This window comes from Indolivaga alginatilytica (genome assembly GCF_003201355.1).
GTDB lineage: Bacteria > Bacteroidota > Bacteroidia > Bacteroidales > Dysgonomonadaceae > Dysgonomonas_A > Dysgonomonas_A alginatilytica.
On record NZ_QICL01000031.1, the window covers coordinates 1 to 54,607 of the forward strand.

Consider the following 54,607-nt stretch of genomic DNA (forward strand, 5'->3'; position numbering starts at 1 on the left):
GGTGGTGTGGGTTCGTTCCTTATTAATAAGGGTTCGGGTGTATTGTTTGATCATGCAGGGGAGACTCAGATGGTCTTTATGGGATTCAAAGGTGAGGAGGCCGGCTATTTTATTATCTTCTCGATTTGTGCCGTGGCGTATCTGATCGGATGGACGGTTATGAAATCGCTTGTACCCAAATATAGTCCGATTACGGATCTGTGAAAAAAAAGAAAAAATATAACTAACCATAGAAATCTCTATAAATGAAAAAAATAAATAAAACAACAGTAGATAAAAAAGAACTTCCTGTAAAAATCCTTCAATTTGGTGAAGGCAATTTCCTTAGAGCTTTTGTAGATTGGATGATCCACAAAGCTAATGAAGCAGGAGTTATGAATCATGGAGTTGTAGCAGTACAACCTATTGCAGGCGGAGAATTTGTTGCTAACATATTCAACGAGCAAGATTCGATGTACCATGTTTATCTGGAAGGAATCAAAGACAAAAAACCTGTCAAAGAAGTTACTTTGGTAAAAAGTATTAACGAAGTCTTGAATCCTTATTCTCAATATGCAGAATACGAAAAATTATTCTTGAGTGATGAGTTGGAAATGATTATTTCGAACACTACCGAAGCAGGAATTCGTTACGAAGAAGGTGATGATTTAAATGCAACACCTCCTAAATCGTTCCCTGCGAAGATGACTGCTTTATTACATAAACGTTACAAGAAATTTAACGGGGATGCAAATAAAGGCTTACTAATCATTTGTTGTGAATTGATCGAAGATAACGGATCGACTCTTCGTGAATATATATTGAAGCACGCTGAATACAATAAGTTAGAAGAAAGCTTCATCAACTGGATCAATACTGCTTGCCACTTCTATGATACATTGGTAGACCGTATTGTTCCCGGATTCCCCAAAGAAAATATCAACGAGATAAAAGAGGAACTAGGATTTGATGATAACCTAGTTGTAAAAGGTGAATATTTCCATGTATGGGCTATCGGTGGTGATTCTATAATCAAAGAGAAATTGCCTTTAGACAAAGCCGGATTGAATGTTCTTTTCATGGATGATATAAAAGATTTCCGCGCAAAGAAAGTTCGTATTCTGAACGGTTCGCATACAGCCATGGTTCCTGTTGCTTTGCAATTGGGATGCCAAACGGTTATGGATGCTTTTAATACACCTGAGGTTGAAAAATATATCAATCAGATGGTAGCTACTGAAGTACTTCCTGCAATTGACGAGGATCCGGAAGAATTGAAAGCTTTTGCAGCTAAAATATTGGAACGTTTCTATAATCCTTATCTGAAACATTATCTGAAAGATATTTCACTGAACTCTATTTCTAAATGGGAGACTCGTGATTATCCAACGGTATATGATAATTATAAGAAGTTAGGAAAATCACCTAGATTGACTACTTTTTCATTTGCTGCACTTTTAGTATTGTATAGTGGAAAATCGGAAGTGAGTTTTACTCCAAATGATACTCCTGAATTTATCGAGTTTATAAAATCTACCTACAAAGAGTATGACATAAACGGATGGGTATCAGGAATACTACAAAACAAAACAATGTGGAAAGAAAACTTCACAGAGATACCCGAATTTGGAGAAGAAGTTTCTGAAGACGTGAAGCTTATACTAGACAAAGGTATGCTTAAAGCTCTAAAAAGTATTATAGACTGATAATTTTTGATAGAATTATAAATACTTGAAACATAGAAGGGTAATTTTTTGTTATCCTTCTATGCTTTACCAACTAAAAACTAGCCTGAGCCATGAATAATGATTGCTTGTACTGTACCAAAAATCAGACTCAAAAAGATCTGATGATCGAAATATGTGAACTTAGTGTTTCAACCGTATTTCTATTTAAAGAACAAACATATAAAGGACGATGCATTGTAGCATATAAAGGTCATGCTACTGAATTATATGAACTAAAAGGGCAAGAACTTCTTTCGTTTATGCAAGATGTAAACTTAGTTGCCAGAACTATAAAAGACCTGTTTAATCCTGCTAAAATAAATTACGGGGCCTATTCTGACAAATTGCCTCATTTACATATACATCTTGCTCCTAAATATGTGGATGGAGCAGATTACGGATCGATATTTGCAATGAATCCACAGAAGGTATATATGTCTGATGCAGAATATACTGAAATGATCAACTTAATAAAAGCCAGATTAAAATCATGAATAAATATCTAAAAATAAACCCAAACGACAACGTTTGTGTTGCGATAGAAAACCTCAATGAAGGCGATGTTCTATCAGTTGATGGGGTTAATATCACAATCAAAAACCCGATAGAAACAGGGCATAAATTTGCCATCAAAAATATAAATACAAACGAAAATGTCGTGAAGTATGGGTACCCGATCGGACATGCAATTGTAGACATTAAGACAGGAGAACATGTGCATACTCACAATGTAAAAACCAATTTGCATGACAACTTACAATATTCGTATGCACCTGTACATCCTAAACTGAATATCCCCAAAAGTGACCTTACAATAAATGGCTACTTGCGTTACAATGGAGAAATGGGTATTCGTAACGAATTGTGGATTGTACCAACCGTAGGTTGTGTAAACGGACAAGCTCAGGCAATTATAGAACGTGTAAAAAAAGAACTAGACGTTTCTCATATTGATGATATACGTGTATATACACATAATTATGGTTGCTCTCAATTAGGTGATGACCATACAAATACTCAAAAAGCTTTAGCAGCTTTAGCTAAACACCCCAATGCAGGTGGTGTATTAGTACTAAGTCTTGGATGTGAGAACAATCAGCAAGCAGATTTCAAAGTAGCCATGGGCGAATGGGATCACGAACGTGTAAAATTCCTTATCTCTCAACAAGTACAAGATGAAATAGCAACCGGCTTCGAAATGATGAGCGAGTTGGTTGAAAGAATGAGAAAAGATAAACGTGAACAGCTTCCATTATCAAAACTAAAAGTTGGTTTGAAATGCGGTGGTAGTGATGGTTTTTCTGGTATTACAGCCAATCCTCTGGTGGGACAATTATCTGACTGGTTAATTGCTCAGGGAGGTACAAGTATTCTGACCGAAGTTCCTGAAATGTTTGGTGCTGAAACAATATTAATGAACAGAGCCCAAACTGAAAAGGTATTTAATGATACTGTTTTACTGGTAAATAACTTCAAAAACTATTTCCGTAAATTCGATCAGGAAATATACGAGAACCCATCTCCGGGAAACAAAGCAGGTGGTATAACCACACTTGAAGATAAATCGTTAGGTTGTACTCAAAAGGGAGGAAATTCGGAGGTTGTAGATGTTTTAGACTATGCTCAACCTGTAACTAAACATGGTTTGAACTTATTAAATGCTCCGGGTAATGATCTGGTTGCAGCATCGGCATTAGCGATGTCGGGTTGTCAGATCGTACTATTTACAACGGGTAGAGGAACTCCATTCGGATCTTTTGTTCCGACTATGAAGATTTCTACCAACTCGAAGTTGTACAATTTTAAAACAAACTGGATAGACTTTAATGCAGGTACTTTGCTTGAAGGTAAAAGCATGGAAACTGTACTTAAAGAGTTTATCGATTTCATTATCCAAACATGTGACGGAAAACATCTGAAACATGAAGAAACAGGATTCAAAGAAATAGCAATATTCAAAACTGGAGTTACTTTATAATCTTCTTAGCACTCTCTTATTTATATTAGATTAAAAGAAAAAGCATCTGTGAATAATTCGCAGATGCTTTTTTTAGTACTATTTTCAAATTAAATATTATAAATATTCGAAATCAGATTTCGGAATATTTTTATATTCGTCCTTATCCCATATTCTTTTCCAAATCTCAAAGTATAATTTTTCATACTCTAAAGCTTTATCTTTATGATTTATAGGATTATTTAAATTTATAAAGTCTAAAATAACTTTTTTACAAGTACCCTTTTCACGCAACTCAATAGAAGTCTCAAAACTTGGGCTTATCATTGTAATTTCACCATTACTCTTCCAATCAATCGCAAACTCTGGTGGAAAACCATGAAAATTAGTGACTTTAAATAGGCTATCAATAGATTCTTTTTCATTATCACTTAGAAGAACCTTATAGATCTTAAACCCATTTTTATAAAGTCTTGTGAATGATCCTGTTTTCGAATTATACTGATCGCTCCCACCATCATGTATTTCGAAATAGGAACTATTAGATACAGCATCAGCTTTACTATTCGATGTTTGTCTGTTATTACTACACCCAATTAATACAAAGCAAAACAATATGTACAGATATTTCATTATTATCTAATTTAAGAGTTATATTAATTAGAGAATAATATATCCTTTTTTCCATACATACTTTTTTTATTTTGTTACACTTGGCAAAATAAAGAAAAATGTACTTCCCATACCCTGAGCCGTTTCTACATCAATAGAACCGCCTTGTGTTTCGATAAATTCTTTACTGATTGCCAGCCCTAATCCTGTTCCCGATTTAGAACTGCCCGGAACTTGAAAATACCTCTCGAATATCTTCTTCTTGTACCGACCATCAATACCTTTTCCCGTATCTTTTACTGAAAAGAGAACTCCGTTGGGATGCTTTCTCAGCGAAATAATTACTTCACTCTTTTCGATTGAATATCGGATTGCATTCGTCAAAAAATTAGTCATAACCCATGCTGTTTTCTCAGCATCAGCATTGACAAAAGGAATATCCTCTTCAATATCCGGTTTAAGTATAACTTGCTTTTGATCGGCTTGAATTTTGGTTGTATCAATTGCATACTGTAAAATGATACGTGGATCGGTAGCTTGTATATTCAATTGAATATTTCCCGTTTCAACTTGAGACATATTCAGTAATTCGCCTGTGATCTTAAGGAGTCGTGAACTATCATCTTTGATACTATCTACCAATTGCTTTTGTTCATCGTTTAGCTTACCAGTTTCGAGATGTTCCAACAATTGTGTACTCATTTTTATAGAGGAAATAGGAGTTTTCAACTCATGCGATATAGTAGCTATAAAATTAGTTTTAGCTGAATCTAACTCTTTGAAAGGTGTTATGTTTTTCAGCAGGATTACATAGCCAATCAATTCGCTTCTCTCCTCCCCTGTTGGCGTAACTTCTATATTGATTATCTCTTTTTCGAAATAAGATTCTTTATTATCTGAATAGATTTTCAAAGGTACTTTCTTATCCGTTTCTTTCAACGGTTTTATAATGTCTACAATAAGAGTGCGTATTAAATCGTTACTGACAGCAATATCAACAACTGATTTATTTAAAATTTCAGTTCTTGTTAAACCTGTAATTTTCAGTGCCTCATCATTTACAAATAAGATAACTTTGTTTTCATCAAGTCCGATAACAGGATCGTGCATATTATTGATGAGGGTTTCCACCCGTTTCTTTTCCTTGAGGATTTTCTCCAGTCGGCTACTCGAATATTCTTCGAGTTTTTCAGCCATCGTATTAAACGATTTAGCTAAATCACCATATTCGTTATGACTCTCAAAATGTACCCGTTGACTATAATTCTGATTGGCAATCTGCCTGATACTTTCGGTTAGTTCACGTATCGGTTTTGCAATGTTATTGGGTAGCTTTATCAATAATCCGAAGGCTATAAGAAAACATAGAGCACCTGTTACAACAATCCAAACAATAGCTGTTTCGGCAGTATTATTGGCTATTTCGCTTTTCTGTTCAATAGCTCCCATGTTCAACTCCATCAACTTAGCAATATCTGTGCGGATATATCCCTGTATCGTATCATTAGCCATATCGGCTTTAAGTTTCTCAAAACTCCCGGCAATATCTAAGGTCACATTACTTTCATTCCTTTCGGTCATGTTATGCAATTGCTTTTCCAAGTTACTATCAAACTTAGCGACCGCTTTCGGGTTATCCTTCATCTCATCTAAAGCCAATAGCATATTACGCGAATATTCCATCGTATTATAGTTGGCTGTCAATATATTATTCGTGTCTCTTTTCAACTCATTAATATACCACATGCTCACCCCTGCCAAGAGGATGATAAGGCAAAAAAGGAGTCCAACCCCGAATGTCAATTTCGTTTTTATTTTCATGATAAGATAATTAAATCAATTTCCTCTGCCTTTAACGTTTTCAATAATTCATTCATTGGTCTGGTTTGTAATATCATACGAAACCAATGCAAATGAGGCATCCCGATACATACAGTCGAAATATTCATTTTTATAGCTTGTTCCACAATAGCTTTTGGTATACTTGTGTGTTTTACTTGTATAACCTGTCCACCTAATTCGACAGCTAATTTAAAACTATTAATCAACTTTCGCTGACTATCCAACGCTATTTTATCGAGACTCTCCTGAGGTCGCTGCACATACAAAACATACCACTCACCATTATAATAGCCTGCCTGACGTGCTGTTTTTCTGATTATATTATTCGCTTTCTTACCATTGCTGCCAATGCATGCCATAAATGTCATATGCTTGCCGGGCGTTGCATTTGGTGCTTCGCTATCGGCTTTACGCACAACATGACTAGCTACTTCCTTAAGAGCCAACTCTCTTAATCGGAGAATATGCTCGCTCTTGAAAAAATTATCTAAGGCTGAACGTATTTTATCGGTGGGATATATTTTACCTTCCTTTAAACGGGAGATCAAGTCTTCTGCCGTAAGGTCGATATTTACAACCTCATCCGCCATCATTATTATACGATCGGGAATACGTTCTGCAACCTCAATTCCTGTGATTCTTTTGACCTCTTCATTTAGGCTTTCGATGTGCTGAACATTCACGGCACTTATTACATTGATACCTGCTTCAAGAATCTCTAATACATCCTGCCAGCGTTTTTCATTTTTGCTGCCTTCGATATTTGTATGAGCTAACTCGTCAATAATAACAACTTCGGGGTGAAGATTCAATATTGTTTGTACATCAAGTTCTTCAAGCTCTTTTCCTTTATAGAAAATTTTCCTTCGGGCAATTATCGGTAATCCTTCCAACTGAGCTGCCGTTTCTTTTCTACCATGCGTTTCAATATAGCCGATCTTAATATCTATACCACTTTCTTGTAGAATGTGTGCCTCCTGAAGCATACGATAGGTTTTGCCTACACCGGCTATCATACCGATGTAGACTTTAAATTTTCCTTGTTTTGATTTCTTTATCAGATTCAGGAAATGCTGAACATTATTTTCTCTTTCATCTACCATATACAAACTTATCTAAATGTATCAAGAGCTATATTTAATTTCAATACATTAATCTTTTCTGTTCCAAATAATCCTAACAATGGTTTTTCGATTTGTTCATCAACCAGTTTTTGCACATCTGTTTCAGATAGTCCACGTACTTTAGCAATACGCTTCACCTGAATATGGGCAGCTTGCACCGAAATATTTGGATCGAGTCCACTTGCACTTGCAGTTATTAAATCAACAGGAATTTCATTTTTTTGAATGCTGGGATTATTTATTAGAAAAGTATCAATCCGAGCTTTTACAGTTTCAAGATATTCACTATTTGAAGGAGCTTTGTTGCTTCCCCCCGATCCTGCTGCATTGTAATTTACGGCAGAAGGACGTGACTGAAAATACTTATCACTTGTAAATGATTGCCCGATATTACTATAGTATGTATTGCCTGCATACTCTATAATTTCGCCTTTTCCGCTATTAGGAGCAAGCTGTGCAATGCCCCATACGCAAACAGGATAAACAACTGCGAAAAGTATAATTGTGGCTACCGTTAATCGGATAGCCGATATAATATCTTTTTTCATTTTATTTTTTATACTTGAAGATTAAACTTAGAAAAACAGTGAGACTAGCATATCTATAAGCTTTATTCCGATAAAAGGAACAATTATACCGCCCAGTCCATATATAAACAAATTTCGTCGCAATAAAGCCGATGCACCAATCGGTTTATAAGATACACCTTTCAATGCTAAGGGAATAAGTATGGGTATAATTATCGCATTAAAGATTACTGCCGACAGGATAGCACTCTCCGGACTATGCAATTTCATTACATTCAAGCCTTGCAATGCAGGAATAGACGCTATGAACAATGCAGGGATTATGGCAAAATATTTAGCCACATCGTTTGCAATACTGAAAGTAGTAAGTGTACCTCTCGTCATTAATAGTTGCTTCCCGATTTCCACTACTTCGATCAGTTTAGTCGGATCATTATCTAAATCGACCATATTTCCTGCTTCTTTGGCTGCCTCGGTTCCGCTATTCATGGCAACGCCTACATCTGCCTGAGCCAAAGCGGGAGCATCATTAGTTCCATCGCCCATCATAGCCACTAAACGTCCTTCGGCTTGCTCTTTTTTGATATAGTTCATCTTATCTTCGGGCTTTGCTTCAGCAATAAAATCGTCCACACCTGCTGCTTCAGCAATATACTTTGCAGTCAATGGATTATCTCCTGTAACCATCACTGTTTTTATACCCATCTTACGTAAACGCTCAAAACGCTCGCGTATAGCAGGTTTAATAATATCCTGAAGTTCAATTACTCCGACTACTTTTTCATCTACTGAAACAACCAATGGAGTTCCTCCTTTGTTAGATATAAATTTCACTTTTTCATCTATTTCACTTGGAAATGTATTTCCTGCTTTCTCCACCAGATTTCGTATTGAGTCAGATGCTCCTTTACGAATGCGTGTATCACCTACATCAACACCCGAACATCGGGTTTCGGCTGTAAATTTTATAAACCTGAATTGTGAAGAGGAGATATCATAATCAGACAATCTAACATTTGCCAATTCAATAATTGATTTACCTTCGGGTGTTTCATCTGAGATAGAGCTTAGTATTGCTGCGTTCTTAAATTGATTTTCATTTACATTCAATGCCGGATAAAAGGAGGTCGCTTTACGATTTCCAATGGTAATAGTCCCCGTTTTGTCTAACAAGAGGACATCTATATCTCCTGCTGTTTCTACAGCCTTGCCACTTTTGGTAATTACATTTGCTCTTAATGCCCTATCCATTCCTGCAATACCTATGGCTGATAATAAACCTCCGATAGTAGTGGGAATTAAACATACAAACAACGAAATAAATGCTGCTATGGTGATAGGTGTATTTGCGTAATCGGCAAATGGTTTTAATGTTACGCACACGATAATAAAGACAAGCGTAAAGCCTGCCAGTAATATAGTTAAAGCTATTTCATTGGGTGTTTTTTGTCGGCTCGCACCTTCTACCAAAGCAATCATTTTATCGAGAAAGCTTTCTCCGGGTTGAGTAGTCACTATCACTTTTATTCTGTCGGACAATACTTTTGTGCCTCCTGTAACGCTGCTTTTATCGCCTCCCGATTCTCGGATAACGGGTGCAGATTCTCCCGTAATGGCACTTTCATCAATAGTTGCTAAGCCTTCTATTATTTCGCCGTCGGCAGGTATTATATCGCCTGCTTCGCAAAAGAATACTTGTCCTTTATTTAACGATGACGATTGCACTATTGACCACTCTCCTCGATCATCTAATAATTTAGCAGGAGTTTCTTCTCTTGTTTTACGAAGATTGTCCGCCTGAGCTTTCCCTCTGGCTTCGGCAATAGCCTCAGCAAAATTGGCAAACAAAAGAGTCAGAAAAAGGACTACAAAAACAACAATATTATACCCTAAATTGCCTTGTGAAGTATTACCAAACAGGGTACTAAGGCAAACAAATAACATGATAACTGTTCCGATCCACACGGTAAACATAACCGGATTACGGAAAAGATCTTTAGGATTGAGCTTTATAAATGAATGTTTCAATGCATCTTTCAATAAAGCTTTTTGAAACAGTGAGGGATTATTTGATTTCATTTCGTATGTATATAATTAGTACAATGAAAAATGTTCGGCAATGGGTCCCAAAGTCAAAGCAGGGAAAAAAGCCAGAGCCGCGATGATGGCTATTACAGCAAATACCATAAGTCCGAAAGTCGAAGTATCGGTCTTTAGCGTTCCTGCACCTTCGGGAATATATTTTTTACTCGCTAATAATCCGGCAATAGCTACTGGTCCTATAATCGGGAGGAAACGAGATAACAGTAATACTATACCTGTACTGATATTCCACCAAGGTGTATTATCTCCCAGACCTTCGAATCCGCTACCATTATTGGCTGCTGAAGAGGTATATTCATAAAGCATCTCGCTAAAACCATGAAATCCCGGATTGTTCAATGTTGAAGCTGTAAATTGAGAAAATGCAGTTGCTAAAGCAGTTGCTGTAAGAATAAGGAAAGGATGCAGCAAAGCTATAATCATGGCGATCTTCATTTCCCGAGCCTCGATCTTTTTCCCTAGAAATTCAGGAGTACGTCCGACCATCAATCCACTGATAAACACTGCCAGAATAATGAATATAAAGAAATTGAGTAGACCGACTCCACATCCTCCATAAAAGGCATTGACCATCATTGCCAGCAGTTGATTCATTCCCGATAGAGGCATCGTACTGTCGTGCATCGCATTTACAGATCCTGTGGAGATAACCGTAGTTACAATACTCCAAAATCCTGAGGAAGCTGCACCGAAGCGAACTTCTTTCCCCTCCATTGCTCCCAATGAATTATCTACCCCCATGGATGTTATAGCCGGATTTCCATTCTGTTCTAAAAGGATATTAGGAGTAACTAACAGGAGAAAACCGATAGTCATAACTCCGAAGATCATCCACGATAGTTTTTTACGTCTTATAAAATATCCAAAGGCAAAGATCATTGATAGTGGAATAATTAACTGTCCGATCATCTGCACCATAAAAGTCAAATAGTTGGGGTTTTCAAACGGATGAGCCGAATTACTTCCAAAAAATCCACCGCCATTCGTACCCACATGCTTAATAGCAATAAAGGCAGCAGCAGGGCCTCTTGATACATCAACTGTATGCCCATCTTGTAGAGTTGTCATAGTATCCTTTCCTTCAAAAGTCATTGGTGTACCGTTAAATACTAAAATCAATGCCAGTATAAAAGATACAGGCAATAGTATTCTGAGGCACGATTTCACCAAAAAATTATAGAAGTTACCCAACTGATCGGTACTCTTTTCTCTGAATGCCTTGAATAGGATAGCAGCGGCAGCCATTCCTGTCCCTGCACTTACAAATTGCAGAAACATAAGCCAGATCTGGCTAAAGTAGCTAACTCCCGTTTCGCCTGAATAATGTTGTAAATCGCAATTCACAAGAAACGAAATAGATGTATTAAAAGCCAAGTCGGGCGACATATTCGGGTTTCCATCGGGATTAAGCGGCAGCCATTGTTGAGTCATCAATAAAGCCATACTAATAAGAAACCAAACTAAGTTGATTGTCAACAAGGCTGATAAGTGCTGTTTCCACGTCATCTCCTTTAAGGGATTTATTCCTCCTATTTTGAAAATGATTCTTTCTATTGGATTAAAGAGCGGATCGAGCCAAGTTTTACTTCCTTCATAGACTTTTGAAATATATTTCCCAAAAGGTATGGCTAGTGCCACTGCGATTAAGAATGTTGTTATTATACCAAGTATTTCAGTGTTCATTTTTTATTCTTTTAGGTCTGAGACCTTTTTGTTATTTTGATTGACATTAAAACTTTTCGGGGTGTAGCAATACATACACCATATAACCTAAAACTACAATTGCGATAACGAATAAGTATAACATAACTTTAAATTTTATTGAACCATTTAATTGATTTATAGAAAAGGGCAAAACAAGCCATTGCCACCATTATTAGAATTACAACCTGCATTTTCTTCTTTTTAAATTCAACATCCATAATATCACATGAGTATATATGCCAATCTTGTGCCAACAAAGATGATATAGAATCAAGTTGCTGAATAGTTGACTTTTACATATTTCCCTAAAAATGAGGATATAAAAAAAGCCTATCAAAATGATAGGCTCCTTCTCAAAACGAGAATTACAGGATTGTATTTATAGTTTATATTCTTCTACTTTTCGATACAAAGTAGCAATACTTATTTCTAATAATCGGGCAGCCTCGGCTTTATTCCCTTTTGTATAATTCAATACTTTTCGGATATGTGCCTTTTCTATATTCGTCATCGATAAAGATGAAGTGGCATTATCCGAGATATTAGATTGCTGCAATTCAAAAGGAAGACAGTCGACAGTCAACACATCCTCATCAGCTAAAATAATACTACGTTCTATAATATTTCGGAGTTCACGAATATTGCCTTTCCATGTATTCTGCTCCAATGTTTTAATATATTCGGGAGATAGAAGTTTTATTCGCTTATTCATTTTTGCAGCAAAAACGGGAGCAAAATCATTTACAAACAACTTAATATCCTCTACTCTATCTCTTAGTGAGGGAAGTGCTATTTGGAACACAGATAGACGATAATACAAATCGCTCCGAAATTGACCGTTCTCTATTTCTTTATCCAGTTCTCTATTGGTAGCAGCTATTATCCTCACATCAACCTTTGTGGGTTTAGTCTCTCCTATCTTGATAAACTCTTTAGTTTCGAGAACTCTCAATATTTTAGCTTGCAAATCCAGCGGCATTTCGCCAATCTCATCCAAAAAGATAGTTCCGAAATTAGCTTCTTCAAACAATCCTTTTTTATCTTTTAGTGCTCCTGTAAATGCACCTGCTTTATGCCCAAATAATTCACTCTCCAATAAATCTTTACTGAAAGCAGAGCAATTAATGGCTACAAACGATTTATTCCTTCTGTTTCCTCCATAATGAATAGCTTGTGCAAAAACTTCTTTACCTGTACCTGTTTCACCTGTCAATAAAACAGTTGTATCGGTAGCGGCTACTTTACGGCTCATATCAATGACACTCAATATCACTTTGGATGTACCTATAATATTGTCGAACGAATATTTCTGTTCTACTTTTTGTTCAAGCTGAGTGACTCGTTTCGACAATTCTGTTTTTTCAAGTGCCCGATACAACAGTGGAATAATACGGTTATTATCATCACCTTTAGTTATATAATCGAATGCTCCGTTCTTTATAGCTTGTACTCCATCGGGAATATTACCATAAGCAGTCAAGAGAATTACTTCCGTAAGGGGTTGTATCTTTTTTATTTGTTGAATAAGTTCCACACCATTGGCATCGGGCAACTTCACATCACAAATAATGGCATCAAAATCTTGCTGCTCTATCTTTTTTAAAGCGGTTGTTGCATCTTCTGCTTGAAAAACCTGAAATTTTTCCAGCTCTATGATTCGAGCCATCAGTTTGCGAAGCTTCTCTTCATCATCTATCAATAGTATTTTTTTCACTATATAAAGAGTAATTGATTCGGATGTAAAAATACGTTTTTTTTACGTCTTATAGCGATTCTCTTCTTCCTTGTATAAAGTGAGGAATCTATCTCAAAATCAGTCTCAAAAAAGAGAACAATAAAATTTAAACAGGCTCTTAAATAATCGGATTATTTTATCTATATGTAAACTAGTCACTTGTAGGGGAATATTGCATACACCCGACTCATAAAAGGTCATTTAGTAAACAGCTGTGCGCAATACGTCCCTATAACGAAAAAGTAACAACAATGGAGAGAAAATAAAGCCCGTGAAAAAGTGTTACTTTTGTTACTTTTGTAACCTTTTCAATTACTTATTATTGATATCCAGATAATTACACAACATAAAAAAGTAACACTTTGCAGTCACATTCGTCACCTTATTGATTACTTATTGAAACTTTTGTAACAAACGTCACCTTATTAGAAGTTTGAGGTGCTTATCCTTTTAAAGAAATCACACTGCATGAATAATATAATTAGTTTATTAAATTTGTATCTCTTGACAATATCAACTATAAGTAATCTTTTAATACATACAACTATGAAAAGCGCTCACAAGTCTTACGTCCTATTATTAGTCATGTGTTTTATCTGCTCAAGCATTACAACTCTCGCACAAAAGCCCTTTACAGTGCAGTCACCAAACGGCAAGCTCAAAGTGAATGTATCAGTAGGTAATATTATTGAATACTCTTTGGAACATGATGGTGATTTAATGTTGAAAAACTCACCCATATCAATGGTTCTTACCGATGGAACATCTTTCGGAGTGAATTCAAAGCTGTCAGGCTCATCAACAAAAACAGTCAACCAGACAATAGCTGCTTCAATTTATAAGAAGAAAGAAATAACTGATAATTATAACGAATTGAACCTGAAATTTAAGGAAGGGTTCAATATTATATTCAGAGCATATAACGATGGTATCGCATATCGTTTCGTTTCGAATTTGAAAAAGCCATTCGAGGTAAAAGAAGAACAAGCTATTTTCAACTTTCCTAAAGATGAAAAAGCATATATTCCATATGTACAGAGAATTAAAGAACCTCTCGAAAAACAGTTTTACAATTCGTTTGAAAACACTTACCAACACATCAATATATCTCAATGGGACAAAAAACGTCTCGCTTTTCTACCCTTGGTTGTAGAAGCACCCAAAGGCAAAAAAATATGTATCACCGAAGCCGATCTAACAAGTTATCCGGGGATGTACCTATATAACAGTGACGGTTCAAATAACCTTACAGGTGTATTCGCCCCCTACCCTAAAGAAATTAAACAAGGCGGGCACAATATGTTACAAGGCGAAGTACAATCGCAAGAACCATATATAGCTAAGTGTAATGGAGCAAACAACTTTCCATGGCGTACTCTTATCGTTTCTGAAAACGACCACGATTTAGCTGACAACGATATGGTATATAAGCTTGCAACACCTAATAAAGTGACAGATATATCGTGGATAAAACCCGGTAAAGTAGCTTGGGATTGGTGGAATGATTGGAATTTATTTAATGTCGACTTCAAATCAGGTATTAACAATGAAACGTATAAATATTACATTGATTTTGCTTCGGATCATGGTATTGAATATGTAATACTAGATGAAGGATGGGCTGTTAATTTACAAGCCGACTTATATCAAGTAGTACCCGCAATAGATTTAAAGGAATTAGTAGATCATGCCAATAAAAAAAATGTAGGACTAATACTATGGGCAGGGTATTATGCCTTTAATAAAGATATTGAAGGTATTTGCAAACATTATTCTGAAATGGGAATCAAAGGTTTTAAAGTTGACTTTATGGATAGAGATGATCAGCCTATGGTTGATTTTCATTATCGTGCTGCTGAAATTGCAGCAAAACATCATATGTTGCTCGATTATCATGGGACTTATAAACCAACAGGATTGCAGAGAACATTCCCTAATGTTATCAACTTCGAAGGAGTACATGGTTTAGAGCAAATGAAGTGGTCTCCCGAAAGTGTCGATCAAGTGACTTATGACGTAACCGTACCATTTATCAGAATGGTAGCCGGTCCGATGGACTATACTCAGGGAGCGATGCGCAATGCAAGTAAAGGGAACTACCGTCCGGTTAACAGTGAACCGATGAGCCAAGGAACACGATGCCGTCAGTTAGCGGAATACATAATATTTGAATCTCCATTAAATATGCTATGTGATAATCCATCTAATTATATGCTGGAAAAGGAATGTACTGAGTTTATTGCCAATGTGCCGACTATATGGGATAATACAATAGCTTTGAACGGAAAAATAGGTGAATATATTACTATTGCACGCAAGAAGGATAATATCTGGTATGTAGGCTCCTTAACCAATTGGGATGCCAGAGCTCTCGACATTGATCTTTCGTTTTTAGGTGAAGGTAATTATAAGGCTGAAGTCTTTAAAGATGGTATTAATGCCAACAGATCGGGACACGATTATAAGAAAGAAATAATTGACATACCTGCAAATAGAAAACTTCAACTACCAATGGCATCAGCTGGCGGCTATGTTATGAAAATTTACAAATAATGGAAAGGTAATAAGACCAATATGATTTCAAAAAAGGGTTTTTCGTTTTGGATGACCCTTTTTTGGTTTCACCAGCATAATTACATGTAAACAATAGATTATAAGATCATTACATAAACAGAGTATATCCTCAAAGAAACAGAAACCATAAATTGCTGAAAATTAAACATATAAATATCTTCTAAAAATTACATCAATTTTTAGAATGATGACTATCTGCATTTTAATAGAGAACCTATTTATCAGCAAAATTAGGTTCGTTTATTTATTTTATATATTTTTATGCTAAAATATCTATAATTGCTTTGTAGATATATTTATTCTTTCGGTTGAATACATGACAGAACATAGCTCAACCTTCGGCTTTAACACATACGATACGGATAGACGAAAATAATATTAGACACAAAGACTAAACTAGACAATAGGATTATAGATCCATGTATTATCCACTTTAACACAAAAAAATTATGAAGAAATGTTATTTTTGTGCGTTAATATTCCTCCTATCGTTGGCAGGAAAAGCGCAAGTACAGAATGACGGCTCGCCCTACCCCCACAAAACGGGACGAGACACGCAGCCACTAACATTAAAGGTCAGTTCTCAAACTTCAGCCAAGGGAAATCCGGTTAGTCCTTACATTACAGATGTGAAAAACTATGGAATTGTCCGTATTGGAGAATACTATTGGGTAAACAGGAACTTCTCTAATACCAAAGCAACCCAATGGCAGTTGGGAGGAGACTGGAATAACTGGTGGGAAGAAGTTGCACAGTATCTCCCTACACAACCTCAATTGGACAAATATTTAGGTCATATGGGATTGCCTAAAGATAAATTCCAGATAACCGATATGGGAGCTTGGAATCACAATGACTTCAATGAGAACTATGGTGCATATTACCATGCTCAGAGTATATTTGGAAACTGGGTCGGACAATTTATACAACCGATGGAGGCAGCTTTTGCAGCTTCGGTAAACAATGTAAAAGACTCCAGATGGGGACTTCCTACAGTAGACGATTTTAAACAATTATTCGGAATGATCGAACCCGATGTGATCGCGGTTAACGAAATACACGTTCGTCATCAATTAGGGCCTTTAGCAAAAGATAATCCGGAAGCAAAAACCAAAACCTGGTTAACTAATAAGTTGGCGTATAATATGGGTCCCAGTGATGGCGACAAAGTATACTGGTTTGAAGGTACTACCAACAGATATGGTTTCAACCTAATGCCAAATGGAGGCAGAGCCAATGGGACTACATGGTATCAATTACACGACAGACCGGGATGGCAATAAAAGATTCCCGTATTACTCACTAATTATCAGTAGTTTGCCTAGAAGAGAAGAGTCAAAGGGTAACGATATAGAAAGGAGCGAAGCACTTTAGTCTGCATTGAATTGCTTCCTATTCAAATAACTCAATCACAAAACAAATATAAGTGATATTGCGATAATCACACATTTTTTTTCACACAAATATCACCTTGGCGTAGTTTTTTCTCCACCTTATCCCCTTAATATCGTTTCGCAGAAACGGGTCATGGTCAAAAAAACCTTTACCTTTGATTTCAAATTACTGACTATTATTCAAAAAAAACAATTAACCCCAAAATCCAAACCTATGGCCACCCTTACCTTTTTCCTGCGTCGTTCCACCAAAGGCGGCGAACATGCCGGCAGCCTCTGCCTTCGCATCACCCACGAACGTAGATCCCGGAGTCTGACCACCCCCTTTAAGCTCTACCCGAACGAATGGGACAATAAAACCCGCCGTATCAAACACCCCGATTCCAAATCCCCTCGTATCAAACACCTGCAACAAGCCGAAGAACACATGAAGCTCGCCTGCAACACCCTTCAGGACATCATAGACACCTTCGAAGAACAAGGACGCTATACCATCGAAGACATCACAGGCAATTACCGCCTTGCCCACGACAGTGACAAACTGCTCTGCTATGTCGAAAAACAAGCCCTGAGCCTGATTCGCTCCGAGCAGGAACGCACCGCCCGAGCCTACCGCACCGTAGCCCGAGGACTTGTCGCCTTCAACAAAGGAAAAGACATCCCCCTGAAACACATCAACAACTGCCTGATCAAAGACTTCGAAAAAGACATGAAACAAAAAGGCAAAACACCCAATACGATTTCCTTTTATATGCGTAACTTGAGAGCCATCTACAACAAAGCCATCGCCGACAAGCACATCCAAGCCAAGGTAAAGAATCCCTTCAAGGAAGTTTATACCGCTATTCAAAAGACTCAAAAAAGAGCCTTGAGTATGGATGAGATTCAACGACTGAACGCACTGGATCTTACCGCTATGCCCCAAGGCGAATCACAGACAACAACATCCGATCAATTAAAAACAATACAAACAAACGCAGGACTAGACCAAGCCAAACGCCTGTTCTTTTTCAGCTTCCATGCCCGGGGGATGAGCTTTGTCGATCTGGCTTACCTGCGCAAAGAAAACATCCGCTCAGGTACTATCAGCTACTACCGCAAAAAGACAGGCGGACTGATCAGGCTCAAAGTAACCGCTCCCATGCAGGAAATCATCGACAGCTTCTCCCCGGAAGTCATCGGCTCCCCGTATGTCTTTCCCATTATCAAAGACCAGAACAAATCCCACCGCCTGCAATACGAAAGCGGCTTACGTTTACAAAACAGCCGGTTGAAGAAACTCTCGGCATTAGCCAAACTCGAGAGTGTGAGTCCGGTACTCTCCACCCACGTCGCCCGACACAGCTGGGCAACCCTCGCCAAGCGGGAGAACCTGCCCCTGTGGGTCATCAGCGAAGGACTCGGACACAGCAGTGAAAAGATGACCTATACCTACCTCGCCTCCCTCGACCAGAATGTTGTCGACCATGCCAGCGACCTGATCACGGGTATAGTCACCGGATCGCCCTGTTTTCATACAGCCTCCTAAAAAGAGCAGTATACAAACCACATACTCTCACACTTAACCTTTAGTGATCAATTATTTATCTGTCGGATATCCTACGGACAATACTTTTATTGGCTATAATCGGAGGTATATTATCCGAACATAGCATCATAAGGCATAGAATACACCTCAAACTCTTTAAAATTGTTAAAAATAGCGGAAAAATAAACAGGTAGTTAAAATTTGTGTATATTTAGATCGTGCAAGATTAATTCTCTGTAATTCTGTCACTTGACAAGTGTCAGAGCTTCCTGTTTTAACACATAATAACGGTGCAAAAATAAGTCAAATAATTACCGAAGCCTTTATTCGTAATTACCTATATTTTCAGGATTATTCCCTTTTTTCCTGTTCAGCCGTATTTCTTTGGGCAATATGCCGAACTCCTGTTTACAAAAATCACTGAACCTTCCCTGTGAACTGAACCCGTATTGCTGGCTTATTTCATGCATGCTTTTCTCTGTAGTATTGATATCGTGGTAGATAAGATGTGCCTTGCGTTCTTTCATCCATTGATAAGGCGGACGGTTGAATACCCTGTTGAAGCGTTTGATAAATCCTGAATAGCTGTAATTAAGCATGGATGCCAGCTCACGGGCATTTTTAGCCTTTAGGTAATAGCTGTTTACCTGACGGGAGAATGCCATATCACCTGTGAGTTGCAGGTAGAAGAAATCCAGCAGATCCTCTTTCGTATAAAAGGCTCTTAGTAAAAGAAAGAGTTCTTCGATCTTAAGTTTGAGAAAGCGGGCACACAGCAATTCTTTGTCCAGACAGAACGCCAGCTGTTCGAGATAGTTTTGCAATACATCGTTTATACCCAGATAACTTAATGTATAGCTGTAATTTGGCGGACAAGCCTCCAGTAGCTTCTCCAGCGAGAAGCAATCGCACAAGGCTACAGGCTCTGCCAGTCGGATAACCAGTATCCGGCAGGCTTCATGTACCCTTGCCGTAAAGGTATAATTGGCAGGAATCATCAGGGCTTTGCCTTCATCGATCAGCCTGTCCTGATACTCACCGAATGAAAATTCCATACTTCCCTCGAGCACAAAGAGCAGTTTATCTTCTTTGGATGTTAAGCCGGATTGTTCTCCGGCAGTTAAAAAGAGTACCTCCATCAGGGCGTCTTTAGCCGGTTGGTAGTTGATACAAGCGATGTGTTCATGTGCGTACAAAAGTTTCATAGTTTGGATATAATTAGTTTAAAATAAATGTGTTAACCGGATGTTTGTGCAGAATTTCCTTCAAAACAGCAGACCAAAAATAAGATAAATAGTTTTAAATAAGCATTTTACAAATAAGCAAAGCTTTCCAAAAAGCTCTTTTTCTTACAGGCATGTTTTCCTAAAAGCTGACCATTCGTTAATCCGACTCTCTACATACGGATTTAACAAACTGACTGTTAAATAAATACGTTCTAATCAATTGAACATCTGACACTTGTCAAGTGACAGAAGACCAAAATACACAAAAGAACGGAGAAAAACAAAGACGCAATTGTGCTCATGAGACAACGAAATAAGGACTAAAAAGGAATAAATAAAATAAATGCTAGCTGTAACTGTCTTTGAATGTTATTCTGCTTGTCATACAAACAAGTAACCTGTAAGCAAACAAGTGATCTAAAACGTAAACTATGTATAAAATAGAACTTCATGACCCCGCACTTGTACACAAGGGCGAACGCCTGTACATCGGTATGGATATCTCAATACTATGCAGATACATTGCTGACAACCAATCTATCGTTCTGACCCCCGTACTGGCAGACAACGAGCATAGCCGGGAACTGCCTTTGGTCATTATCAACGGCAGACAACGTCACCGCTGTTTCAGTCATATGTTTGGTTATTTCAGGGATTACCGGATTTATAAGGCGATACGGGCAATTAACCATTCGCCGCTGTGGTGTTCGTACCGCCTGGACATACCTTATCAGGACTGGATGTGTAAAGCTAAACTATCCCTTGTTGCCAATTAAGCCAATTAAACTAACAATTACCTATATACAATGTACAAACAAATACTGCTGACTCTTTTGATTGCTTTTAGCCTCCATGCTTCGTCGCAGAAAGTAGCCTATAAGACCAACCTGCTGTATCTGGCAACCACCACACCCAATCTGGCTATGGAATTTTCCCTGAGCAGGAAGCTGACGGCGGATATTGCCGGCGGTTACAACCCGTGGGACTTTTCGGGAAACACGTCTCTTCGTCACTGGCTGGTACAGCCCGAACTGCGTTACTGGCCGTGCCAGTCCTTCGAAGGGCATTTCTTCGGCTTGCACGGTATTTACGGTAAATTCAACGTGGGCGAACTCTCCTTTATCCATTCGATGAATGATTATATCTATAAAGGCAGTATGTACGGAGGAGGTATCTCCTACGGCTACCATTTCCCCTTAAAAGGCAAGTGGAGTCTGGAACTGACCGCCGGTGTAGGCTATGTACATCTCGACTATGATAAATACACCTGCCGGGGATGCCTCGAATTACAGGGTAGTTACAAACGAAATTACATCGGACCCACCAAAGCGGGGGTGTCGATTATTTATATGATTAATTAAATAGTTACGAGTTACAAGTTACGAGTTACAAGAGGAAACAAGTAAACGGATTGACGAGTAAACAAGTAGACGAGTGAAAACAGTTACATGTTACGAGTTACAAGTTACGAGAAAAATAACTGATAACTGTTGACTGTTGACTGATAACTGATAACTGAAAAGACTGCTAACTGAAAAAAAGAAAAGATGAAATCTAAACTATATATACTGCTAACACTAACCATTCTTCATTGTGTGTCTTTACAGGCACAGCAAAAGGCACAGATCAGCCTTGACAGCCATACTGTCAGCCGTCAGGGCGACAAGCTGAACATGGCCTTTACTATACAGGCTAAAAACATACAGCTGCACAGCGACCAGTCGCTGCGTCTGGAACTCTCACTCGAAGATGCCGACAAGTACCTTGTGCTGCCCTGTGTGATCTACACAGGCAATAAACGCTACAAATACGATCGCCGGGGTGAACTGCTCTCCGGTCAGCCTCAGTTTGAAAAAGGAACGGTTTATAAAACCATCCGGGGAATAGATAAGAGCACCGCCTATGTAGTGGATTATACCTTAAGTATTCTTTACGAGGCTTGGATGGATCATGCCTCTATCCATGCCGTGCAGCTATTTCACGATTGCTGTAATGAATCACCGTTAAGCACACAGGTACTTATTGCCGATATTAATATGACACCGGCAGTACCTCTTCAAACAGCTGTTACGCCACCTGCACCCAGAGCTATCGTTGTTTGGAATCCCGACCCTGCTATTTATCGAAAGATGGCAAGTATGCTCACAGCCCCAAGCGAAGCTGTTAAAGAACGCAGTTCAGCTATCGAAGTGCAGATCGATTATCCGCAAGGAATATACAAGGTATTACCGTCATTCGGTAAAAACACACAGCAACTGGCAAAGGTGCATACTTTTATGGGATCGGTAATGGATAACGAACTGATTACACTTAATCATATGCTGATTACCGGTTATGCCTCTCCCGAAGGAACCTACCAATCGAATGAGATACTGGCTAGAAACCGTTCCATCGGCTTTAAGCAATATATGATCGGTCGTTACAAGCTAAACGATTTCCCGATCGATACCGAGTCGGTAGCCGAAGACTGGGAAGGATTGATTTGTTTGCTGAACGAGAAAAACCCGGATTATACAGCCGATGTTTTAGCGGTGATCTATAGCTACAGCATCTTCGATGGACGAGAAAAGACGCTGATGGAGCTTCAGGGAGGTGTTCCTTACAGGGATATGCTTAAGAACTTGTTTCCTCTCTTGCGTCGTATCGAACTCGAAGCCTCTTACAGTGTTTCGCCTATCTCGGACGAGAAAGCACGTGAACTGGTTTATACCCGTCCCAACTTATTAAGTCTGGAAGAGATATATCGTGTAGCTAACGATTACACACCCGGTACACCCGATTACAAAAAAGTATACGAGATAGCGGCTAAGACCTATCCCAACGATGCGATTGCTAACAACAATGCGGCTGCTGCCTGTCTGATAAGCGGTGATGCTAAAGGGGCTTTGCCTTACCTGAACAAGTTGGGCAATAACCGTATAGGGCATATCAACAAGGGAGTGTATTATTATATGTTAGGTGATATGCAGCAGGCGGAACAGTATCTGCGTATGGCTCTCGAATCGGAAGATACACGCAAGCAAGCTGAAACTAACTTGCTGTTACTTAATATCAGGAGTAACTAAATGATAGGAACATACATATATAACAGACACACTAGCCATCTTAAGTCCCCCTTCGGGGGATTCAGGGGGCTGTTGTTTCTGCTTCTTATCTTTTTCTCCTCCTGCGATATCGACCGTCAGACAGAGGTCTGCGAATATAACGCACGCATTATATACCGTTACAACCGGGAGAATACCACTTTTGAGAATGTATTGCCGATGTATATACAGTCGTTAGATGAATATATTTTTGATGAACACGATGTGCTGTATGCCATTAACAGACTACCCGGTATCTCGTGTTTCGGAAAATACGTATCCGAAATTAATTTGCCTCCCGGTAAATACACTGTTATCACATGGGGTAATAAGGCAGAGCCAAGTAAGGTAAACAAAGAACAGGTAGGTGTCACCACCAAACAGGAGATGATGCTTTATCTCGATAATCCTTATGTGGGAACGAAAAGCACGGATGCGATGCAAAGCGACTCCGAACGGCTTTATTACGGCTACCGTACGTTTACAATCGAAAAATACGGGGTCAGTAAGATAAATGTCGATATGACTCACGCACACTGTGTATTAGACATTACCGTCAGGTGGGCAAAGATGGCAGAAGCTCCTACCGCTACCGCAGGGTATTACATGCAGCTCAAAGAGATAGCCTGTGACTACAGTTTCATGCCCGGGTTTGTTTTTCAGGGCGGAGATGCCAACTTGCACAGCCCGGCATACGATACCTATCCTGCCGGCAGCAGCGAAAGTATTTGCTACATGTCCCGGATATATTCCGCCGATAATTTGATCAGCCACTACACCCTCGGGGATATGAATACCGAGACCCGTTCGTTGCAAAGCAGGTTCATTACCTACCGTTACAGCGACAGCTCACACCAGTTGCTAAGCATATACCTGGGCGGTACACGCATTATGAAAGAAATAGACTTGGCGGTGTTTTTCAATGCAATGAGTATTGTATTGGATACCAACCGACGACAGGAGTTCGATCTGCTCCTGATCATCGACGGCGATAACGTAACCGTCTCACTGGTAAAAATCGATGACTGGGACGAAGGAGGATATTTATGAAACAGTTAACAGTGATCAGTTAGTAATGAACAGTAAACAATAAAAGAGTAAAGAATAATCATTATAAATATTAAACAGCAATTTTTTAATAAACTTTTTTTTAAACTAAATTTTTAACAATGAAAAAGTATTTCAATTTTATGTTATTTACCGTTGCCGCCCTTTTGTTTACGGGTTGTAGCAACGAAGAGGATGTTACCGTAGGCGGTAATACCGACCAGCCGGGTAAAATTACCTTTACCTTGCCTGCGGCAAACGGATCGGTAACTTATGCCGCACCTATTGCCAACACCAATGAAACTGTACTGAAAGACCTCTACATCTGTATGTTTAACGGTGGTGTGTTGGAGTATATTTACCGTACCGACCGTACAGGAGACATTACGGGATTTACAACCGGATCGGCGACATCCCGTACTGCCACTATCGATGTAACCGGAAAAACAGGAGCCAGAACTTTCTACTTCGTGGGTAACGGTATCGGTAAGGCTCAGGAAATGGAAGCCGCAGGTGCATTGGTGGTAGGAACCACTACCGAAGCTGCTTTTAAGAATCTTATTTCCGACAAACAAACAGCTCTTATCAAGCCTTCTGCTACGGATGGTCTTTTGATGTCGGCTTCTACCACTGTGGCAGAAGTGAAAACTGCAACTGTTGCTGAGAAAACAGTGAATCTAAAACGCCGTGTGGCTCGTTTCGATGTGGATAACACAGCGGCAACTACCAATTTCACGATCACCAATATCGTGGTATCGAATGCCAACCTGAGAGGCTACCTTATTTCGGGTGGTGCAGGCAAAACGATCGAGACAGGCGGTTTACCCGTAATCCCTTTCACCGGGTTAACAAATGCAAACCTGGGTGCTACCGAAAGCGTATTCTACCTGTATCCAACTACCCTAGAAAGCAATAAAACAGTGATTTCGATCGAAGGAAAACTCAGTGGAGTAACAAAAATATACACAGTACCCGTTCCTGCTTCCACTCCTATTCTGGCTAACAGCCGTTATACGCTGAAAGCCCAAAAAGTAGATGTAACGAATATTGAGTGGACTTTGGTTATCAATCCATGGGATGAAGGTACAACGGTAGAAGTAGGCCCCGGAACTGATGCTATGACCGTATCGGCATTGGCTGCTACCGGTACAGGTGCCGGTGTTATCGATGCTGCTACTAGCACATATGACATCTCGGAAGCAACTACTGCCAGTACATTTACCTTCGAAGTAAATTCAATGAGCGGTACAACAGCTGCCATTACTTACCAGTATAGTGACGGTACTTCGTTACCGGGTCTTGCCATTGATGCTCCTGCTGCTACACTTACTTATGCAGGTGCTTCGTATGTACAAAAATACAGTGTAACAGTTCCTGTACAAACAGTTAAAGTTCCTGTAAAAGCGATTATTACCCTTACAAACGCAGCCAACAAAGATTTTACGAAAGTAATAACTATTACCAGCGTACCTAAATACAACGGTACAGCTTACAAGCCTGTTTTGTTTGGCGGTAAATATTGGGCTCCTGTTAATGTAGATGCAACAGAAATTGATGCAACTGTATTAAATCAAGCTTCTATGGGTAAGGTATATCAGTGGGGACGCAGCAACATCGGTTGGGTAACAAAAGCTACTGCTGCCGCTTTTGGCGATGAGCAGGCAGGTCCTGTTTCTTTTGTTGATGCAACTACGGGCGGACAATATGCTGCTAAGTTTATCACTAATGCTGGTACTTTACTCGATTGGTTGAAATCGGATGATGCAGATTTTGCTACTCGCAATGGATTATGGACTGCTGCTATTAACAATAGCCCATGCCCTGCCGGATGGAGAGTGCCAACTTCTGCTGAATTGTTATTAATCAAAGCAGCCTATACTAATGATTCTCAGTTCGATAAAATTACTCACTGTTTGGCTATTCCGGGTGATGTAGCAGGCGAAACCCTTTACTTACCAGCAGCAGGTCGTCGTAACAATGGAACTGGGATTTCCAACAATCAGGGAACGTATGGCCATTACTGGTCGTCTACAGTTAACGGTAACTTCGCAAACAGGCTAGATTTCACCGCCATAAGCAGTGATGTAAATGCATACTATCGTGCCTATGGCTTGTCTATCCGCTGTATCCAAAAATAATAAGTAAATAGTACTATACTCCAAAGCAGGTGGGTGATTACCACTCACCTGCTTTTTTTAATATAATAAAAAATAAAAGGGCAACTGTTCGCCCTGCAGCAAGGCAAAAATACAGGAGCTGCCATGTCAGCAATCATGTTACCCAAAAAGGAAACCACTAAAAAGGAAATAAAACGTACCACAAGGTACTCACCATAAAACAGTTCACTTATTCCAGCTAAACGCAATATACAATACAATGTTTAAATTAATACTATACGGTTTGCTTTGTACTGTTTTGTATTCCTGTAACAAGGCAGACGAAGCAAACATAAACCTACCCACAGCCACTTACCAAACCGCTTATCTGCAAGTAGGTATCGATGAAGCATTCACCTATGCGACCATTGAAGGAAGCACTGCCGAAAACGAAATCAGATCCGTAGCCTTTTTTGTAGTCACGGCAAAAGGCGAGTTCAGCAAATACCTGAGTACGGAACCCTTAAACTCCGAACGTGGATTATCGACCGCCCTCTCGGGATCGCCCGGTAATTACAAGGTTTCGGTAACCATAAAATCAAGTGATTTTTCGGGTACTACCGATATTTATGTAATCGCTAATTACGCCCAAAACGGATTAGCCGACAAGTTGTTGGAAATCAATAGCCTGAACGATCTGCAAAAACTGCAAAGCATTGCCCTGACCGAAAATGGCACAAACCTCCAATGCCCCTTGCTGATGTATGCCAAACAGAGTTTAGCACTGACAGCAGAAGGCACAACAAAGACCACCATCAACCTCAAACGCATGGCTGCACGTGTGGATGTGACCGATCATATTAACGATGTTACTAAATTCAAACTGATTTCGGTACAAGTATTCAATCCCAAAACCCGGACTTACCTTCTGCCTTCGGAGGATAACCCCTTAGCCGATATTACCTCTGTACCACGGTTAAACAAACTATCATATATAAAAACCGATAAGACAATAAACCTTTATATCTACGAAACAGTAGAAGCGGAAAGTAATTTGCTGCCGGTTCTGACGATTCAGGTCGTTTACGAGTTCAACGGAATTGGGCAGATACAGAACTTTCCATTTAAGGGCATAGACGGTAAGGCGATTCGTATAGAACGTAACAAGGTGTATACGATCCATTTTTCGTTGGACGACAACAAGAATCTTAGTTTCTCACCCCTCGTAGTTGATGACTTTGACAAGGGCGAAATAGAAATATGATGCAAGGTAAAAAACAATATAACCCAAAAGCCAGGCAATGAATAAAAAGCTAGCATACCTCATGCAACTGCTTACCGATAAAGGTTACGCCACAGAGTATGACAGAGCAAACAAGCAATTGCTATGTTATGGCGAAGATACTTACGGCATGTTATTTCATGTTTTTAAAATAGAGTCAGAGGCACTCGAAATCACGTCGATACACAGCACCTATTTAGTAGACGATTTCTTGACAGAAGCCCGGGAGATAATAAGAGAGACCAATCGGGACATCCCTCTGGGACAGTTTCACCTGAATGAAACAGGTCATATCACCTTTTATGCCCGCTACAAATGGGACAAGGAAAACAACCTGTCTGTGGAGGAAGTATGCGAAGACGTATTTCGTGCAGGATCTTTATGCCGTCAGGCACTCTTTGAGAATATGCTTTGCCAAAAGGAATGATTAAACATATAAAGAAGTACCGGATCGTCAGATTCGGCGCATTTGTAGTTTTGTAAAATTTTTGTAAAGAAAGTCCCGGTGGGCAGTGATGCCCGCCGCTCTTCGCCCCGCCTCTCCAAACGGGGAGGACAACGGGGTCATTTGAATGAATGAATGAAAAGTAAAATAGTAAGAAAAAGTAGTTGATGTCACATTTTTCAATTTAAAGGAAATAAAATTTCGGGTAAAGGAGCTACATAGTTTGTGTCGTTATATATTATAAGATTTGTAATAAAGCAGGCGGCATCAAGGTAGTGATTATATGGATGCCCCGATAGTCTCCCCAACCCTTCTTATTGTCGTGAAGGGGGAAGGGGGAAACTAAAAAGGTAAAGACAACAAAAGATAAAACAAATGACAATAATAGATAGATATACATTCATAAATACCCTCTTTCGGGGCTTTGCCAATTCCTCTCTTTTGGGGAGGCTAGGAGGGGCTATTTTGTTGCTATTCTTATTATTCTCCTGTATCAATGACGAGGAATGTATATCCATAGCCCCCCGCCATATCCTTATAGTCTATATGGGAGGTGACAACAACCTCTCAGGCGAAACCGATCAGAAGATCGAAGCCATCCGCTCAGGGTGGAAAGCTTCGGACGGCGATAAACTGCTGATCTATCAGGATGGCGCAGGAACTGCACCGACCTTAACTGAAATAGTCAACCGCAAGGGACAAAATACATTGAATATACTCAAAACCTACTCCGAAGAAAACTCTGCCGACCCGCAAGTTTTCGCTCGTGTAATTGCCGAAGTACAGGCATTATACCCCCTTTCAAGTAACGGTAGGACTTACGGCTTACTCCTATTCTCTCACGCTTCCGGCTGGCTGCCAAAAGGAGCATTAACACAACCCCGATCCACCACCAGATCCATTATAATAGACGGCAGCGATGAAATGAACCTTATCGATTTTGCCAATGCCATACCCGATAACACCTTTGAATACATCGTTTTCGAAGCCTGCTTTATGGCAGGGATCGAAGTAGCTTACGAACTCAAAGACAAAACCAATTATATACTGGCATCGAGTGCCGAGATTGTCTCTCCGGGGTTTACTGAAAGTTATCCACAGACTATCAATAACCTGTTTGAAGATACGCCCAACCTGACACAATTTGCTAAAGGCTCTTTCGATTACTTTAATAACAACACAGGTTGGCAACACTCGGCTACTTTCTCGGTCATCAAGACCTCGGAGTTGGATAATCTGGCTGCCTTTGTCAAAAGCAACTGTGATTTTGATAAAGAAATAACAATAAACGATATACAGCATTTCGACCGTTACAGCTACCGCCTGTTCTTCGACTTTGAGGATTATTACTCTCGCCTGTTGGAAAACGACACGCAAAAAGCTGAACTGTCGGCATTGGTAGAAAAGGCTGTAATATGGAAAGCGGCAACAACGGCTTTTATGATCGGCTACAACGGCTTTGAAATAAACAAATATTCGGGATTGACAAGCTATATACCACAGGAGAGGTTTCCTTTTCTGAACGGAGAGTATAATAAACTAAAATGGAGCGAATAAGAGAGAAAGAGAGAGCAAAAAAACTTGGCGTCTTGGCGTCCTTTGCTTTAAAAAACAACTAGCGGTTTAATGAAAAACTTATAATACGATCAAACATGGAACTTACAAAGACAAAGAAACGATTAGCTTATGTGGCGGCATTTCTGATTATGCTTTCATCGCATTACCTGATAAAGGAAAGCCCCATAACACTATCCGCCAACTTACAGTCGGTTACAGCAGGCAATCAGGAACAATTCTCCCTGTGCATGGATCAGATAACCGGGGCAGAGTATTACCGCCTGAACTGTCCAGTATGCCGAAAGCTGATAGACGCTCTGAGTGTTAACACCACCCTTAACCGATAACAATAAGAATGAGACATAACGTAAACCTCCCCTCCGTATTAGTCTGGATCATCTATCCGGTAGCCTTTACCCTTTTCGTCATTTTTTGTTTTATGACCTGTAACAGCAAACCATTGGGTAGCAACCAAACGAAAACCCCTGTCCAAAAAAGCACACCCTCGTTTGTTATGATATCCATCCCCGATAGCCTCAAACAGCCTAAAGACAGGGCTGAATATCTCGTAATCCATTATTGGGATAACTTTAACTTTTCGGATACAAGCTATACGCATCTGCCCGAAGTTACCGAACAGGCATTTGCCAACTATATAGAGATATTACCCCATACCCAAAAAGAAACAGCCGAATCCTCCATAAAAGTATTACTAGGCAAAGCCAAAGAAGAACAAACAGGAACGATGTATCCTTACTTCTGTGATCTGTTCAAAAAATACCTGTATGAACCGAACTCTCCTCTGCGTAACGATGAGTTTTATATACCCGTTGTCCGATACATTATCGAAGACAGAACAAGCGATGAAGCGAAAAAAGAACGTGCCAAATTCCAATTGGCGATGATGCTGAAAAACCGCATCGGAGAACAGGCAGCCGATTTTAGTTACACACTCGCATCGGGAAAAACAGGGACACTTCATCAACTCAATAGTGACAATACCCTGCTTTTATTCTACAATCCCGATTGCCATGCCTGCGAAGAAACAATTGCAGGAATAAAAGCATCACCCGTACTGGACGAACTCATACAAAGCAAAACACTTACGGTACTCTCTTTCTATCCTGATGCGGATATCACAATCTGGAAAAAGCACCTGAGCGATATTCCAACAAATTGGATCAACGGCTATGACAAAGAGCTGGCGGTACAGAACAAACGTTTGTATGACCTTAAAGCCATTCCTTCGCTTTACCTGCTGGACAGCGATAAGAAAGTGATTCTAAAAGATACGGAACTAGCACGCATTGAAGAATACTTAAAAACAAAGAATAAATAAGCAATAAATAATGTGGAACATAGCTAAAAGGAAAAACAACTCTACGATGGTAGAATATAGCTGTTTTTCAGCCGGTGTAGTTATCGAGGGCAATTTACACGGCAATGACAATATACGCATCGACGGAACAATAACAGGCAATATCAACTGTTCGGCAAAGATTGTCGTAGGACAAAAGGGAATCGTTACAGGCGATATAGCCTGTGCAGAGATAGAAGTATCGGGAAGTCTGACGGGTAATGTGCAGGTCACAGAATTACTGTTTTTACATGCAGGTTCCACCTACAGAGGCGATGCCCTGATTAATCGGATTCAGATAGAACCGGGAGCTGTTTTTTTCGGCACTTGCAAGATGCCACTATCTCAATCTGCCCGGATTGGTGACGAACCCAAGCATCATCTGATGAATATATTAATCCCAAATAAAGACCATTAAAAATCAAACAGATACTCTATGAACAAATATAATTTACTTCCAATCAAAGCACTGATCGTAATAATAGCTCTCGGCATTGCAGTGACAGTAATGACCGTATTAACGATTCTTTGCCTTACAGCAACAACTGCTTTTGGTTAGAGCAGGTCTTCGCCGCTTTGAATACAGTTTAGTAGCGGTTTACAGCCCATAGAAAAAATAAAGCAACACAATAAATACATCCAGACCAATCTATCCGATACTATCCATACCATTTGTTATGAATCTCTTTTACTAACAGATGTATACCAAAAACACACCGCTTGTTTAGACCATCAGGTACAGGCAGTAACAGCTAGTTTATTGAAAGCCATGCAGGGCATTATTCATCAGCAAGAAATGCCCGTGTGTGTTATTGGTCCATTATACATTAATACAAATTGTTATGAGAAGATTAATTCAAACACAGTTCTTCAGGTTGTTGGAAACAAGTTCACAAAAGCCTGCCTCAGAAAACAACTTAGACCATGCCCTGAATCAGTTTGCGGGAGAAATGGTATCACTCAGCCAGGCCGAGTCCGATTTCAGCCTGCTCCTGCGTATCTATGCTTTTACCCGAGCCAGACTCAACTCCCTGCTGGAACAGACACTTGTCTGGGGAACGGAAAAAAAATCCTGCCGTCTGTTTTCTCAAAGAAGCGTTGTTGCTGATTGAATCCGAACAGGACTTGCTGCACCGCCGTATGGAATATCCCGCAGCTTTTATCCGGGAGCTTTCCCCGATATGTCCGTCCGAGTTATTTCTGATTCCTAAACTCAAAGAGTTCGGGGTAATGGGCATTACCGAGATTACCTGCGGACTACATTATCTGGAGGCTGTAACCGGTAAAAACGGTAATCCTACACATCTGAATCATTTGGCTAGTCATTTTGAGCAGGGATTAAACTTCAGTTTCGGGGATATCTACGACAGGCAGGATGCTCTTTTCAGACGCAAAGCCTGTAACCTGACCAAAGGACTGGATGCTATGCGGGCGGCTATTATCAGGGAGAGCCGCAGGAGAAACAACAGCTAATGAGAGTCAAAGAAAAGAAAATGAAAAAAGATGCAACTGTAATTATCTAACAACAAATACATTATACTTATTATTTAGAGGAGCCGTTAACGGCTCCTCTATTTTCATTACTCTATTCTGCTGTACTTTGTTTGATCAACAATGCATTGGAGATAATAACAAGAGTATTATAATCCTTTAAAATGAAGCAATATGTATATAGGAGAAGATAAATTTAATAATTGGATGCAGAGACTCACCTCCAAATTGGACGAACTGGGCAGGGATTTGAAAACATTGGTCAATACCCATAATATTTTAGACGATAATGAGAAGATACTGGATAATCAGGACTTGGCGTTCCTGCTGAAAGTGTCGTATCGCAGTTTGCAGCGTTACAGGGATAAGGGTATTCTGCCATTCTTCAAGGTAGAAGGACGGGTATATTACAGGGCAACCGATATCCGAGTGTTTGTAAAGCATTACAGCAGTTCTGCAACAGTCAGGTGGGTTGAGCCTATATCTGAAGATAAAGTATAAAGCCGCCTCCAACCAACACTAATTTTTTCCCTTAACGAATGTCCTCTCAAAAAACAATGGAGGACTTTGATAAGGGAAAGAATTTCATTAAGAATAAAAATATGGAGCTATTTGTTGATCTAAATTAACAATAAAACTCATCTTACTAGCAAACAGACAATGGTATTCCCAAATGCTTATATACCAAAATTATAATCGAATAGGCACGGTAAAGCTCCTCGATATTAGGATACTTCTGCAAGTAAGTGTATGGGCAATGATAGCTATATGCTCTCCTACGGTAATTATATTGTGTTAGTTCGAAATGATAAATAACTCCATCCATTACCTGTGTCTGCATATGTCCCCAGTCCTCTAATACGGCAGTAGTATCAGCTTTAAATATTTTCATTTTGTCTTTAATATCTTCCTGATCCGGTAAAGTAAGAACCTGATTTTTATCTAACTTACTCCATAAATTATCGAGTCCATTATTATCAACATCTTCGGCAACCCAAGAAGAATTGTGATTTTTCCTAAATAAGTGGGCTTCCCATATTTTATTATTTAACCGCATAACAAAAAGAGAAGAACTGTTTGTTAATGTCGGAAGGGTATATAATCGGAATTCAAGTTCATTATTTTGAGGTATCTTAAAATTCTTATTTATTTCTTTTTCCAGTTTTTCGTCATTTATAGGATGAGAGCCAGACTCATTTCTGAAGTTGATTTGAGCAGAACTTTTAATAGCAAATAGCATTATGATTATTAAGATCGTTAAGATACGTTTCATTATATCATCCTTATTTTGGTTATTTTTATGTTGATTCTTCAAAATTAAAAGAAATAATTGCAAACGACGTATTTGTAAATATATAATATCACATTGTGTTAATCAGATTGTAAAGAAAAGAACACAACACAACTCTACATCCCTCTCCCTCTTTTCTTTCGCTGCCTGATTTTCTCCTCTTTTTCTTTTTCACCAGCAAACTTCTCAGCTTCCCAATCCGTTCCATGCTGCTCAAAAGCGAGCAGGCTTAAACCATCGGAATCAGCGTCTGGTTGAACTCCAACGGATTCAACAGAGTTGCTGAGACGATTCGTTTCAATGGAAAGTTTATCAACCACCGTTTGCTGAATGTTCCTTTGAGAAGGATTATTCAGCAGGTCATTAAATACATTCGCCGAAAACTCCTTACCCAAGCGGGAACCGTTAAGTATGGTTTGATTTTGATAGTCGATAAAGGTCACACCATAGATACGCCCCTGTTCATTCTTACGGAATACACAACCGATACCCGATTGCAATAACGACTTTCTAAAATCATCCATACAACGGGATCGCTTCATTGCTTCGGAAATAATCGGTTTTAACCGTTCTTTGACTTTAACCTTTTCAATAGCTGATTTAGATAGTTCAAAATGCTTTTGTAACGCATCATATCCAACATCCTTGCCGAATTTTGATGATTTAATGGGAACACCGACTTTGTTTTTATGCTCATCAATTGCCGAATAGATTAAGCCATTATAAGGTTTACCATTATGTTCTCCCTTAACTTCTTCTGTTGTTACATGAAACATTTCCAATAAAGTACAATATTCTCCCAATGACTGAAAGCGATAATTTGCCATCACTGATTTAGTGATATTACCCACTTGATGTTTAATATCGCCTGCCTGATAGTCTATTTTCCTGGTAGGTGCTTCATTTTCCCGTTTTCCTTTCTTTAAAGGAATAAGCTTAAACTCCTGTTCCAATTCTTTGCAAATCTTCATCGAACGCCTGACCTCGTAACTGTCATTAATCTTTTTGCCTGTTTCGTCAATCCGTAATGAAACGATATGCAGATGTTGTCTTTGGATATCCGAGTGCTTGAAAACAACATAAGGCTGATTACCATAGCCAAGCTTTTGCATATAGCTTCGGGCAATCTCAGCTAGTTGTTCGTCTGATAGCTTATCCTTTGGATCGGGATTCAGCGAAGCATGAAACACTACGTTCTCTGTCTTCCTATTATTTGACAGATAGGAATAAAACGAATCCATGCAATCCCGAATGGAGAATTTACCATCTGCCGAATCGAACATCTTTTGTCTGTAGATTACATCCGCTTGCTTGTCTTCTACTTTGATTTTATTGTAGTTTAAAACTCCGAAAACAGACTTTCCGGTACTTATTTTGGCAAGCATTGTTCTTTGAGTTTGGTGGCTAATTCTTCGATCTCTAACTTGGATTGAATAAATTCAAGTGTCGATTTCTCTACTATCTTTAGCATATAACGAGCCTTATCTTCCCCTAAATTCCGAACCAATGTTGTAAATAGTTGGTTGTAGTTATTCTTTATGGCTCGGAATTGGGCAAAGAATTGTGTCAATAACATGACAAAATCAATTGTACTTTTATTAATCTGAATGATTTTTAGTTGATTGTTTAGTACACGATCTACAACAAATGATGATTTGGATTTCATTTTGGATTGCTTGTACATCTCTAAGAATTTCTCATTCTCACTATCATTTAGACGAAACATATATCTATATTTTAGACAATGGTCTTTCTTTGGGCGACCTCGCCCCCTTTTCTGTTCCTCTTGGGTCTTCTTAGGCAGTATTGCCCCTTTAACAACAGGTTTCCTGTTCATACATCAATTGGTTAAATAGGTTCGACTTGGGAGAACCGCCCTCCAACTTAAGGTTGGAGCAAGAAAGGTTTTGGCAGATGAAAATGGAATTTTCTGCTGCCGGGAACACTTCTTGCTATTGTCGATTGACAATAAAATCCGCTCGTTAGGGCGGACTATACTAGCAAGCGGAACGGTTGCTTATTTACTTCGGGAATAACTTCCGAAACAGCTCACTGTTTCCATTATACTTTTTCGGGTTTTACGATTCTCTTTTTCAAAAGTAGACAATGGCTGTGAGCTGATAGCCATTGCTTTGGTAGACACGATATGTCAGTTCCGGACATAGGATGACACGGGAGTTGGAAACGGTATAAGTAATTGATATTCTGTTTTTATTTGCAGGTAATTAAGCGAGTGAGCCGGTACAAGAGTTGATGTTTTGTTTTTTACCTATGTGTTTTGGTGAGTTGCTTGGTACTTATATAAGCGTATATATAAACTTATATGTAAGCGTCTACGCAAGCTTTCGCTTATGTACCAAAGTTGTAAACCTGGTAAGTTGGTATCAACTTGTTTTAGTTAGTACAAAGCAACATAAGCACAAAACAATCTATGTATTCATTAGTATCAATATACATTTCTAGTAGAGTCGTTTGGTAAGTTGGTATCAACCTGCTTAAGCACGTACAAAACAATCTATGTATTCAAGTATCAATATATATTTCTAACAGAGTAAACGCTTATCAATAAACCCAAACAGGTACATAAGCATGTACCGATGTATTTACATAAAAACCAAAATAGTTTCAGTATGAAAAAGAACCCATTATTCGTAGCCTTCTCCACCCAAAAAGGAGGAATCGGCAAAACTACATTGACCGTATTGTTTTCGAGTTATCTCCATTATGTCAAGGGATATAATGTTGCCGTTATTGACAGTGACTTCCCCCAGCACAGTGTCGTGAAAATGAGAGCCAGAGAAATCGACCAAGTGATGAATGATCCCTATTACAACAAGATGGCAGAAGAACAATTTACCCGATTGGATAAGCCTGCCTTTGCGATTGTGGAAGCAAAAGCAGAAGAAGCCATTGCTGTTGCCGAAGAATTGATCAACCGTACATCGGATGAATTTGATTTTATCTTATTCGATCTGCCCGGAACATTGAATGGCGAAGGCATTGTCAATACCCTTGCTTCGGTCGATTACATTTTTGCACCCATCAGTGCCGATAGGATGGTTCTGGAAAGTACCCTGCAATTTGCCATCCTGATAAATGATATTATCATCAAGCCCAAAGCAGGCAATGTAAAAGGGATGTATCTGATCTGGAATCTGGTAGACGGGCGGGAGAAAACCAAGCTGTACCTTGCATACGAGAATGCAATCAAGGATTTGGAATTACATGTGCTAAACAATGTGCTGCCCGACAGCAAACGCTTCCGTCACGAGATGGAGGAGGAACACAAGCCGGTATTTCGTTCGACACTCTTTCCGATCGATAAACGATTGCTTAGTGGGAGCAACTTCGATTTATTGTCCGAAGAGATTATTCAACTCATAAATCAAAACAAGCATGAGTGAGCAGGATAAAACAAAAGCGAAGAGCCGTCAGATAGAGATACCCAATCAGAATACCCTGCTTTCAACTATCAGTCAGGTTCATAAAGCAGGAGATCTTTCGCAGAGTATAGTATCTAAGGAACCGGAACAAATTGAACCCGAAAAGGCAGAAAATAATCTAACTACTGACCATCAACCAAAAAAAGAGTTAGAAGAATCTCCAATTGCCGAAAGTAAGCCTGTAAGCCTTCATCAAAAACGAAAGAGAGGCAATCAACCGGATGAGTCGTATTATAAGAGTACGTTTCTCACTAAAAGCGAATCGGGTTCCCGAAAGAATGTTTATATCAATCAGGAGCTGCACAAGACGGTTTCAAATATTGCGAGTGCGGCAAGAATAATAGATGGTAAGATTGTTACTGTCGGGGGATATATAGATAATGTTCTTGCCGAACATTTTGAAGCCAATAGGGAGGAGATTAATGCTTTATACCGTATCGGGAAGAATGACCTGGTTAAATAATATTCAAAATTTAAGACTAAAACTAAAACTAAAATGGAAATAGATATAGATGCAGAGAAAATAAAAATGGCAGTATTGGCTGTAGCCTGTCTGTATATGGCAGGCTTGAATTTGTGGATACTTTTCAAAGATTGGTTTAATGAGTGGTATAGAAAGAAAAAAGATAGAAAAGTAGCACGGAGAAACAGCGTAGAGTTAGATGAGCGGGGTATTCCGAGCTTTGTGGGTAAATCAAAAACAGATACACGACTTTTGGCTTCTTTGAAAAACAAGCAACAGCAGATAGAAGAGAATAAACCAATACAAGCTATTCCTATGGAACCAACGCTTGGTAGAAAAGAGCCGGAACCGGTAACTAAATCAACGAATGATCTGCCGGTTAGTTCAGAGGAGGAATTCATCTTGTGTTCAGGTTATGACAAAAGCGATGCTGAATTGGCAGGCAATCAATCTTTCATGATTGATGAGTTTGAGTTGATGGCTAAATCTTTACAAGGTAAACCAATAACTAAGGGAGAAGAACAACAGGTGGCGGGAATAATAATCAGAGCTAAGGGTACTGATTTATATGAACAGATGGTCAGTCAGATCGATGGAGCTAAACAGCGGGCGTTAATTGTACTGAAAGAGTATGAGGCTGAAGAGTCTATAAGCGGTGGCTCTAAAAATGGGGGTTTTGATTTGAGTAGGTATGTTTAGGAATAATGGTGAAATATATCTCACGAATAGGAGTGCTAGTCGGATCATTAATTCAATAAATAGCTGTATATCAATTATTTATACAGCTATTTGTTTTAAGATCATGAAACTATTGAAATCAATATCTGATTCAGCTAATCAAAAATTACGGCTCAGTGATAAACTCTACAAATTCCTTACAAAAGGCATCATTAGCTACTAGCTTTCTCAAAACCATTTCAAAATTTCTTAGTTCACGCTCCTCCAATAATTTTTGTTCGGTAGATTTACCAATATGACCAACCCTTAAGTACATATCAATTGCTTTATCTATCCCATTGAGTGTTGTTGGCATATCACTAAGGATTAAGCTGTCATAATGACTATCAATTGAAACATATAATGGATATTGTCGATGCTTTGTCTCTATTTGTAATTGTTCAAATGAATTCTTTTTATGGTAGATTGTAGCTTTTTTCTTCAAATCAGAATCAAGGTCTTTGGGTAATACTATTTTAAGTTTAGCATTAGTGTAATTTTTTCCATTTACAGACATCTCATATCCACTACCAATACTATCACACACTAGTTGTATGAAATTATAAAAATAGCCTATCGCTAAAACCGTGGATGGCAACATCCCCAAGAATCCAAGTTCTATTTTTTCTTGTATTTCTAATTTTAATTTTGATAAAGTTTTAATTAAAGAATCATCATCAATAATTAAAGAATCGTCTACATCTTTAGTACAATTAAAATCCGCAATAGTAATTCCCAATAAATCCGAAGGGAGCTTTACTGATTGATCTTTAATTACATATGCTTTATCACGCCCCAATCGACCTAAAAATAGACCATATTCAAATATGACATTATCTCTTGCCGTGGCAAAATCTTGTTTGCGAGAGATTGTATGATCATCTTGCGTAAAAACCATGAAGCCAAAATCAAATAGGCTTGCTTCTTTCATTAATGTTTCAAGAAAATTTTCATTATATTTGAAAATATTGTCAGTCCAAAGGAAACATTCATACTCATCACTAAAGAAATCTTTAATTTTTTCAGCAACATTTAATCCTTCCTTAGAGGATCCTATAAAAATTCGTGGTTTCATGCTATTATTTTAAAATGTATTAAATCTTTTATTATTTGATCAAGTTCATAACTTAGTTTTTTAAATTCACCCAATTTACCAGGTTTTCCATTGAAAATATATTCACGTCCATCAACTGAAACTATACTATTAGCGTAATATGGATCTGAACTTATTTTGGTGAAATTATTGTATAAAACTATTGCTAATTCCAAATATGTAGAGTTTTTATATTCATCTATGGAGATATTGTAACAAATTGCATTTATATCAAAACTACTAAATTCTATTTCTTGATCAGAGTCTGCTTTTAATGTTTTTAGGAACCGTATCATCTTTTTTAAGCGCCCTTGTGTTTCTGTACTCCTTTCATTGATTCTATTGATGCTAATGAATGGATAATCTGAAGATTCTCTAGTATTGGTGGATTTATTGTAAATCTGCACACCTCTATTGTCACCCTTATCGTTTATTATTGATCGCACATCATCATACCAAGAGGCAGTGACAATATCTACATCTCGGTGTAAATCAAGATTTCTAATTTTGATAGATTTAGGTTTAGATATGTCGCATTTGGTATATTTCCGAATCAAAATATCTTCACTTTTCAATCTGATATCTCTCAAATCCTGGAGACAATTACCTTGATATGGTGTTAAATTTAACTCCCTGTTTAGTTTCTCGATTTGTGTCCTATAGAAATTTTGTTTCTCAGTTTCCGAATCAAGAATTTTATCTACATTATAACGATCCCAACTGTAAAATTTTTCAGAAATTGTCAATAAATCAATGTCACTATATCCTTTAATATGTGTTCTTGTCATAACAGAGCCTTGATACCTATAAGTGACATTTGTTAGCTCTTTCTGTAAATGAGTTTTAACACGTTCCCCTGCTTCTATCGTTTTTTGTGTATAACTTTGGTCAACTTCATTCATTGCAATCTTTATATACTTAAGTATATCTTGTTTATCATCTGCAAATGCACTGAACATTTTCCTTTCTACTAACAAATCTTGATCAGGGTTCTGACGTGATAAGGTTTTAGACAATAGTGTACTGTAGTTTCTCATGTTGTATCTTTTTTTAATATTTAAAAAAATAAAAGCAAAATTAATGCCAATAGGAAACAAAATATTACACCTGACAAATTGTTTTTATTTAAATGCAACAAGCTGACATAATGTCATTTATATAGAAAATAACTCTAAGCTTAAAAAGATAATCAAATTATTTTTATTAAATTTTATTAAATTTAGCAATAATCACAGCAGTCATAATCATCAATGACTACTATCAGTTTCTCCTATAAATTATTAATCAGATTAAAGCTATGCTAACAGGATAAGCGGCTATAATGCCGCTTATCATTTATAATAGATGGGAACTAAATCATATGACATCTTATCATCTCTTGTTCCGGGCTTTATAATGCTATTGTCTTATTTGCCATTTTTCGGATATCAATATGATAAGGATTATGTAATTGGTTATACAGCAATTGCATTTGGCTTAGGTTATCTCTTAAATACCCTAGGTAGTTGGCTGGAAAATTTCTTCTTCTTTACATGGGGAGGAGTTCCATCTTCCAATCTCTTAGAAGGAAAAGGTATTAAGAGAGTAAAAGTTTACAACCATGAGTCAATAAAAAGTAGCTTGAAGAAATAAACTTCTAATCAAGCTGCTTGTAATAAAGAATAATTTAATATTGCAATGAGACATGTATTTACATCCAAGGATCATAGAGCGGAGGATTTTAGTAATAGCTATGCTTTCTCCAGAACTATGCTAACTTGTGCTATTATTAGTTCTATTGTCATCATTATAACCTATTATGATGACTGGAGAGCATACCTGGCTATTCCTGTTGTCATAATATTTTGGTATTGGGCTAAACAAAGAGGATATTACTTTGCTAAAGAGATTTTGCAAATTTATTCTAAAATAGAAAATGTCAAATAATAATCTAGAATAAGACCTTGTTTTATTAGATAAAAAGCGAACAAATCCTGTTCACTTTTAATGATATAATTATAATCAAACCTCTTCTAATTCAATGATATATTATCAAAATCATACCGAAACACAATAGCCGACTTGCTTTCCTTTTGTCTACAAATTCTATCCATTACCCATTTTCTAAAAATCTCCGCATTCCTAGACTTAATACGATAAGCCAAAGCAATAATTGCATCTAGGTTGTAGTAAACTGCTTGCCGTTCTGTATAATTACTAGAGTTGACTGCGTATCTGTAAGTATAAGAAACTTCATCTTCCCGCAAGACACCCGATTTGAAGATAGCCCGAAGGTTATTGTTAATCGTTTGAGTATGGACACCAAATAAGAATGCAATTTCATAATGTGTGAGCCACACTGTCCCGTTTATCGGTTTGAAAATAACTTCTGTGTTATTGTTCTCATCTGTACTGATATATAATTTGCCTGTTTCCATGATGTTGATTTTTAGATTGGTTGATTACTACTGTTAATTTCTTTCTCAGGATACCTCCTGTTTCTCCTGCCGGGTTTGTATACCTTTTATCCGTTTACGCTAAGGTATATTTTCCTTCGATCCGTTCTGCCAGCTTTGTCATATCCTCATTAATTTTGGTACGGGTCGCTTCCGCATAAATCTGGGTAGTCTTGATCGACAGATGCCCCATCATTCGGCTAACGGTTTCTATCGGCACTCCCCCTGAAAGGCAAATTTCAGTTCCGAACGAGTGCCTACTCATGTGGTAGCAAAGCCGTTTATTGATTCCGCCAGCTTTTGCCAACTCCTTCAAATGTCCGTTAACACTGGTGGAAGACCGTATCTTGAAAATCTTGCCATCATTACCGGAAAACTTCGTATCCTTATACTTGTCGATAATTTTCTTGGGGATATCCAATAAGGGAATATATGAAGTTGCTCCTGTTTTCTGCCTATTCAAGATAATCCATAGGCTACCGTCTGCCTGTTGTTGAATATCCGTATATTGCAAATTCTTTAAATCAATATAAGAAATGCCCGTAAAGACCGAAAACAGGAACATATCCCGGACGAAGTTCTGAGCAGGGCTTTTTATTTCTAATTTCATCAGGCGGTCTATCTCGTCATGACAAAGCCACCGAGGATTAGATATTATCTTTTCAGGGGTATAGTCGAAGAAAGGGTCGTTTCGCAACAATCCCTTGTTAAATGCACGCATTGCCACAGTACGGAACGGTTTCATAGTTGACTTTGCTGTTCTCAAAGACAGCCGTGCATCTATTTTTAGGTAATAATCATATTCTTCGATCATTGCCCCATTAACCATACCGAAAGGAATGTCGTGAGAATCGTATTTATGCTTCAAAAAGCCCTTGAAGTGTCTGTATGCAGCAGGATAAATAGCATAAGAACTGGCAACTATTCTGATTCCGATACTTTTCCGTTTTTCTTCAATCAGTTCAGGGAACTCCTGCATAACTGTATTTTGAACCGTTCCGATACCCCTAAGTGCATTTTTGAGCAATTCAGCGGTTACAAAACCTTGATTCTCTACCATATTCCGATAATACTGTTCTAATTCAGATTTTAAGGTTTCTATCTGCTTGTTGATAGTGAAAACTTCATCGAGCTTGCCGACAGCCATTCCTTTGGCGGCATCCCATTGTTTTGGCTCAATATCCATTCCGATACTGAAAGCCTTGCTCTCTGCGTCCACACTGATACGCCCCATTATCGGACATTTGCCCGATTTCTTTTTCTTACTCGTATTGAGATAGAATAAGATGCTAAATGTGCTTCTATTGTATTTCATAATTGTGTATAGTTGATTCTTGTTATTCTACCGGTTACTTGTCGGATAATCAAATTTATCCGTAAGGCGTATAGATAATTGTTTCATATCGTTGCCGATTTTCTCGTTATTGACCCGGGCGTAGCGTTGAGTAGTCCGTATATCCCTGTGCCCGAGCATCTTGCTAACACTCTCTATGGGAACTCCCTGAGAGAGGCATATTTGCGAAGCAAAGCTATGACGGCTTTGATGGTAGGTCACGTTCTTGTCTATCTTACAATGTGTGGCTATTGTTTTCAAGGTATTGCCTATGGTTGTTTGCGTAGGTATGCAGAATAGGTAATCTCCCTCTGCACACCCTCTGTATTTTTCTATTATCTGTATGGGAATATCCAGCAGTTTAACGTTAAATGGAACGCCTGTTTTCTGCCGTGATGAACAAATCCACAGGCTACCGTCTTTTTCCGTGATGATTTCTTTGCATGTAAGTTTTTTAAGGTCGGCATATGAGATACCGGTGAACGAGGAAAACACGAACATATCACGAATGAAGCAGAGCTTTGAGCAAGGAAGAGGTGTTGAAATAAACCGTTCCAACTCTTCTTTTGTGAGCGAGCGTGTTTTTATCTCAGGTTTTTCCGGTTTAAATCCCCCAAAAGGTGGACGGTTGATTAAATTCCTGTTCAGGGCTATGCGTGCGACTTTTTGCAGATAGATAATATCTGTAATTGCCGAACCCGCCATTAATCCGCATTCCACCCGCAAATAGAAATCAAAGGCTTCAATGAAAGGCAAATCCAGTCGGCAAAGGGATATGTCTCGGATTTTATACTTCCCCCGAATAAAGGATTTGAGATGTTTATACGTTTTCTGATAATTTTGATAGGTTGATGCGGAACGGTCTATACCAATCCTCGTTTGGAACTCCCGCATCATTTCCTCAAACAAAACAAGCAGGGTTTTCTGTGTGGATGCGATTCCTTGATAAGCGTTCTTAACGTCAATAGCCGTTACCGTTCCGGTGCGCTCTAAAATATCTTTGTAGTGAGAATGTATCAGGAGATTAATTTTGTTAATCTCCCTGTTGAGTTCAACGGCAACACGGCTTTTGCCGACTGCCCGTCCTGATTTGACATGCCAAAGGTGTTCAGTAACAGATAATTTGGAACTGAACTGGGCGATACTATTCCCGATAATGATTTTCCCGATAATCGGATATGCTACATTCTCTCCGGCATTGTTTTTCTCAAGCCTACTTTCTCTTTTCAGGTAAAAAGATACCTTTAATTTGTTGTTCATAAAACTCACATTTTTAAGTTGATAAAATTACTCCTTATATGAGTTATTTGAATAATGTAAACAGCAGACAAACAGTGCTATACTCTACCAATAAAGGTCACCCGATTGCCCTGTTTTGCTCCGTCAAAAATGGGTAACGGTATAGAGACGGAATGTTTGCTTTTTTATGCCAAATTTGGCATTTTAGCTACTCGGCACTCAAAGACAGAAACGGACACTCATTCTGATTATTAGTTTGTTACCCTATTTTTCCTTCCTTTGCTTTTTCTATTGTCAGTTTGAAAAGAGCGATGCTGAATTAGCAGGTAATCAATCTTTCATGTTTGATGAGTTTGAGTTGATGACTAAATCTCTGCAAGGTAAATCAATAACTAAGGGAGAAGAACATCAAGTGGCGGAAATAATAATCAGAGCTCAGGGTACTGATTTGTATGAACAGATGGTTAATCAGATTGATGGGGCTAAACAACGGGCTTTAATTGTACTGAAAGGGTATGAGACTGAAGAGTCTATAAACAGTGGATCTATAAATGGGGGTTTTGATTTGAGTAAGTATGTTTAGGTATAATGGTGAAAATATTTTACGAATAGGAGTGTTAGTCGGATGCTATCTGTTGGCATCCGATGTTTGCTAGAGGCGAGGAATAGTGAGAAGATTGCTTATGTTAAAATTGCAGGAGGAATATTGTATAAGGAAAGTGATGTGATGGTGTTGCTAGAGGGAAACTTCTAAAAATTAGGACATTCTATCATGTAAAATATATTTGTATATCTGTTTTTTATATAACTTTACATTCTATCTAATATTATTATTGTAATCAATGGGAAAAACTGTAGAATTAGAAATCATTGAGTGGGTAAAATCACTATCATATTGGGAAAAATATATTGCATCATACATACTGAACAATATTGATATAACAAATGAAATCTTGCAAAAATCTTACATCTTTTTTAAAGAAGATGCAGGACTTATAGAGAATCATAATTTGGAACGACAAGATATAATATTTAAAGGTGGTATTGTTAATAATGAAGAATCTAATTCTCTTCTCAAAGAGGTACATAGTATAAAGAATGTAAATGCTTTAAAAGAGGACCAAGTAATACCTATAGGGGAAAAACTAACATTAATCTATGGTGAAAATGGTGTTGGTAAATCAGGATACATAAGATTGCTAAACAATGTTTTCAAATCAAGAGGAGATAAGAGTATCGTACCTAATATTTATTCTCCAAATCAATCTAAACCACCTTGTTGCACTTTTAAATTCATGAAAGATTCCAACATCTATGAGATTTCATACCCCGAGAGCGAAAATTCACCAGAATTTAATCTGTATTCCGTTTTTGATTCATCTACAGCTCATGCTCATTTAACACAAGAAGATGAGCTTACCTTTATTCCAAATTCGTTTTTGTTTTTTGATAAATTTATTAATAATCTACAGCATATTTTATATTTACTCTCATCTGAGATATCAAGTAAACAGAAACCGAATCCATTTAGAATATATTTTGAGAAAGAAACTTCCACAAAAACTATTATTGATGAGCTTTCTGCCAACTCTAAGATTTTAGAAATAAAGAAATTATCAGAAATTTCAGAAGAAGAAAAATCGAAGAATGAAATAGATGTTAAAGAACTAAAGACATTAAACTCTACAGATATTCAGAAGAAGGCAAATGAGATAAGTAAGATAAAATCACTCCTCGTTGATTTAAATTTAAAAATAGAACAATCAAATTTACTATTCACAAAAGAACAGATTGAATCTTTACAGTTAAGAATCAGTAACCATGGACAAAATATAGAGCTTTCTAAAATAGAAGGCATTGACCAGTTTAAGACTGATAAATTCAAATCAATTGGGAGTAATGAATGGAAAAACTTTATAAAATCAGCGGAAATATACGCTAAATTGCAAAATCTAGATATAAGTAATATTCCAATTCAAATTGATTATTGCTTATTTTGTCAACAACGATTAGACGAAAGTGCAAAAAAAACGATAGAATCATATTGGTCTTTTTTGTCAAGTAAAGTCGAAAACGAATTGAAAATCAGCAGCAAAGACATAAAAGATTTAGTAAACTTATATGAACAAATAGATTTCGATTTAATAAAGAAGGGAACAATATTAGAGGAATGGCTAAAAGAGAACTATGAAGATTTGCTATCAAATATAGAATCTAATCTATCTTTACAGAAAAACTATTGTGTCAAAATTTTAGCTTCACTTAAAAATATAGAATGGAATACGGAAATAACTACTTTTCAAATAGATAAGAAATTTATTGGAGATTTAAATAAAATACTTTCTGATGAATTATTGAAATTAGATATTGAGAAAATAAGTGAAAGGAAAAAACAACTTGACAAATCAAACAATGAATATTTAGATAGATGTAGACTAGCTCCATTAATTGATCAAATTGAGGAATGGATAAATGTTTGTAAATGGATTAAGAAAGCAGAAAATAAGCAGTTTACGACAAGAAAAGTAACATCTAAACAGAAGGATCTTTTCACTAAATATGTTACAGAGGATTATGTTAAAACATTTAATGAGGAATGCACCCTTTTAAATGCAAATTTTAAAGTTGAAATTCAACAACGAGGAAGTAAAGGAACAACACTAAAAAAACTTTCTCTGAAAGGGGAAACTCCAGCAAAAATATTAAGTGAAGGAGAACAAAGAGCAATCGCTTTTGCTGATTTTCTCTCAGAAGTTCAAATGGGAGGCAATGTTAAAGGTCTCTTTTTTGACGATCCGGTTAATTCTTTAGATCATAAGAGAAAGTATATAATTGCACAACGTATTGTTGAAGAATCTAAAAATAAACAAGTAATTATATTTACTCATGACATCTCTTTTTTTATGTCTTTACAGTCTATTGCTATTGAGAATAATGTAGAGTGTACTTATACAACAATAAGAAAAATACTTAATATCCCAGGCATTATTATTTCCGAACTTCCATGGCCGGCAATGAATGTTAAAGAACGTATATCTAAATTGAAGCAGAAGTTACAAAACCTTAGTCCTGTTGAAAATTCGGATAATGTCGATGAATATTACTTTCAAGCAAAATCTTGGTGTGGCTTATTGAGAGAAAGTTGGGAAAGAAGTGTCGAAGAAAAGCTGTTTAATGATGCCATCCAACGTTTCAATCCTGCTATCCAAACTCAAAGATTAAAAAAAGCACCATTCACCGTTGCATTATATAGTGATATAGAAAAAGGTATGGGAGAATGTTCTAATTGGGTTCACGATCAAGCAAGAGCTTTAAATCAAGATGCACCAAATACAAAAGAATTAAAGACCTATTTAGATCTCTTCGAAACTTTTGTTAAACAATTCAATTAGCCATATTATTTCGAGTGACATTATGATAAGAAAAATAGGATTATATTTTTTGTCTCTATGGTTATTGTTTTTATTAATTATTATAATCACAGTTGATATTCCTATTTACTGGGGAGAAGATAGTCAGTTTATAGGAATAAATTATCTGTTCTCTCGCAATATAGTTCCTTTTATATGCATTATAGCACTTATTATTGGCGCTTTTTCGTTTTACGACTTCAATCATAAATTAAAAGGGACTCCTGAATTGGCATTTAAAATTACAGAAATAGAAAATATTGATTATGAACATCTGACGTTTCTTACAACATACATTATTCCTTTAGTTTGTTTTAATTTTGACAGTGTTAGATATGAATTAGTGCTACTTATTGTATTGATAATAATAGGGATAATATATATTCGTACAAATTTATATTATGCAAATCCAACTTTAGCTATTTTAGGATTTAGGATATATAAAGTTACTGGAGATTTTGTTAGAATAGGAACAAGAAATAATATTGTTTTGATAACAAGAGATAAACTAGATAAATCTGACAGAGTAAAGTATATAAAATTAGACCCGAACATTTTTTATGCAAAAAAAATAAAATCATGAATAGAGAAGACTTAATACAGCATTTAGGTTTTGTGTCTCAGCCTGAAATTGAAATACAAATTATAATATATGCTATTTTAAAAGAAGAGGAGTTTCCTCGAAAGTTAGATATTAAAGAAACAGATCTACCTAGTTTAGCTGATATGTTTTTAAAGAGTATAAAGAAAAAGATTATAGAAAATGATACATTTTCAATACTTGCTTTATCAACTGCTGATGAACGAACGAACTGTTATTATGAATATGATCTAGATTTACCTGTAGAACTACAAAATCTAGAGAGCGTTATTGGAAATGATGATATCTCTATTTTTAGTTTCAACAATCATAACATTCAAGATATTGACTCCTTAATAATTGTAATCTCACAAGGAGACCAACAGATATCTCTATTTAAAAAATTATCGACTGTTGAAATAATAGGACCAAGTGGTTATTTAGTGTGGAAATCTAATCAAAGGCTTGAAAAATTTGAAGATAGTTTGCTTCGAATCAGTCCAAATTTTCAAGCCATACTTGTTAATAATACAGTAGTAATATTAGATTTGAAATTTATAGAGAGAAGTTTTGGCTTTATTGATGTTATCAAAAGAGAAGCTTTACTTGGACTTAATGCTATAAGAGACATTAATATTATTTCAAACTTAAATACTTTAGAAGAATTAGTTGATGATATTACTTTCGCAAGAAAGCTTACAAAAATAGCACGGAATTCTCCTGTGATCCAGAAAAGTATACCAAATACTGTTATTATAACTTTTACCGAGACACATCCAGCACTTAAAGGTAAAATCAGGTATAATGATACGAAAACTCAAATAAACTTACATACAAAAACAGCGAAAAACCTATTTGTAAAGTTATTAAATGATGATTTTCTTACATCAGAATTAACAAGTTCATATTATGATTCTTTAGCAAAAGATAATATTGATCTTATTGAAGAGGAAATAAATTAGTACGATATTATTAAGTAAGAGGGTTTAAATATTGAGGTCTATGAGTATAGTGCTACAAGCTATGAGTCAAAAGGCGAGCAAATTCTGCTCGCTTTTTTAGTGAAAACCAAAACCTCTTCTAATTCAATGATATATTATCAAAATCATACCGAAACACCACAACTGACTGGCTTTCCTGCTGCCTGCAAATCCTTTCTATCAGCCATTCTCTAAAAACCTCCGCATTCCTAGACTTAATACGATAAGCCAAAGCAATAATTGCATCTAGGTTGTAGTAAACAGTTTGCCGTTCTCTATATGTACCAGAGTTGGCTGTGTATCTGTGAGTATAAGAAACTTCATCCTCCCGCAAGACACCCGATTTTAAAACTGCCCGAAGGTTATTGTTAATCGTTTGAGTATAGACACCAAATAAGGATGCTATTTCATAATGTGTGAGCCACACTGTCTCATTTATCGGTTTGAAAATAACTTCTGTGTTATTATTCTCATCTGTACTGATATATAATTTGCCTGTTTCCATAATTTTGATTTTTAGATTGGTTGATTATTACTGTTAATTTCTTTCTCAGGATACCTCCTGTTTCTTCTGCCGGGTTTATATATCTTTTTATCAGTTTCGGCTAAGGTGTATTTTCCTCCGATATGTTCTGCCAGATTGGTCATATCCTCATTAATCTTTGTTCTTGTGACCTCCGCATAGATTTGGGTCGTTTTTATTGAGAGATGCCCCATCATCTGACTAAGGCTTTCAATGGGTACTCCCTGTGTCAGGCAAACGGTTGTTGCAAATGTAAATCGGCTCATATGGAAAGTAAGCCGTTTGTCAATCTTAGCTGCTTTAGCCAGTCGTTTGAGTTGCCAGTTCATATTCACATGAGTTTGCAGTTGGAAAACTTTTCCATCCGTTCCTGCAAATTCGGTGTTTTGGTATTTGTTTAGGATTTGAATGGGTATATCCAGTAATGGTATGTAAGAAGCTGTTCCTGTTTTCTGCCTGTTCAGGGTTACCCATAAACTGCCGTCTTCCTGTTGTTGGATATTACTGTGCTTCAGATTTCTTAAATCGATACCGGTAATACCTGTGAATGCACAAAAGATAAACATATCCAGGGTAAAGTTCCATGTATCATGTTTGGTCTGTATCTGCATCAAACGTTGTATTTCATCATTGGTAAGCCACGGACGTTTGGGGATGATCCTTTCAGGGATAAAATCAAAGAAAGGGTCTTGGCGGATCAAGCCTTTGTTGAAGGCTCGCTTTATGGTGGTTCGAAGCGGAATCATATTTGCTTTTACTGTTCTGGGTGTCATCTTCAGATCGATTCTCAGGTAATAGGCATAGGCTTCGATAAATGCAATATTGACCTGACCGAAAGGAATATCTTCTATACTATACTTTTCAACTAGAAATTTTTTCAGATGTTTATAAGCATTCGGATAGACAACATAGGTCGATTCGGTTATCTTGACACCGACACTCTTTCGTTTTTCTTCCACCAGTTCCCCATATTCCTGCATCAGACTGGTATTCTTTGTTCCGATACCTTTGAGTGCATTTTTCAGGGCTTCGGCTGTTACATAGCCGTTTTCTTCTACCATGTGTTTGTAATGATCCGCTAATGTTGTTTTCAGTTCGTCTATCTGACGGTTGATATAAGCAGGTTCGTTGGTGGTATCAGTTTTCTTCATTGGTTTCAGGATAGCTAATCCGTCTTTGGTATCCCAACATTCGGGTAGAATATCCAAGCCTGTGCTGAAAGCTGTATTTTTACCGTCTATACTGATACGCCCCACTATTGGACACTTACCTGACTTCTTTGTTTTACTTGTATTCAGATAGAATAATATGCTGAATGTGCTTCTGTTATTTTTATCTTGGTGTGTATGCTGTATATGTTGCATCTGTTGCATGGCTATATATGTTGAATTTATAGATTTATGAATTGCTTAATTAATTTATTGATCAATTAAGTAACAGTAAATATTTATTTTTACATTTTATAACTATCTCTCGCTATTATACTTACCAAAGTAATAAATAGGTTTGAGATCTTAATCTATTGATTGTTATTCAAAAGAATCTAATTTATGATTTATTCAGATTTGTAATTTATTCCGGAAAGTTGAATTTGCCTACAAGACGGTTTGATAGTTGCTTCATATCGCTTCCTATCTTCTCATTATTGACACGGGCGTACCGTTGGGTGGTCTGAATATTGCGATGCCCCATCATTCGGCTGACACTTTCTATGGGTACTCCCTGAGAGAGGCAAAGTTGGCTTGCAAATGTATGACGGGCAACATGGTAGCTTATTTTAGTTGCTATACCACAGTGTTTTGCGACTGCTTTTAGAGCATCGGTGATGCGTCTATGAGATAATACAACAAAGACAGGGTCATCTTTACCTGTTCCGCTTATACCTTTGTATTTCTCTATAATCCGAATCGGTATATCCAGTAACTTTACATTGAATGTAATATCTGTCTTTTGCCTGCTCTTGAATATCCACAGGCTACCATCTTCTTCCTGAATAATATCTTTCCAGACAAATCCTTTGAGATCGGCATACGATAAGCCTGTGAATGCTGCAAATACAAATAAGTCCCGAATGAAAGACTGACTGGATGATTCTATAGGAGTAGACATTAATCGTTCAAATTCTTCGGCTGAAAGCGATCTGATTTGGAATTCGGGTTTTTCGATTTTGTATCCATAGAAAGGAGGGTGTGTGATCAGGTTACGATGTAAAGCAATACGCACAGCTTTCTGTAACAAGGCGACTATCGAAACAATGGATTCAGATTTCAGTTTACGCTCTACCCGCAGGTTAAAGTCATAGGCTTCGATAAAGGGCAGGTCTAATTGAGAAAGAGGGATATCTTCAACATTATACTTTTCTTTCAGAAAACGTTTTAGGTTTTTATAGGCTGTTATGTATTTGAAGTAAGTTGAAGGGGCACGATCGATACCAATTCGTGAGTGAAATTCCTGCATCATCTCTTCAAACAGCACAAGCAGAGTTTTCTGTGCGGTGGCTATTCCTTGAAACGCATTTTTGACCTGTAGGGCTGTTACTTCTCCTGTACGGTCTAAGATATCTTTGTAATGGGAATGAATGGAGAGGTTGATTTTGTTTATCTCCCGATTTAACTCAACAGCAATTTTACTTTTGCCGATTGCTCGTCCTGATTTTACATTCCAGAGATTTTCAGAAACAGATAATTTTGAACCAAATTGGGCGATACTGTTACCGATAATAATCTTCCCGACGATGGGATAGATTCTGGAGGAATCTACATGGGTCTTACTTAAACTTTGTTCTCTTTTGAGGTAGAAAGATACCTTTAATTCTTGTTTCATTTTGGCTCACATTTTAAGTTTTTAAATTACTTTTTCTGTGAGTTATTTGAATGGAGCAACAGGCAGACAATTAATGCTTTAATCAGTCAAATGGCGACGCCGGTTTGCTGTGTTTTGCTTCGTCTAAAATGGGTAACGTTTTAGAAACGGAACGTCTGCTGTATTCTGCTTAAATGCTTGTTTTTGACCTTAGACAGTAGATGACAGAGAAAGACGCTTCTCTCTGATTGCCATTTGGTTACCGCTTATTTCTATTCCTTGCTCTTGAGGGTCTAGGTTGGGATGGCAGTTGGATAGAGGAGACTTCTCTCAATTATTCTATGTTTCTAAGTTTGCTGCTAAACAAGCAAACGGAGAAGGAGCTAGTATAGATCTGCATGACTTTATTACATTCTATCCTAAAAATCCAGGAGAAAATGTGGCAGGTGATATTCCTTACAGCTACGGAACTTGGTATGGCGTGAGATATTGTAAAAGACTAACTCCCCAAGAATTAGGATATTAAGTATACTATATTCCGGGAAAACATGACAAAAACTTGCCCGACTATGATGAGCCATTAGTATACATTGCTAGGAAAAATTCAGATGGAACTATTCCGGCACCTAAACCTACATCGTGATAAAATATTCCGCCGCCAATCCCCATATAATTGAGAGTGCTGTATGATATACTCGCATAAGGCATCCAAACTTGCTCTTTTCCGGTTGTTATTACTTTTTGAATAGGGGTGAAGTTGTAAGCAAACTTTGATAATTTGTTATTCTGCACGCCTATTTCGTATGAAAGCTGCCCATTTTCGTTATCAAAAAGCGTATTTGCGTACTTCCTTTCCAAATTCCAATCTTCTACTGTTGCATCCTTCGATTTCGCAGTATCGATTTCCGAGGTTTCTATACCTGTTGAATCTTTCTTGTAAACAGGAATATATTTAATGTCTCCCGGCACATTAACAATGTAGGGAATAGGAATATAGGCTGTATCGGTTATCGTTTCACCCTTTACATACTTTACGTCAATATCTGGGACGATTATTGATTTACAGATAAAAAATACGGAAATACTACCAACCAGTAAACCAATGAATAAACCGATCATCAGATAGCTAATATTGAATCTTATTTGGGTTGTATTCATAATTTTTTAAAACTTTAAATTGTTTGTTTTCTATACATATCAGATTTTCGTGTATAGAAAAATAGAAATATCTATACACGAAAAAAAATTTCATCTCATTATCCTGTTTTGCAAATCAAAACCTGCGATCACATCACCCATTATAGCCTCTACACCGTTTTCCATTCTCGACATTGCAGCAACTATTTTAATATAGTTAGCACCGCTATGTTCTGTCAGAATAGAATCCTTGGAAACCCCCGACCACTTAACCACTGAATCAATATAATTCTGTGTATTGTTTTCGCTAGGAGGTGCCCACGATCTAATTACCTTTTCAATCGTATTTAAGCCCTTTTTTCGGTAAGTATCTAATACTGCAAACATGGCTCTATAACCGTAAGCCATAGATGTAAATTGTTTGAAACTCTTATCTTTAGATGGGATAATTTCACCTTGGAATTTATCTCCGTTTATTCGGATATTTCCCGGATTACAATTTCTTAAACCTCTACTCATTTTCTTTTTCCTCCTTTTCTTTTAATAATTCGGTTATTCCTTTCAATATGTCGTCTTTGTGCTCTAGTAAAACGGCTATTTCCTTGATGCTCTTATTCATTTTTCGCCTATCCTTATCCTGTGCTTTTTCTAATACCGATTTCCATTCTATGAATATCAGAAAGGCACTTGCTAATAGGGTAAAATAGGGTAATGGTGCAATAAAAGAGGCTAGTACATCAAACATGAAGGCAAAGCATAGTAATCCGTAAT

General features: G+C 37.7%; 53 protein-coding genes and 1 pseudogene. 31 read left to right on the forward strand and 23 right to left on the reverse strand.

The annotated features are described in order from the left end of the window. The 4 genes and pseudogenes from CLV62_RS17815 to CLV62_RS17830 form a co-directional block, all read left to right on the forward strand. A pseudogene (locus CLV62_RS17815) lies at nucleotides 1–204 on the forward strand (MFS transporter); the annotation flags it as partial. Nucleotides 205–245: 41 nt separating this feature from the next. Continuing rightward, nucleotides 246–1,685 (forward strand): tagaturonate reductase, encoded by a 1,440-nt coding sequence (locus CLV62_RS17820; RefSeq protein WP_110312133.1) that lies wholly within the window; start codon nucleotides 246–248, stop codon nucleotides 1,683–1,685. Nucleotides 1,686–1,777: 92 nt separating this feature from the next. Further along, nucleotides 1,778–2,200 (forward strand): HIT family protein, encoded by a 423-nt coding sequence (locus CLV62_RS17825; RefSeq protein WP_110312134.1) that lies wholly within the window; start codon nucleotides 1,778–1,780, stop codon nucleotides 2,198–2,200. Continuing rightward, entirely contained in the window at nucleotides 2,194–3,684 is a 1,491-nt protein-coding gene (locus CLV62_RS17830; RefSeq protein WP_317048092.1) for a UxaA family hydrolase, read from the forward strand. The genes CLV62_RS17825 and CLV62_RS17830 overlap by 7 nt, the downstream gene beginning before the upstream one ends. Before the next feature lie 96 nt (nucleotides 3,685–3,780). On the opposite strand, the gene CLV62_RS17835 is transcribed toward CLV62_RS17830, so the two are convergent. From CLV62_RS17835 to CLV62_RS17870, 8 genes are all read right to left on the reverse strand, one after another. After that, nucleotides 3,781–4,296 carry a hypothetical protein gene (locus CLV62_RS17835; protein ID WP_110312136.1) on the reverse strand — a complete coding sequence of 172 codons (516 nt, stop codon included), beginning with the start codon at nucleotides 4,294–4,296 and terminating at the stop codon, nucleotides 3,781–3,783. Between the two features lie 66 nt (nucleotides 4,297–4,362). Then, complete coding sequence (locus CLV62_RS17840; protein WP_110312137.1) at nucleotides 4,363–6,096, reverse strand: sensor histidine kinase; 1,734 nt, start codon at nucleotides 6,094–6,096, stop codon at nucleotides 4,363–4,365. Then, entirely contained in the window at nucleotides 6,093–7,220 is a 1,128-nt protein-coding gene (locus CLV62_RS17845; protein WP_110312138.1) for a sensor protein KdpD, read from the reverse strand. The genes CLV62_RS17840 and CLV62_RS17845 overlap by 4 nt, the downstream gene beginning before the upstream one ends. Nucleotides 7,221–7,228: 8 nt before the next feature. Then, on the reverse strand, nucleotides 7,229–7,789 hold the full coding sequence (locus CLV62_RS17850) for a K(+)-transporting ATPase subunit C (RefSeq protein ID WP_110312139.1): 561 nt from the start codon (nucleotides 7,787–7,789) through the stop codon (nucleotides 7,229–7,231). Nucleotides 7,790–7,816: 27 nt separating this feature from the next. Beyond that, a complete protein-coding gene (gene kdpB, locus CLV62_RS17855) occupies nucleotides 7,817–9,847 on the reverse strand; it encodes a potassium-transporting ATPase subunit KdpB (RefSeq protein ID WP_110312140.1) in 2,031 nt (676 codons plus the stop codon). 15 nt (nucleotides 9,848–9,862) lie between these two features. After that, nucleotides 9,863–11,554 (reverse strand): potassium-transporting ATPase subunit KdpA, encoded by a 1,692-nt coding sequence (gene kdpA / locus CLV62_RS17860; protein ID WP_110312141.1) that lies wholly within the window; start codon nucleotides 11,552–11,554, stop codon nucleotides 9,863–9,865. 46 nt (nucleotides 11,555–11,600) lie between these two features. Beyond that, nucleotides 11,601–11,678 carry a potassium-transporting ATPase subunit F gene (locus CLV62_RS17865; protein WP_110312183.1) on the reverse strand — a complete coding sequence of 26 codons (78 nt, stop codon included), beginning with the start codon at nucleotides 11,676–11,678 and terminating at the stop codon, nucleotides 11,601–11,603. Nucleotides 11,679–11,954: 276 nt separating this feature from the next. Continuing rightward, nucleotides 11,955–13,289, reverse strand: coding sequence for a sigma-54-dependent transcriptional regulator (locus CLV62_RS17870; RefSeq protein WP_110312142.1), 1,335 nt, complete (start codon nucleotides 13,287–13,289; stop codon nucleotides 11,955–11,957). A gap of 606 nt (nucleotides 13,290–13,895) precedes the next feature. Between CLV62_RS17870 and CLV62_RS17875 the strand changes: the two genes are divergently transcribed. The 3 genes from CLV62_RS17875 to CLV62_RS17885 all read left to right on the forward strand — a co-directional run bounded on the left by CLV62_RS17875 (nucleotide 13,896) and on the right by CLV62_RS17885 (nucleotide 18,806). Beyond that, complete coding sequence (locus CLV62_RS17875; RefSeq protein WP_245904120.1) at nucleotides 13,896–15,863, forward strand: glycoside hydrolase family 97 protein; 1,968 nt, start codon at nucleotides 13,896–13,898, stop codon at nucleotides 15,861–15,863. A 470-nt stretch (nucleotides 15,864–16,333) separates the two neighbouring features. Further along, nucleotides 16,334–17,167 carry a hypothetical protein gene (locus tag CLV62_RS17880; RefSeq protein WP_110312144.1) on the forward strand — a complete coding sequence of 278 codons (834 nt, stop codon included), beginning with the start codon at nucleotides 16,334–16,336 and terminating at the stop codon, nucleotides 17,165–17,167. 244 nt (nucleotides 17,168–17,411) lie between these two features. Then, nucleotides 17,412–18,806, forward strand: coding sequence for a site-specific integrase (locus CLV62_RS17885; RefSeq protein WP_110312145.1), 1,395 nt, complete (start codon nucleotides 17,412–17,414; stop codon nucleotides 18,804–18,806). Between the two features lie 323 nt (nucleotides 18,807–19,129). On the opposite strand, the gene CLV62_RS17890 is transcribed toward CLV62_RS17885, so the two are convergent. After that, on the reverse strand, nucleotides 19,130–20,011 hold the full coding sequence (locus tag CLV62_RS17890) for a helix-turn-helix transcriptional regulator (protein ID WP_110312146.1): 882 nt from the start codon (nucleotides 20,009–20,011) through the stop codon (nucleotides 19,130–19,132). A 452-nt stretch (nucleotides 20,012–20,463) separates the two neighbouring features. Between CLV62_RS17890 and CLV62_RS17895 the strand changes: the two genes are divergently transcribed. The 14 genes from CLV62_RS17895 to CLV62_RS17955 all read left to right on the forward strand — a co-directional run bounded on the left by CLV62_RS17895 (nucleotide 20,464) and on the right by CLV62_RS17955 (nucleotide 32,891). Next, nucleotides 20,464–20,808, forward strand: coding sequence for a DUF3868 domain-containing protein (locus CLV62_RS17895; RefSeq protein WP_110312147.1), 345 nt, complete (start codon nucleotides 20,464–20,466; stop codon nucleotides 20,806–20,808). A gap of 30 nt (nucleotides 20,809–20,838) precedes the next feature. Next, nucleotides 20,839–21,393: a DUF3575 domain-containing protein gene (locus tag CLV62_RS17900; protein ID WP_110312148.1), complete on the forward strand. Its 555-nt coding sequence runs from the start codon at nucleotides 20,839–20,841 to the stop codon at nucleotides 21,391–21,393. Between the two features lie 186 nt (nucleotides 21,394–21,579). Then, nucleotides 21,580–23,097 carry a DUF3868 domain-containing protein gene (locus CLV62_RS17905; protein WP_110312149.1) on the forward strand — a complete coding sequence of 506 codons (1,518 nt, stop codon included), beginning with the start codon at nucleotides 21,580–21,582 and terminating at the stop codon, nucleotides 23,095–23,097. Further along, nucleotides 23,098–24,165, forward strand: coding sequence for a FimB/Mfa2 family fimbrial subunit (locus CLV62_RS17910; RefSeq protein WP_110312150.1), 1,068 nt, complete (start codon nucleotides 23,098–23,100; stop codon nucleotides 24,163–24,165). Between the two features lie 119 nt (nucleotides 24,166–24,284). Then, nucleotides 24,285–26,300: an FISUMP domain-containing protein gene (locus CLV62_RS17915; protein WP_110312151.1), complete on the forward strand. Its 2,016-nt coding sequence runs from the start codon at nucleotides 24,285–24,287 to the stop codon at nucleotides 26,298–26,300. A 238-nt stretch (nucleotides 26,301–26,538) separates the two neighbouring features. Then, nucleotides 26,539–27,522, forward strand: a complete 984-nt coding sequence (locus tag CLV62_RS17920) for a DUF4906 domain-containing protein (protein WP_110312152.1) — start codon at nucleotides 26,539–26,541, stop codon at nucleotides 27,520–27,522. A 37-nt stretch (nucleotides 27,523–27,559) separates the two neighbouring features. After that, entirely contained in the window at nucleotides 27,560–27,967 is a 408-nt protein-coding gene (locus CLV62_RS17925) for a hypothetical protein (RefSeq protein WP_110312153.1), read from the forward strand. A gap of 393 nt (nucleotides 27,968–28,360) precedes the next feature. Continuing rightward, entirely contained in the window at nucleotides 28,361–29,542 is a 1,182-nt protein-coding gene (locus CLV62_RS17930) for a clostripain-related cysteine peptidase (RefSeq protein ID WP_110312154.1), read from the forward strand. 95 nt (nucleotides 29,543–29,637) lie between these two features. Then, a complete protein-coding gene (locus CLV62_RS21580) occupies nucleotides 29,638–29,889 on the forward strand; it encodes a hypothetical protein (protein ID WP_146212782.1) in 252 nt (83 codons plus the stop codon). Nucleotides 29,890–29,897: 8 nt separating this feature from the next. Beyond that, nucleotides 29,898–30,881, forward strand: coding sequence for a DUF5106 domain-containing protein (locus tag CLV62_RS17935; RefSeq protein ID WP_110312155.1), 984 nt, complete (start codon nucleotides 29,898–29,900; stop codon nucleotides 30,879–30,881). 10 nt (nucleotides 30,882–30,891) lie between these two features. Then, nucleotides 30,892–31,317 carry a bactofilin family protein gene (locus tag CLV62_RS17940; RefSeq protein ID WP_110312156.1) on the forward strand — a complete coding sequence of 142 codons (426 nt, stop codon included), beginning with the start codon at nucleotides 30,892–30,894 and terminating at the stop codon, nucleotides 31,315–31,317. Between the two features lie 424 nt (nucleotides 31,318–31,741). Beyond that, nucleotides 31,742–32,011 carry a hypothetical protein gene (locus CLV62_RS17945; protein WP_110312157.1) on the forward strand — a complete coding sequence of 90 codons (270 nt, stop codon included), beginning with the start codon at nucleotides 31,742–31,744 and terminating at the stop codon, nucleotides 32,009–32,011. Further along, nucleotides 32,001–32,372 carry a hypothetical protein gene (locus CLV62_RS17950; protein WP_146212783.1) on the forward strand — a complete coding sequence of 124 codons (372 nt, stop codon included), beginning with the start codon at nucleotides 32,001–32,003 and terminating at the stop codon, nucleotides 32,370–32,372. The genes CLV62_RS17945 and CLV62_RS17950 overlap by 11 nt, the downstream gene beginning before the upstream one ends. 192 nt (nucleotides 32,373–32,564) lie before the next feature. Next, nucleotides 32,565–32,891 carry a helix-turn-helix domain-containing protein gene (locus CLV62_RS17955; RefSeq protein WP_110312159.1) on the forward strand — a complete coding sequence of 109 codons (327 nt, stop codon included), beginning with the start codon at nucleotides 32,565–32,567 and terminating at the stop codon, nucleotides 32,889–32,891. Between the two features lie 145 nt (nucleotides 32,892–33,036). Here CLV62_RS17955 and CLV62_RS17960 read toward each other — a convergent pair whose 3' ends face one another. The 3 genes from CLV62_RS17960 to CLV62_RS17970 form a co-directional block, all read right to left on the reverse strand. Then, the gene (locus CLV62_RS17960; RefSeq protein ID WP_110312160.1) at nucleotides 33,037–33,663 is read right to left on the reverse strand and encodes a hypothetical protein; all 627 of its coding nucleotides are present in this window, start codon (nucleotides 33,661–33,663) and stop codon (nucleotides 33,037–33,039) included. A gap of 134 nt (nucleotides 33,664–33,797) precedes the next feature. Further along, nucleotides 33,798–35,066 carry a conjugal transfer protein MobB gene (mobB, locus tag CLV62_RS17965; RefSeq protein WP_110312161.1) on the reverse strand — a complete coding sequence of 423 codons (1,269 nt, stop codon included), beginning with the start codon at nucleotides 35,064–35,066 and terminating at the stop codon, nucleotides 33,798–33,800. Further along, nucleotides 35,051–35,518, reverse strand: a complete 468-nt coding sequence (locus CLV62_RS17970) for a plasmid mobilization protein (protein ID WP_110312162.1) — start codon at nucleotides 35,516–35,518, stop codon at nucleotides 35,051–35,053. The genes mobB and CLV62_RS17970 overlap by 16 nt, the downstream gene beginning before the upstream one ends. Before the next feature lie 793 nt (nucleotides 35,519–36,311). Here CLV62_RS17970 and CLV62_RS17975 point away from each other — a divergent pair. From CLV62_RS17975 to CLV62_RS17985, 3 genes are all read left to right on the forward strand, one after another. Next, complete coding sequence (locus CLV62_RS17975; protein ID WP_110312163.1) at nucleotides 36,312–37,085, forward strand: ParA family protein; 774 nt, start codon at nucleotides 36,312–36,314, stop codon at nucleotides 37,083–37,085. After that, nucleotides 37,078–37,587, forward strand: a complete 510-nt coding sequence (locus tag CLV62_RS17980; RefSeq protein ID WP_110312164.1) for a DUF3408 domain-containing protein — start codon at nucleotides 37,078–37,080, stop codon at nucleotides 37,585–37,587. Before CLV62_RS17975 ends, CLV62_RS17980 begins: the two co-directional genes overlap by 8 nt. Nucleotides 37,588–37,653: 66 nt before the next feature. Next, on the forward strand, nucleotides 37,654–38,286 hold the full coding sequence (locus CLV62_RS17985) for a hypothetical protein (protein WP_146212784.1): 633 nt from the start codon (nucleotides 37,654–37,656) through the stop codon (nucleotides 38,284–38,286). A 145-nt stretch (nucleotides 38,287–38,431) separates the two neighbouring features. Here CLV62_RS17985 and cap12 read toward each other — a convergent pair whose 3' ends face one another. Together cap12 and CLV62_RS17995 are read right to left on the reverse strand one after the other, a co-directional pair. After that, complete coding sequence (cap12, locus tag CLV62_RS17990; RefSeq protein WP_110312166.1) at nucleotides 38,432–39,379, reverse strand: CBASS system CD-NTase-associated NAD(+) hydrolase Cap12; 948 nt, start codon at nucleotides 39,377–39,379, stop codon at nucleotides 38,432–38,434. Beyond that, the gene (locus CLV62_RS17995; RefSeq protein ID WP_110312167.1) at nucleotides 39,376–40,434 is read right to left on the reverse strand and encodes a hypothetical protein; all 1,059 of its coding nucleotides are present in this window, start codon (nucleotides 40,432–40,434) and stop codon (nucleotides 39,376–39,378) included. Before CLV62_RS17995 ends, cap12 begins: the two co-directional genes overlap by 4 nt. Nucleotides 40,435–40,741: 307 nt before the next feature. Between CLV62_RS17995 and CLV62_RS18000 the strand changes: the two genes are divergently transcribed. Beyond that, nucleotides 40,742–41,029 (forward strand): hypothetical protein, encoded by a 288-nt coding sequence (locus CLV62_RS18000; RefSeq protein WP_110312168.1) that lies wholly within the window; start codon nucleotides 40,742–40,744, stop codon nucleotides 41,027–41,029. A gap of 45 nt (nucleotides 41,030–41,074) precedes the next feature. Next, a complete protein-coding gene (locus CLV62_RS18005) occupies nucleotides 41,075–41,323 on the forward strand; it encodes a hypothetical protein (RefSeq protein ID WP_110312169.1) in 249 nt (82 codons plus the stop codon). Between the two features lie 86 nt (nucleotides 41,324–41,409). On the opposite strand, the gene CLV62_RS18010 is transcribed toward CLV62_RS18005, so the two are convergent. The 3 genes from CLV62_RS18010 to CLV62_RS18020 all read right to left on the reverse strand — a co-directional run bounded on the left by CLV62_RS18010 (nucleotide 41,410) and on the right by CLV62_RS18020 (nucleotide 44,425). Then, nucleotides 41,410–41,814, reverse strand: coding sequence for a virulence RhuM family protein (locus CLV62_RS18010; protein ID WP_110312170.1), 405 nt, complete (start codon nucleotides 41,812–41,814; stop codon nucleotides 41,410–41,412). 94 nt (nucleotides 41,815–41,908) lie between these two features. Further along, a complete protein-coding gene (locus CLV62_RS18015) occupies nucleotides 41,909–43,147 on the reverse strand; it encodes a site-specific integrase (RefSeq protein ID WP_110312171.1) in 1,239 nt (412 codons plus the stop codon). Between the two features lie 27 nt (nucleotides 43,148–43,174). After that, nucleotides 43,175–44,425, reverse strand: a complete 1,251-nt coding sequence (locus CLV62_RS18020; RefSeq protein ID WP_110312172.1) for a site-specific integrase — start codon at nucleotides 44,423–44,425, stop codon at nucleotides 43,175–43,177. A gap of 235 nt (nucleotides 44,426–44,660) precedes the next feature. Between CLV62_RS18020 and CLV62_RS18025 the strand changes: the two genes are divergently transcribed. From CLV62_RS18025 to kwaB, 4 genes are all read left to right on the forward strand, one after another. Further along, nucleotides 44,661–44,987, forward strand: a complete 327-nt coding sequence (locus tag CLV62_RS18025) for a hypothetical protein (RefSeq protein WP_146212785.1) — start codon at nucleotides 44,661–44,663, stop codon at nucleotides 44,985–44,987. A 259-nt stretch (nucleotides 44,988–45,246) separates the two neighbouring features. After that, nucleotides 45,247–47,796, forward strand: a complete 2,550-nt coding sequence (locus CLV62_RS18030; protein WP_110312174.1) for an AAA family ATPase — start codon at nucleotides 45,247–45,249, stop codon at nucleotides 47,794–47,796. A 22-nt stretch (nucleotides 47,797–47,818) separates the two neighbouring features. After that, a complete protein-coding gene (gene kwaA / locus CLV62_RS18035) occupies nucleotides 47,819–48,397 on the forward strand; it encodes an anti-phage protein KwaA (RefSeq protein WP_110312175.1) in 579 nt (192 codons plus the stop codon). After that, a complete protein-coding gene (kwaB, locus tag CLV62_RS18040; protein ID WP_110312176.1) occupies nucleotides 48,394–49,356 on the forward strand; it encodes an anti-phage protein KwaB in 963 nt (320 codons plus the stop codon). Before kwaA ends, kwaB begins: the two co-directional genes overlap by 4 nt. 118 nt (nucleotides 49,357–49,474) lie before the next feature. Here kwaB and rhuM read toward each other — a convergent pair whose 3' ends face one another. The 3 genes from rhuM to CLV62_RS18055 form a co-directional block, all read right to left on the reverse strand. Beyond that, entirely contained in the window at nucleotides 49,475–49,879 is a 405-nt protein-coding gene (rhuM, locus tag CLV62_RS18045) for a RhuM family protein (RefSeq protein WP_110312177.1), read from the reverse strand. A gap of 11 nt (nucleotides 49,880–49,890) precedes the next feature. Beyond that, the gene (locus tag CLV62_RS18050) at nucleotides 49,891–51,261 is read right to left on the reverse strand and encodes a site-specific integrase (RefSeq protein ID WP_110312184.1); all 1,371 of its coding nucleotides are present in this window, start codon (nucleotides 51,259–51,261) and stop codon (nucleotides 49,891–49,893) included. A gap of 208 nt (nucleotides 51,262–51,469) precedes the next feature. After that, entirely contained in the window at nucleotides 51,470–52,720 is a 1,251-nt protein-coding gene (locus tag CLV62_RS18055; protein WP_110312178.1) for a site-specific integrase, read from the reverse strand. 277 nt (nucleotides 52,721–52,997) lie between these two features. Between CLV62_RS18055 and CLV62_RS18060 the strand changes: the two genes are divergently transcribed. Further along, on the forward strand, nucleotides 52,998–53,225 hold the full coding sequence (locus CLV62_RS18060) for a hypothetical protein (RefSeq protein WP_110312179.1): 228 nt from the start codon (nucleotides 52,998–53,000) through the stop codon (nucleotides 53,223–53,225). 41 nt (nucleotides 53,226–53,266) lie between these two features. Here the strand turns inward: CLV62_RS18060 and CLV62_RS18065 are convergent, their stop codons facing one another. From CLV62_RS18065 to CLV62_RS21785, 3 genes are all read right to left on the reverse strand, one after another. Beyond that, entirely contained in the window at nucleotides 53,267–53,857 is a 591-nt protein-coding gene (locus tag CLV62_RS18065) for a hypothetical protein (protein ID WP_110312180.1), read from the reverse strand. A 90-nt stretch (nucleotides 53,858–53,947) separates the two neighbouring features. Then, nucleotides 53,948–54,355: a structural protein P5 gene (locus tag CLV62_RS18070; RefSeq protein ID WP_110312181.1), complete on the reverse strand. Its 408-nt coding sequence runs from the start codon at nucleotides 54,353–54,355 to the stop codon at nucleotides 53,948–53,950. Continuing rightward, nucleotides 54,348–54,607 (reverse strand): hypothetical protein (locus CLV62_RS21785; RefSeq protein WP_394337212.1); only part of this gene is annotated, 260 nt, incomplete at its 5' end. The genes CLV62_RS18070 and CLV62_RS21785, both read right to left, overlap by 8 nt.

What these genes read in the sequence shown, in the direction of transcription:
- CLV62_RS17850 (WP_110312139.1), bottom strand. Translation starts at nt 7,789, where the DNA reads ATGAAAAAAGATATTATATCGGCTATCCGATTAACGGTAGCCACAATT.
- CLV62_RS17960 (WP_110312160.1), bottom strand. Translation starts at nt 33,663, where the DNA reads ATGAAACGTATCTTAACGATCTTAATAATCATAATGCTATTTGCTATT.
- CLV62_RS17875 (WP_245904120.1), top strand. Translation starts at nt 13,896, where the DNA reads ATGTGTTTTATCTGCTCAAGCATTACAACTCTCGCACAAAAGCCCTTT.
- CLV62_RS17955 (WP_110312159.1), top strand. Translation starts at nt 32,565, where the DNA reads ATGTATATAGGAGAAGATAAATTTAATAATTGGATGCAGAGACTCACC.
- CLV62_RS18030 (WP_110312174.1), top strand. Translation starts at nt 45,247, where the DNA reads ATGGGAAAAACTGTAGAATTAGAAATCATTGAGTGGGTAAAATCACTA.
- rhuM (WP_110312177.1), bottom strand. Translation starts at nt 49,879, where the DNA reads ATGGAAACAGGCAAATTATATATCAGTACAGATGAGAATAATAACACA.
- CLV62_RS17840 (WP_110312137.1), bottom strand. Translation starts at nt 6,096, where the DNA reads ATGAAAATAAAAACGAAATTGACATTCGGGGTTGGACTCCTTTTTTGC.
- CLV62_RS17935 (WP_110312155.1), top strand. Translation starts at nt 29,898, where the DNA reads ATGAGACATAACGTAAACCTCCCCTCCGTATTAGTCTGGATCATCTAT.
- CLV62_RS18065 (WP_110312180.1), bottom strand. Translation starts at nt 53,857, where the DNA reads ATGAATACAACCCAAATAAGATTCAATATTAGCTATCTGATGATCGGT.
- CLV62_RS17895 (WP_110312147.1), top strand. Translation starts at nt 20,464, where the DNA reads ATGTATAAAATAGAACTTCATGACCCCGCACTTGTACACAAGGGCGAA.
- CLV62_RS17985 (WP_146212784.1), top strand. Translation starts at nt 37,654, where the DNA reads ATGGCAGTATTGGCTGTAGCCTGTCTGTATATGGCAGGCTTGAATTTG.
- CLV62_RS18015 (WP_110312171.1), bottom strand. Translation starts at nt 43,147, where the DNA reads ATGAAATACAATAGAAGCACATTTAGCATCTTATTCTATCTCAATACG.
- CLV62_RS17890 (WP_110312146.1), bottom strand. Translation starts at nt 20,011, where the DNA reads ATGAAACTTTTGTACGCACATGAACACATCGCTTGTATCAACTACCAA.
- CLV62_RS17885 (WP_110312145.1), top strand. Translation starts at nt 17,412, where the DNA reads ATGGTCAAAAAAACCTTTACCTTTGATTTCAAATTACTGACTATTATT.
- CLV62_RS17925 (WP_110312153.1), top strand. Translation starts at nt 27,560, where the DNA reads ATGAATAAAAAGCTAGCATACCTCATGCAACTGCTTACCGATAAAGGT.
- CLV62_RS17995 (WP_110312167.1), bottom strand. Translation starts at nt 40,434, where the DNA reads ATGAGAAACTACAGTACACTATTGTCTAAAACCTTATCACGTCAGAAC.
- CLV62_RS21580 (WP_146212782.1), top strand. Translation starts at nt 29,638, where the DNA reads ATGGAACTTACAAAGACAAAGAAACGATTAGCTTATGTGGCGGCATTT.
- CLV62_RS18070 (WP_110312181.1), bottom strand. Translation starts at nt 54,355, where the DNA reads ATGAGTAGAGGTTTAAGAAATTGTAATCCGGGAAATATCCGAATAAAC.
- CLV62_RS17835 (WP_110312136.1), bottom strand. Translation starts at nt 4,296, where the DNA reads ATGAAATATCTGTACATATTGTTTTGCTTTGTATTAATTGGGTGTAGT.
- CLV62_RS18055 (WP_110312178.1), bottom strand. Translation starts at nt 52,720, where the DNA reads ATGAAACAAGAATTAAAGGTATCTTTCTACCTCAAAAGAGAACAAAGT.
- mobB (WP_110312161.1), bottom strand. Translation starts at nt 35,066, where the DNA reads ATGCTTGCCAAAATAAGTACCGGAAAGTCTGTTTTCGGAGTTTTAAAC.
- CLV62_RS17845 (WP_110312138.1), bottom strand. Translation starts at nt 7,220, where the DNA reads ATGGTAGATGAAAGAGAAAATAATGTTCAGCATTTCCTGAATCTGATA.
- CLV62_RS18020 (WP_110312172.1), bottom strand. Translation starts at nt 44,425, where the DNA reads ATGAACAACAAATTAAAGGTATCTTTTTACCTGAAAAGAGAAAGTAGG.
- CLV62_RS17865 (WP_110312183.1), bottom strand. Translation starts at nt 11,678, where the DNA reads ATGTTATACTTATTCGTTATCGCAATTGTAGTTTTAGGTTATATGGTG.
- CLV62_RS17905 (WP_110312149.1), top strand. Translation starts at nt 21,580, where the DNA reads ATGAAATCTAAACTATATATACTGCTAACACTAACCATTCTTCATTGT.
- CLV62_RS17825 (WP_110312134.1), top strand. Translation starts at nt 1,778, where the DNA reads ATGAATAATGATTGCTTGTACTGTACCAAAAATCAGACTCAAAAAGAT.
- cap12 (WP_110312166.1), bottom strand. Translation starts at nt 39,379, where the DNA reads ATGAAACCACGAATTTTTATAGGATCCTCTAAGGAAGGATTAAATGTT.
- CLV62_RS17930 (WP_110312154.1), top strand. Translation starts at nt 28,361, where the DNA reads ATGACAATAATAGATAGATATACATTCATAAATACCCTCTTTCGGGGC.
- CLV62_RS17945 (WP_110312157.1), top strand. Translation starts at nt 31,742, where the DNA reads ATGAGAAGATTAATTCAAACACAGTTCTTCAGGTTGTTGGAAACAAGT.
- CLV62_RS17820 (WP_110312133.1), top strand. Translation starts at nt 246, where the DNA reads ATGAAAAAAATAAATAAAACAACAGTAGATAAAAAAGAACTTCCTGTA.
- kwaB (WP_110312176.1), top strand. Translation starts at nt 48,394, where the DNA reads ATGAATAGAGAAGACTTAATACAGCATTTAGGTTTTGTGTCTCAGCCT.
- kdpA (WP_110312141.1), bottom strand. Translation starts at nt 11,554, where the DNA reads ATGAACACTGAAATACTTGGTATAATAACAACATTCTTAATCGCAGTG.
- CLV62_RS17940 (WP_110312156.1), top strand. Translation starts at nt 30,892, where the DNA reads ATGTGGAACATAGCTAAAAGGAAAAACAACTCTACGATGGTAGAATAT.
- CLV62_RS17880 (WP_110312144.1), top strand. Translation starts at nt 16,334, where the DNA reads ATGAAGAAATGTTATTTTTGTGCGTTAATATTCCTCCTATCGTTGGCA.
- CLV62_RS17910 (WP_110312150.1), top strand. Translation starts at nt 23,098, where the DNA reads ATGATAGGAACATACATATATAACAGACACACTAGCCATCTTAAGTCC.
- kdpB (WP_110312140.1), bottom strand. Translation starts at nt 9,847, where the DNA reads ATGAAATCAAATAATCCCTCACTGTTTCAAAAAGCTTTATTGAAAGAT.
- CLV62_RS17970 (WP_110312162.1), bottom strand. Translation starts at nt 35,518, where the DNA reads ATGAACAGGAAACCTGTTGTTAAAGGGGCAATACTGCCTAAGAAGACC.
- CLV62_RS18005 (WP_110312169.1), top strand. Translation starts at nt 41,075, where the DNA reads ATGAGACATGTATTTACATCCAAGGATCATAGAGCGGAGGATTTTAGT.
- CLV62_RS17920 (WP_110312152.1), top strand. Translation starts at nt 26,539, where the DNA reads ATGTTTAAATTAATACTATACGGTTTGCTTTGTACTGTTTTGTATTCC.
- kwaA (WP_110312175.1), top strand. Translation starts at nt 47,819, where the DNA reads ATGATAAGAAAAATAGGATTATATTTTTTGTCTCTATGGTTATTGTTT.
- CLV62_RS17980 (WP_110312164.1), top strand. Translation starts at nt 37,078, where the DNA reads ATGAGTGAGCAGGATAAAACAAAAGCGAAGAGCCGTCAGATAGAGATA.
- CLV62_RS17900 (WP_110312148.1), top strand. Translation starts at nt 20,839, where the DNA reads ATGTACAAACAAATACTGCTGACTCTTTTGATTGCTTTTAGCCTCCAT.
- CLV62_RS17975 (WP_110312163.1), top strand. Translation starts at nt 36,312, where the DNA reads ATGAAAAAGAACCCATTATTCGTAGCCTTCTCCACCCAAAAAGGAGGA.
- CLV62_RS18050 (WP_110312184.1), bottom strand. Translation starts at nt 51,261, where the DNA reads ATGCAACATATACAGCATACACACCAAGATAAAAATAACAGAAGCACA.
- CLV62_RS17915 (WP_110312151.1), top strand. Translation starts at nt 24,285, where the DNA reads ATGAAAAAGTATTTCAATTTTATGTTATTTACCGTTGCCGCCCTTTTG.
- CLV62_RS18000 (WP_110312168.1), top strand. Translation starts at nt 40,742, where the DNA reads ATGGGAACTAAATCATATGACATCTTATCATCTCTTGTTCCGGGCTTT.
- CLV62_RS18010 (WP_110312170.1), bottom strand. Translation starts at nt 41,814, where the DNA reads ATGGAAACAGGCAAATTATATATCAGTACAGATGAGAACAATAACACA.